Origin of the sequence: Nocardia sp. NPDC056064 (genome assembly GCF_042266925.1) — a bacterium.
Classification (GTDB): domain Bacteria; phylum Actinomycetota; class Actinomycetes; order Mycobacteriales; family Mycobacteriaceae; genus Nocardia.
In genome coordinates this window covers 1-57,671 of record NZ_JBHJWO010000002.1, presented here as the reverse complement: position 1 = coordinate 57,671, position 57,671 = coordinate 1, and the positions used below count along the sequence as shown (strand labels likewise).

Sequence of the window (57,671 nt, the reverse complement as noted above, 5' to 3'; positions counted from 1 at the left end):
CCTGCCCGAGGGCGACTCGCCGATCCAGGCCGAGGCCCCGATCAGCCCGGCCCCGATGAACGATTCGGCCCGGCGCGAGGCGTCGGCGGCGGCATTCCGCAAGGTGTTCGGCCGCGACCCGTCGAGCAATGTCGACTGGGAGACCGCGCTGGCGCTGAACCCGGAGAGCACCGACCCCAAGTACAAGGGTGTCGACGCCGAGATCAAGGTGGTGCGCATCGAACCGGTGCCGGGGCAGGGGGTGGTGCGCACCTCGCAGTGGATCGAGCAGGAGAAGGTCTTCAATGTGCCGAAGGACCTGGGCGACAACCGGACCAACGATCCGAACTTCGATCCCGAGCACGCCAGGGTGACCACCTACGTCGACTACGAGAACGGCATCGTCGTCGTGCGGCAGAATCCGTCGGTCTCGACCAGCGGCGAGGTGGACGTCGATGCGCCCGACGCCACGGTGTGGCAGGCCGCCGACGGTTCGGTGCGCGTGGACTACGACGCGGGCAATCCGCATTCGCCCGATCCATCCGGCATCTGGACGGTCAACGGTGACCTGGTCTTCGTGCCGGGCCAGAACGGCGGGGATGTCACCGTGCACGGCACCCGCACCGATTACCCCTCCCTCGAGGTGTATCAGGAACGTCAGGACGGCAGTGTCAAGGAGATCGCCGTCGATCCCGCGGTGACCGGCGGCGAACACGGACCGGTCGCGAATCTGCCCTTCCACCACGAGGTCCCGGGTTCGGACATGAAGGTCTTCGACAAGTTCAAGGCCATCCAGCAGTTCCCCGAAGGCGATCCGGGCCCCGGGTATCCGGGTACCTACGATCTGCCCGGCACCAAGGCGGGCGGCACCGACAATCCGCCGGTGGTCCGCAAGATCACCCCGAGCGATATGCCGCTCGGATGAGCGCGCTGATTCCGCCGCAGCAGCGGTACTGGATGAGCGCGACCCTCGCGCTGACCGTGTTCGCTGTGCTCGCGTACGCGCTGGCGTTCGTCACCGGCGCTGTGCTGGACGGCACGACCGGTTTGCCGGAGCGGTGGGCGCTGCCGCTCGGCTCGCTCACCGGTGTGCTGGTCGCGGTGCCCGTGGCGGCGCTGCTGCGCCGCTGGGACGGGCGGGTGGTCGCGCGCGGGATCGCGCTCGGGCTACTGGTGGCCTGCGGGCTGAATGTGGTGGTCGGTATCGGCGCCGGAATCCTGGGGTAGACGGATGGACGACAACGAGACCGACGAGACGGTACAGCTGCGAGCTTTCGGGCCGTACGGCTTCGGCACCGTCGCGCTGGTGTTCCCGCTGGCCGCGCTGTCCACGCTGGTGGGCGGCGACGTGGACCTGCCGGAGGTGAGCATGCCGATCTGGGCGGCGTTGCTCGTCGGCTGGCTGGTGGCGTTGCGGGTAGGCGGCCGGGCCCGCGAGATCGCTGTCGGCCTGCTGCTCGGCGCTTTCGGGATGATGCTGCCCGCGCTGCTGTATCCGGCGATCCTCGTGCTCGTCATCGCCCTGCCCGCCACCGTCGTGTGGGCGGTGGTGACGGCGGTGCGCCGCCGGGGACGCGCGGGAACACGGGCATCCCCGGCCGGTTAGCGGTCCTGAAAACCGGGCAGGGGTCAGGGGATTCCGGTGATGAAGGCCGCGGCGGCGGGATACCGCGCCAGGGCCTGCCCAGCGGCGGCTTCCTCCGAATCGGCCAGCAGCTCGAACACGGTGGCGCCGGTGGGGGACAGGTCGGCGGCGGCCGCCTGGATGGCCTCGCGGGATTCGACGGCGTCGCGGTGATCACCCAGGACGGTCTGCAGGCGTTTGGCCTGTGCGCCGAGATCGGCGGCCGCGTCGCCGAGGACCGGGCTCGCCGCATCGCAGGAATACCGTAAACGCTTGGCGCCCTTGCGGATGTCGTGCAGCAGTTCGACGCGGTCGGCGGGGGCGGCGTCCGGTTCGGCGAGGACCAGTGCGCGCAGGTGTTCGCGGTCGTGCCGCAGCACCCGCTCGAACGCGCCCACGGCCTCGGTGTGCGCCGCGTCGTCGGTGAGTGGGGGATCGGTGCGCCACGCGGTGAGCGTGTCGGCCAGGCGGCGGTAGCGGGGGCCGTCGAGGGTTGTGAGGATCTCGGCGTGGCCGGTGGCGTACACGTGCCGCGACGCGCCGACCAGGGCCCGGATCACCTCCACCGGGACCTCGTCGTAGTCGCGCAGCAGGGTCCGGAAGCGGGCCGCGCGGACTTCGGCGTCGCGGGCCACGCCGAGTAGATCGGCCAGCCATTTCAGTTCGCGCGCGGTGGCTTTCGCGTGCTTGCCGGTGAACAGCGCGCGATAGGAGCGCAGCACGCTGCGCAGCCGCCGGGTGGCCACCCGCATCTGGTGCACCGAGTCGTCGGCGTCGGCGCGCACGTCCGGTTCGGCGGCCAGCAGCCGGTCGATGTCCTCGCGCAGGGCGGTGCGCAGGGCGGTTGCGGCCGTGGTCGCCATGATTCAGTCTCGCTTCCCGAACGCGTCGGTCGCCGCCACCAGATGGTGGGTGATGCCGGGCTCGTGCGCGGTGTGCCCCGCGTCCTCCACGATGTGCAGCGTCGAGCCGGGCCACGCGGTGTGCAGGTCCCAGGCGCTGACGGCCGGGCACACGATGTCGTGGCGGCCCTGCACGATCACCCCGGGGATGTCGGCGATCCGATCGATGTCACGCAGCAACTGTCCCTCGTCGAGGAATCCGCCGTGCCGGAAATAGTGGTTTTCGATGCGCGCGAAGGCGAGTGCGAAGCGCGCCTCGCCGGTCTCGGCGATCCGATCCGGTTGCGGCAGCAGCGAACTCGTCGCGCCCTCCCAGGTCGACCAGGCCACCGCGGCGTCGAGCGCGACCTGCGGATCGTCGGCGTGCAGCAGCCGGTGATACGCCTCGACCAGGTCGCCCTCGCGCTCCTCGACGGGCACCGGAGCCAGGAACTTCGCCCATTCGGCCGGGTAGACATTGCCCGCCGCGCCGTTGTAGTACCAGTCGATCTCCTTGCGCCGCAACAGGAAGATGCCGCGCAACACCAGCTCGGTGACCCGCTCGGGATGCGCCTGCGCGTAGGCCAGGCCCAGCGTGGAACCCCACGACCCACCGAACACCTGCCAGCGCTCGATCCCGAGCCGCGCGCGCAGCAGTTCCATGTCGGCGATCAGATGCGCGGTGGTGTTGGTCGCCAGGCTCGCACCGTCGGCGATGTGCGGCACCGACTTTCCGCAGCCGCGCTGATCGAACAGCACGATCCGGTACACCGCCGGATCGAAGAAGCGCCGTTGCAACGGGCCGGTGCCACCGCCCGGTCCGCCGTGCACGAAGACCACCGGCTTGCCGTCCGGGTTTCCGCTGACCTCCCAGTACACCGACTGGCCGTCGCCCACGTCGAGCAGGCCGTCCTCGAACGGCTCGATCCCGGGATAGAGCTCGCGCATCAGAAGGCCAGTCCCGCGGCCAGATTCGGCAGCTCCAGGGCGGTGAGCGCCTCGGTGCGTACCTCGGCGCAGGCGGCGGTGGTCACCCGGTCGACGATCGCCTTGTCGGCCAGTACCTGCCCGTTGATCCCGCCGTTGCGCAGCGCCCACTCGTGCACCATCGCGTTGAGCGAGAACCGCCCCAGCGTCGGGCCCTGCACCCGGAAGTTCGACAGCTCGTGGCGGATCATCTCGCACAGTTCGGTGGCGGCGGCGTCGCTGATGGTCACCTCGCCGGGCTTGGCGGCCGTGGTGGTCGCGACGGTGGCAGTGGTGGTCGCCGCCGCGTCGTCCTGGGCGGGTTGCGCACCGCCGCAGGCGGTCAGACCCGCGACGGCGAGCGCTGCTGCCGGCGAGACGACGGTTCGGGAAATCCAGCGGCGATGCATCGGTACCTCATGACTGGTCGGCGAATGTCGCCGTCGAGTCTGCCAGGAGTGCGGGTGTTTGTCGGAGCGCCGAGCCCCGCTCCGTGAGGTCGCCGGTGCGGGGTTCGGAGTGCGGTCAGCTCAGAAGCTGTGTTCCGGTCCGGGGAAGGTGCCCTGGCGGACTTCCGTGGCGTAGGCGGCCGCCGCGGAGCGGAGTTCGTCGCCGACATTGCCGAAGCGCTTGACGAACTTGGCGGTCTTGCCGCTGGTGTAGCCGGCCATGTCCTGCCAGACCAGCACCTGCGCGTCGCAGTCGGCGCCGGCGCCGATACCGACGGTGGGGATGGTGAGCTTGTGGGTCACCTGGCCGGCCAGCTCGGCGGGCACCATCTCCATGACCACCGAGAACGCACCGGCCTCCTGCACGGCGATGGCGTCGGCGATGAGCTGTTCGGCGCCGTCGCCGCGGCCCTGCACACGGAAACCGCCGAGGGTGTTCACGCTCTGGGGAGTGAAGCCGATGTGGGCCATCACCGGGATGCCCGCGGCGGTGATGAGCGCGATCTGCTCGGCGACGCGTTCGCCGCCCTCGAGCTTCACCGCGTGCGCCTGGCCCTCCTTCATGAAGCGGGTGGCGGTGGCCAGCGCCTGCTGCGGGGAGGACTCGTAGGTGCCGAACGGCAGGTCGGCCACGACCAGCGCGTGCGGGGCGCCGCGCACAACACCGCGCACCAGCGGGATCAGCTCGTCGACGGTGATCGGCACGGTGGTGTCGTAGCCGTAGACCACATTGGCGGCGGAATCGCCGACCAGCAGCACCGGAATGCCCGCCTCTTCGAACAGGCGCGCGGAGGAGTAGTCGTAGGCGGTCAGCATCGACCAGCGTTCGCCCTCGGCCTTCATCTGCTGCAGATGCTGGACGCGGGTCTTGCGGCGAGGCCGCTCGGTCGAGGCGGTGTCGGCGGGAGCGGCACCGTAGGCAGGGGACTGCTCATCGGAGACGGACATCATCGTCCCTTTCGTCTGGTTCCTCGAGGCCCGTAGCGGGTCCCCGGGTTTTTCTGACGAATCCAGTGTGCCACCCGCGCCGGGGGCCGCTTAAGGGGCCGGGCCGGTGTGATCGGTCACACCAGCGGCTCGGCTACCGTGACACCCGAGCCCTGTCGCGCCGATCGGGCGCATCGTGCTGTGCGCCCCCGCGGCGCGGAAAGGTGGGCCACTGTGCAGCGAGGCCGGCTCGTCGTCACCCTCGGCGCGCTCTGCGCGCTGGTCGTCACCGGATGCTCCGCCGAGCAGGCGACCCCGAGCGCGCCGCTGCCGCCACCGCCCGCCGGGCTGGACCGCTTCTACCAGCAGCAGGTCGACTGGGGTTCGTGCACGGACTACGGCAGCCCCGACGACCGGCTGCCACCCAATGCCCAGTGCGCGCGGGTCACCGTGCCGGTCGACTACGCGCGACCCGACGGCGAGACCGCCCAGATCGCGCTGTCGCGCATCCCCGCGACCGGCAAGAACAAGATCGGCTCGCTGCTGCTCAACCCCGGCGGACCCGGCGTCTCGGGCCTGTCGATGGTCGGGATCGGCAACCGTACCCCGCTGGCCGAGCGCTTCGACCGGGTCGGTTTCGATCCGCGCGGCGTCGGCTCGTCGCTGCCCGCGATCGTCTGCCTGACCCCGCAGCAGGCCGACGCCGAACGCGCCGAACCCCCGCTGGACAACACCCCCGAGGGCATCGCCGCGGCCGAAGCCGACAACCGCGAGTACGCCGGCCGCTGCGCCGAACGCACCGGCACCGACCTGCTCGCCCACGTCGGCACCCGCGAGGTGATCCAGGACATGGACGTCATCCGGGCCGCGCTGGGCGACGCGAAGCTCAGCTACCTGGGCTACTCCTACGGCACCCGCCTGGGTTCGGCCTACGCCGAGAAGTTCCCGCAGAACGTGCGCGCCCTGGTCCTCGACGGCGCGGTGGACTCCTCCCAGGACCCGGTGCAGGAATCGCTGCGCCAGGCCGCGGGCTTCCAGGGCGTGTTCAACGCCTACGCCGCCGACTGCGCCACCCACGCCGAATGCCCGCTCGGCACCGACCCTGCCCAGGCGGTGGCCCGTTTCCGCGAACTGGTCGGTCCGCTGGAGACCACTCCCGCCGCCACCGCCGACCCGCGGGGGCTCAGCTACGGCGACGCGATCACCGGCGTGCAGCAGGCCCTCTACACCGACGACCTGTGGAACGTGCTCACCCAGGGCCTGCTCGAACTGCGCGAGGGCAAGGGCGACACCCTGCTGCAACTGGCCGACATGTACGACGGCCGCCGCGAGGACGGCAGCTACGCCAACACCCAGGACGCCTTCAACGCCATCCGCTGCGTCGACGACCCGCGCGTCACCGATCCGGCCGTGACCGGCCGTCAGGACACCGAATACCGCAAGGCCGCCCCCTTCCTCGACGACGGCAAGGGCACCGGCGCCGCGCCGCTGGAACTGTGCGCGTCCTGGCCGGTGCCCAACACCAGCACCCCGCACCGCATCTCGGCCCCCGGCCTGCCCACCGTGGTCGTGGTCTCGACCACCGAGGACCCGGCCACGCCGTATCAGGCGGGCGTCGACCTGGCCGCGCAACTGGGCGCCGAACTGATCACCTTCCGTGGCAACCGGCACACCGCGGCGCTGGTCGCGGGGGACAGCTGCCTCGACGACGCGGTCATCGACTACCTCGTCGAACTCACCACGCCCGCCTCCGATCTCACATGCTGAGAGGTCCCGGGGCGGCGTCGTGGCCGGTGAGGGGCACGCGCACCGCGATCGGAACGCAAACCCACGCGTGTATGTAACACGGATTTAACGCCAGGTGCTTACGCTCGCCGTATGGATCGCCAGAAGGAATTCGTGCTGCGGACGCTCGAAGAGCGGGACATCCGCTTCGTACGTCTCTGGTTCACCGACGTGCTGGGCTACCTGAAGTCCGTCGCGATCGCTCCCGCCGAGCTCGAGGGCGCCTTCGAGGAGGGCATCGGCTTCGACGGCTCGGCGATCGAGGGCTTCGCGCGGGTGTCCGAGGCCGACATGGTCGCGCGTCCCGATCCGTCGACCTTCCAGGTGCTGCCCTGGTCGACCTCCAAGGGTCACCAGCACTCCGCGCGCATGTTCTGCGACATCACCATGCCCGACGGTTCCCCGTCCTGGGCCGACCCGCGCCACGTGCTGCGCCGTCAGCTCAACAAGGCCGCCGACGTGGGCTTCAGCTGCTACGTGCACCCCGAGATCGAGTTCTTCCTGCTGGAGAACAATCTCAAGGACGGCGCCCCGGTCCCGGCCGACAACGGCGGCTTCTTCGACCAGGCCGTGCACGACTCGGCCCCCAACTTCCGCCGCCACGCCATCGACGCGCTCGAGTCGATGGGCATCTCGGTGGAGTTCAGCCACCACGAGGGCGCCCCCGGCCAGCAGGAGATCGATCTGCGCTACGCCGACGCGCTGTCGATGGCCGACAACGTGATGACCTTCCGCTACCTCATCAAGGAGGTCGCGATCGACGAGGGCGTGCGCGCGACGTTCATGCCCAAGCCGTTCTCCCAGTACCCGGGTTCGGCCATGCACACCCACATGAGCCTGTTCGAGGGCGAGTCCAACGCCTTCGCCGACCCCGACGACCCGAACAACCTCTCGCTCACCGCGCGCTCGTTCATCGCGGGCATCCTCGAGCACGCCCCGGAGATCAGCGCGATCAGCAACCAGTGGGTCAACTCCTACAAGCGCCTGATCCACGGCGGCGAGGCCCCGACGGCGGCCTCCTGGGGCCGGTCCAACCGCTCGGCGCTGGTGCGTGTGCCGATGTACACGCCGAACAAGTCCTCCTCGCGCCGCGTCGAGATCCGCAGCCCCGATTCGGCCTGCAACCCCTACCTGACCTTCGCGGTGCTGCTGGCCGCCGGGCTGCGCGGGATCGAGAAGGGCTACACCCTGCCGCCCGAGGCCGAGGACGACGTGTGGGCCCTGACCGACGCCGAGCGTCGCGCCATGGGCTTCCGCTCGCTGCCCGGCACCCTCGACGAGGCGCTGCAGGCGATGGAACGCTCGGAGCTGGTGGCCGAGACCCTCGGCGAGCACGTGTTCGACTTCTTCCTGCGCAACAAGCGCCGGGAGTGGGCCGACTACCGCAGCCAGGTCACCCCGTGGGAGCTGAAGGAGTACCTGAGCCTCTGACGGCGTGACGACTTCGTAGCCCGGACCCTGTAGTTTTATCGGCATGGTCCGGCCTCCGACTGCCCGCTCCGCTGTTCCCGGCGTCGGCCGGCTAGGTCTTCTCGAACCGACAGCGGCGGCATCCCTGCGCGAGCTCGGCTGGGACAATGTCGACGGCGTGCCCGTGCTCTGGGCGCTGTCGCGTTCCCCCGACGCCGATCTGACGCTGTCCACGCTCATCCGGCTGCGCGAATCGCTGGAAGACGGGTGGGCCGAACTGGATTCGGCCATACGCGCCGAGACGCGCCTGCGCGGCAGGCTCTTCGGGCTGCTCGGTTCCTCCACCGCGTTCGGCGACCACCTCGTCGCCGCGCCCGCCGCGTGGAAGATCCTGCGCCGCCCGGAACTTCCGCCGCGCGAGGAGCTGATCGCCGATCTGCTCGACGCCGTCGACGCGAAACCCGAGACCGGACCGCACGCCGGGCCCATGCTGTTCCGGGCCGGGATCGCCGGGCCGGAGGCGATCGCGTTGCTGCGCGGCAGGTATCGCGATCAGCTGATGCTGCTGGCCGCCGTCGATCTGGCCTCCACGGTCGAGAACGAGCCGGTGCCGCCCTACACCGTGGTCGGTATGCACCTGTCGGATCTGGCCGACGCCGCGCTCACCGCCGCGCTGTCGGTCGCGGTGGCGCGGGTCTGCAAGAACGGCGAGGTGCCGGTGCGCCTGGCGGTGATCGCGATGGGCAAATGCGGTGCGCGCGAACTGAACTACGTCAGCGATGTCGACGTGGTGTTCGTCGCCGAACCCGCCGACGCCACCGCCACCCGGCTGGCCGCGGAGATGATGAGCGTGGCGGGCTCGGCCTTCTTCGAGGTCGACGCGGCCCTGCGTCCCGAGGGCAAGGCGGGCGCGCTGGTGCGCACCCTCGACTCGCACCTGGCCTACTACAAGCGCTGGGCGCGCACCTGGGAGTTCCAGGCCCTGCTCAAGAACCGGCCGATGACCGGCGACCTGGAGCTCGGGCAGCAGTATCGCGACGCGCTGATGCCGATGGTGTGGACCGCCTCGGAGCGGCCCGACTTCGTCGCCGACGTGCAGGCCATGCGCCGCCGCGTCGAGGATCTGGTCCCGGCCGACCTGCGCGAGCGGGAGCTCAAGCTCGGCGCGGGCAGCCTGCGCGATGTCGAATTCGCCGTGCAGCTGCTGCAATTGGTGCACGGGCGGGTCGACGAGTCGCTGCACGTCACCAATACCGTCGAGGCGCTGGCGGCACTGGCCGCGGGCGGGTACGTCGGCCGTGACGACGCCGCCAACCTCACCGCCTCCTACGAGTTCCTGCGCCTGCTCGAACACCGCCTGCAACTGCAACGGCTCAAGCGCACCCACACCCTGCCCGCCGCCGACGACGAGGAGGGCATGCGCTGGCTGGCCCGCGCCGCCCACATCCGTCCCGACGGCCGCCAGGACGCCGTGGGCGTGCTCGACACCGAGATCCGCCGCAACGCGGTGCGGGTGCGGCGCCTGCACGCCAAGCTGTTCTACCGGCCGCTGCTCGACGCGGTGGCCCGGATGGACTCCGACGCGCTGCGCCTGAGCCCCGACGCCGCCGTCCGTCAGCTCGCCGCCCTCGGCTACGCGGCACCGGAGAACGCCCTGGGCCACCTCAAGGCGCTCACCGGCGGGGTCTCGCGCAAGGGCCGCATCCAGGCGCTGCTGCTGCCGACCCTGCTGGAATGGCTCGGCGACACCCCCAATCCCGACGCGGGCCTGCTGGCCTACCGCCGGGTCTCGGAGGGGCTCGACGACCAGATCTGGTTCCTGCGCGAACTGCGCGACGAGGGCGCCATCGCACAGCGGCTGATGATCGTGCTCGGTTCCTCGGAATACCTGCCCGACCTGCTGATCAACGCCCCCGAGACGATCCGGATGTACGCCGACGGCCCCGGCGGCCCGCAGCTGCTCGGTCCACAACCCGACGATGTGGCCCGCGGTATCCAGACCGCCGCGGCCCGCTACGACGACCCGCGCCGGGCCGTGGCCGCGGCGCGTTCGCTGCGCCGCCACGAGCTGGCCAGGGTCGCCTCGGCCGATCTGCTCGGCATGCTGGACGTGCCGCAGGTGTGCGCGGCGCTGTCCTCGGTGTGGGTCGCGGTGCTCGAGGCCGCGCTGCGGGCGGTCATCCGCGCGTCGGAGGCCGAGCGCGGCGCCCGGGCGCCCGCCGACTTCGCGGTGATCGGCATGGGCAGGCTCGGCGGCATGGAACTGGGGTACGGCTCCGACGCCGACGTGCTGTTCGTCTGCGATCCGCGTCCCGGCGAGGACGAGACCACCGCGATGAAGTGGGCGATCGGCGTGGCCGAGAAGGTGCAGCGGCTGCTGGGCGCGCCGAGTACCGACCCACCCCTGCAGGTCGACGCGGGCCTGCGCCCGGAGGGCCGCAACGGCGCCCTGGTCCGCACGCTCGCGGCGTATCAGGCCTACTACGACCAGTGGGCGCAGCCGTGGGAGGTGCAGGCGCTGCTGCGCGCGCACCAGGTGGCCGGCGATCAGGATCTGGGGGTGCGCTTCCTGCACGTCATCGACCCGATCCGCTATCCGGCCGGCGGTGTGTCGGCCGACGCGGTGCGCGAGATCCGCCGGATCAAGGCCAGGGTCGACTCCGAGCGGCTGCCGCGCGGGGCCAACCCGGCCACCCACACCAAACTCGGACGCGGCGGCCTGGCCGACATCGAATGGACCGTGCAGCTGCTGCAGTTGCGCCACGCCCACGAGGTGCCCGCCCTGCACAACACCTCGACCCTGCAGTCACTCGATGTGATCGAGGCCGAGGGCATCCTCGAACCCGACGACGTGGCGCTGCTGCGCGAATCGTGGATCACCGCCACCGCCGCCCGCAACGCGCTGGTGCTGGTGAAGGGCAAGGCCACCGATCAGCTGCCCGGTCCCGGCCGGTTGCTGTCGGCGGTCGCGCGGGTGGCGGGCTGGCCGACCGACGACGGTTCGGAGTTCCTCGACAACTACATGCGGATCACCCGGCGCGCCAAGGCGGTCGTGGAGCGGGTCTTCGGCGGGGAGTGAGAACGAGAAAAGCCCCGCACCGAGGGTGCGGGGCTTGACTACTGGAGCGCCGGAATCAGATGGCGCGGACGTCCTGAGCCTGAGGGCCCTTCTGGCCCTGGCCGACCTCGAACTCCACTCGCTGACCCTCATCGAGGGACTTGAAGCCGGAGCCGCTGATGGCCGAGTAATGCACGAAGACGTCGGGGCCGCCTCCGTCTTGGGCGATGAAGCCGAAGCCCTTCTCGCCGTTGAACCACTTGACAGTGCCTTGAGTCATGATTTTTGAAAGTCTTTTCCGTAGGTGAGCCATGGCGATCACTTGCGATCAGCCCAGTCTCAGCAGCCAAGTATGCCATACTCGCCAGCAAACTGCTCGGATGGGTGTGTCGAGGGGCGATCTGGGCTGAGTCTGCCGCTGAAGCCCGGGCGTGTCGCGCCTGTTCGGGACCGATTGCGAGCGCCTCGCTCACGCCGTCGCGCGGGGTGTGCGAATCTGGGCACCATGGGTGCGAACGAGGGGCACGGGGACGGCTTCGATCTGGCGATGCGGCTGCTCGACGCGCAGGTGGCCTTCCACAAGGACCAGCTGCTGCGCAGGGAGAGCTTTTTCGAGTTCGTCGAGGAAGAGGTCGACGGACTGCTCGACGAGGCCGAGGAGCTGACCCTGGCCGAGGCGGTGACCAGGGAACAGATCAAGGACGTCGCGCACAAGTACGCCGTGCAGATCCCGGTGGAGGGCGCGATTCCCGAGCTCGTCGGCGAGATCGCGGCCCGGCTCTACAACCATCGCGTCAACGACGAGCTCGAGGTCGGCGACGTGGTCGATCCGCGCCGGTTCGACGAACTGGTCGACGCGGTGGCCGATATGGACGTCACCCATCGGCTGGTGCGGCTGGTGCTGTCGAGCCCGGTCACCGTCGACGCCTGCGTCGAGGCGGTGCAGCGGGCGGTGGTCACCGCGGTCGACGACGGCAAGCAGACCGGCGGTGGTCTGGCGGGCACGCTGCGCGGCGCGCTGTCACGGCTGGCCGAGCCCGCGCTGCCCGCGATCGAGAACGGCGTCGGCAGGCTCACCCGCACCGGCGCGCGATTCATCCTGCGCGGCAACAGCAACGACGCCGACGAGGTGCTGCTCGACAGCGCCCGCGCGACCTGGCGCAAGCACACCGGCGACGCGGTCGGCTCCTTCCGCGACCTGGTCTCGGCCGAGGACGTCGAGGACGCGGTGGTACTCACCTTCGAGTTCTGGCGCACCTTCCGCGAGACGGGCTACTTCCACGCGCTGCTCGACGAGGGCATCGACCACGTCTTCGACAAGTACGGCGACACCCCACTGACCGAACTGCTCGCCGAGCTCGGCGTCAGCCGCGAGGACCTGATCGAGGAGGCGCTGCGCTTCGGCCCCTCGGTGCTCCAAAAGCTCGACGAGCGTGGCTATCTCGACACCGTCCTGCGCCGCAGGCTGGCCCCGTTCTACGCCTCGCCGCAGTTCCGCGACGCGGTGACCGGCCCGCGCTGACCGGATACGCCCGCCTCAGTTCCGTTCGGCCGCTGGAGTGTCGGTGTTTGTCGGTACGATCCGTGCAACGATGGGGCGCTTCGCCGCTACCCGGATCGCGATCGAAAGGCTGCCGTGACACGTCTGTCCAACCTGCTCGACCAGATCGACTCCGGTGCGGTCCTCCTGCCGGAGTTCCAGCGCGGATACGTGTGGAACCGGGATCAGGTGCGCGGGCTCATGCGGTCGCTGTACCTGGGCTATCCGGTCGGTGGGCTGCTGGTGTGGGAGACCGGGTCCGAGGACATCGCGGTGCGCGGCACGGCCACCGGTTCGGGCCTGCGCCAGCTGCTGCTCGACGGCCAGCAGCGCATCACCACCCTCTACGGCATCGTGCGCGGGCGCGCGCCGTCGTTCTTCGAGGGCGACGCGATCGCCTTCACCGGCCTGCATTTCGACGTCGAGCGTGAGGTCTTCGAGTTCCAGATCCCGGGCCGCGACACCAGCCCGGCCTGGATCGACATCACCGAACTGTTCGCGCAGGGGCCGATGCACTATCTGTCGCGGTTCCCCGACGAGGCCCCGGATACGCTGGCGGTCTACCTGACCCGGCTCAACAAGCTGCGCGAGATCACCCACCGCGAGTTCAACGTGGAGACCATCACCGGCTCGGATCGCACCGTCGACGAGGTGGTCGACATCTTCAACCGGGTCAACTCCGGCGGCACCAAGCTGTCCAAGGGCGACCTGGCACTGGCCACCCTGTGCGCGCAGTGGCCGCAGGCCCGCGGCAACCTGCGCGACCACCTGATCCGCTGGGACAAGGACGGCTACACCTTCACCCTGGACTGGTTGCTGCGCAACGTGATCGCGGTGGGCAACGGCCGCGCGCACTTCGACGCGCTCGGCGATCTGGCTCCCGCGGAGTTCGAGCAGGCGCTCAGCGACACCGCCGTCCAGGTCGACACCTTCCTCGACACGGTGGCAGGCCGCCTCGGCCTCGACCACGACCGGGTCCTGATGGGCCGCTACGCGATTCCGGTGATCACCCGGCTGCTGTTCCTCAACGGCGGCCACTTCGACAACGACCTGCACCGCGACCGGGTGCTGTACTGGTATGTGCACCAGGCGCTGTGGGGCCGGTTCAGCGGGTCCACCGAGACCTTCCTGCAGCAGGACTACGAAACCCTCGAACGCGGCGGGATCGACGGTCTCATCGCCTCGCTGGAGCGACTGCGCGGCGGCTCGCTGGACCTGTGCGCCGACGATTTCTCCGGCGCCACCCGTGGCTCCCGGTTCTACCCCCTGCTGTATCTGCTGACCCGCGTGGACGGTTCGCGCGATCTGGGCAGCGGCTCGGAACTGGGCATCGCGCAGTTCGGCGAGCGCACCCCGGTGCAGGTGCACTACCTGTTCCCCAAGACGATGCTGCGCGACGCGGGCTACGAGCGCAACGAGATCAACGCCATCGCCAACTTCTGCTTCCTGAGCCCCGACTCGGAAACCGAACTGGGCGAACGCGAACCCGCCGAATATCTCGCCGAGGTGGAGCGCCGCAACCCCGGTGTGCTGGCCTCGCAGTGGATCCCGGCCGATCCGGCGCTGTGGCGGCTGGAGAACTACCGCGAATTCCTGCGCGCGCGCAGGCTGTTGCTGTCGGCGGCGGCCGACGCGTTCCTCGAGCAACTGCGCACCGGCACCCTGCACCGGCCGAACCTGCTCACCGTCGGGGTCGCCGGGGCGACCCTGGGCGATCCGGCGGTGGATCAGGTCAACGCCCTGGTCGACGACCTGGTGGCCGACGGCTTCGGCTTCCCGCTGCTCGACAGCGAGGTCGCCGACCCGATCACCGGCCGCGAACTCGCCGTCGCCGAGGCGTTCTGGCCCGACGGCCTGCAACCGGGCGTCGGCATGCCGGTGGTGCTGGTGTTCGAGCCCGCCAATGCCGATCTCACCCGCCTGGCCCAGCTGGGCTACGCGGTGTTCACCTCCGTCGACGCGCTGCGCGGCTATGTCGACAATCTGCGCGTGGAGGCCTCCGGCGATCTCGGCTTCGACGGCCCCGCCGCCGATGTCGCGGCCCTGGCCGAGCGGTTGCCTGCGACCTGGGTGGGCAATTCCGAGCAGGTCTGGTTCCGTTTCGCCTGGAATCTGCTGGAGAAGGACCGGGCCGAGTCGGACGGCCCGGAGCTGGGTCCCGAACTGCTCGCGCTGCGCTACATCGCCCTGTGGGCGCTGACGCGTACCTTCTACATCCACGCCTTCGACCAGGGCAACCCCGGCGAATGGCGCTACTACCTGGGCGATGCCGTCGGTCCGAACCCGCTGATCCCCGGCACCTGGCTGGCCCAGCGGGTGGTCGAATCCGGGGCGCTGGCCCCCGGCGCGCTGCCCGGTGACGAGGACATCGCGATCGCGCTGGTGCACGGCGTGCTCGGGACCGTCGACGAGGTCGCCACGGCCCTGACCCACCTGCTCGGCGGTCCCGGGCTGTTCGCCTCGCTGTGGGCCTCGGCCGGTGCGGCCGAGCACTACGGCTATCCGCTGTCCACCGAGCAGATCAACGACCTGATCAACCAGGTCGTCAACGATCCGCAGTCCCGCAAGATCCAGGCCTACAACTGGATCGAGGCGGGCCTGCCGCTGTAGCGGGCCTCAGAGTTCCCTCAGAACCGCCACAGCGGGCCCTGGGATCGTGCCGCCTAGGCTGGCCCGATGATGCGTAAATGGATGGACCGGGCGTTGCTCGGCCTGGGGTGGGGCGCACTGGTCGCGGCGGTGGCGGGGTTGGTCCTGCACGCCGGGCACTGGCAGCGGCGGAATCTGGTGCTGCTGGCCTCGGGGGCGATGTGGTTGATGCTGGGCGCCGTACTCGGCGTCGTGCTGCTGCTGGCGGCGCGCAGGTGGCGCAGCGCGGGAGTGGCCGGGGTGGTGCTCGCGGGGGTGCTGTGGACCCTGGTGCCGCCGTACGTGCCCGACAGCCGGGCCGCCGACGGACCGGAACTCGTGGTGCTGCAATCGAATCTGCTGTTCGGCCGGGCCGACCCGGTCGCGGTGACCCAGGTGGTGCGCGACAACGCCGTCGACGTGCTCACCGTCGACGAACTGACCGACGACGCGATCGTGCGGCTGCGCGCGGCCGGGCTCGAGGAGCAGTTGCCGCACGTCTACTTGGAACCGGCGCGGTCCGGCGGCGGCGGGACCGGCATCTACAGCCGGTACCCGCTGCACGACACCGTGAAATACGACGGCTTCATCATGAGCAATATCTCCGCGACCATGCGGCATCCGCAGCGCGGCGACATCTCGGTGTTCGCCTTCCACCCGATCCCGCCGAACCTGAACTTCGACGCGTGGTCGGCGGAACTGCGCCGGGTCGACGAGATCCTGGCCGGGGTCACCGGACCGGCGGTCGTCGGCGCGGATTTCAATGCCACCCAGCACCATTCGGCCTATCGGGCGCTGCTGGACGGCCGGTTCGAGGCGGCCGCGGAACAAACCGGTGACGGGATGCTGCTCACCTTCCCGGCCGATCGCCGATGGGGTCCGGTGATCGGCATCGACCACATCCTGCTCGCCGGCGGCGTCGCCGAACAGGTACGCGCGCTGACCATTCCGGGCAGCGATCACCGCGCGGTGCTGGCCACGGTCCGGCTGGACCGCTGAGCGATCTCGACTACCATGTGAGCGCTCGACAGCGGACTGCTCGTGTCCGCGTCTTTCCCGGGGAGGAATCAGCGCATGATCAAGCATCGCTTCGCCATTGCCGCAGCCGCGGCATTGGTGAGCGTCGGGGTACTGACCACCGGCTGTTCGGCGGACACCGTCGCCGGTGACAAGGCCGTCGCGGCCATCGACAATCCGTGGGAGGTGGCGGGGGCGGCCTCGGCCACCGGCCCGAGCGGACCGCGTTCCGGCGTGCCCGACACCGACAAGAAGGCCGACAACGGCGACGGCGGCGCGGTGGACACCCTCGCGCTCAACGCCATCGCCGATATCGAGGAGTTCTGGCAGACCGAGTACTCCAAGACCTTCCGCGGCAGTTTCAAGCCCGCCTCGAAGTACATCTCGTGGTCGGCCAAGGCGCCGGAGTCCGAGGCGGTGAACTTCTGCTTCAGCAGCACCTACCAGCTGGTCAACGCCGCGTACTGCCCGCTGAACCACACCATCGGCTGGGACCGCTCGGTACTGCTGCCGCTGCTGATCAACCGGTTCGACGACATGTCGGTGGTGATGGTGCTGGCCCACGAGTACGGCCACGCCATCCAGGCCCAGGCCGACCTGCTGCGCGGTCTCACCATGGACGCGCTGGTCAAGGAACAGCAGGCCGACTGCCTGGCCGGGGTGTTCCTGCGCCATGTCGCCGAGGGGAACTCCAAGCACTTCACCCTCAACACCACCGACGGTCTCAACGGCGTGCTCGGCGCGACCGTGGCGGTGCGCGACAGCGACCCCAACGACCCGAATGCCGTGCACGGCTCGGCCTTCGAGCGGGTCACCGCGGTGCAGATGGGATACACCGAGGGCGCGGCGACGTGCAAGGGGATCAACAAGGACGAGATCGAGCAGCGCCGGGGAAGTCTGCCGGTCACCTTCGGTGAAACCGAGCGCGAGGAACAACTGCCGGTGAACAAGGAGAACCTGAGCACCCTCGCGACCCAGCTCGGCAAGTCGATGCCGGTGCGGAAGGCACCGAAGTTCGACTACAGCGGCGTCACCCGCTCGTGCGCCTCGACCACCACCACCGAGCCGGTGTCCTACTGCCCCGGCAGCAACACCATCGGCACCGATCTGAGCGCCATGGCCACCCGAGCGGGCGAGGGCTCCGAGACGCAGAACAAGTCGCTGTCGGCGGTGGTGACCGGCGACTACAACGCGGCGGTGGTGTTCGTCTCGCGCTACGCGCTCGCGGTCCAGCAGGACCGTGGCCTCTCGCTCACCGGTGCCGCGACCGCGGGCCTGCGCACGGCGTGCCTGTCCGGCGCGCTCACCACGAAACTCAGTGAGCCCAGCAGTGATCCGCGCCTGTCGGCCGGTGACCTGGACGAAGCGGTCTCCGGCCTGCTCGCCGACGGGCTGGCCGCCGCCGATGTGAACGGCGAGGTGGTGCCGAGTGGTTATCAGCGCCTCGAGGCGTTCCGCACCGGCGTGCTCGACGGCGAACAGGCCTGCCTGACGAAGTTCGCCTAGCTAGGCGGGCAGGGACCGCAGGGAGCTGAGGGTGTTCGCCACCGCGCGGGCGGCCTCGGCTCCCTTCGTCACGAAGTGGTTGGTGTAGTAGTCCACGTGCTCGCTGTGCTCGTGGAAGTGGTGCGGGGTGAGCACCACCGAGAACACCGGCACGTCGGTGTCGAGCTGCACCCGCATCAGGCCGTCGATCACCGCCGAGGCGACGAAATCGTGCCGGTAGATGCCACCGTCGACGACCAGCGCCGCGGCCACCACCGCGTCGTAGCGGCCGGTGCGGGCCAGGCGCTGGGCGTGCAGCGGGATCTCGAAAGCGCCCGGCACGTCGAAGGACTCGACCGCGGCCGGGTCGAAGCCCAGCCCGGCGTACTCGGCGAGGAAGCCCTCGTGCGCCTTGGAGACGATGGAGCTGTGCCAGCTGGCGCGGATGAAGGCGACGGCGCCGGAAGACGTGTTTCCCATGTCCGGAGTCTACTCAGCGGGCCGGCACCGGATCGGCCTCCCCGCTGTCCACCGATTCGCCGAGCAGGCGCCGGTAGCCGGCGCTGCGCGCGAGCAGTTCGGCGTGGGTGCCCGTCGCCTCGACCCGGCCGCGGTCGAGGACCACGATCTGGTCGACCTGCCGGACGGTCTCGAGCCGGTGCGCGATGACCAGCACCGTCCGTCCCGCCGCCAGGGTCTGCAGGGCCTGCTGGATGCGGGCCTCGGTGTCGGGGTCGACGGCCGAGACCGCCTCGTCCAGGATCAACACGGGGGAGTCCTTCAGCAGGGCCCGCGCGATCGAGAGCCGCTGGCGCTGACCGCCCGACAGTGTCGAGCCGCCGTCACCGAGCACTGTGTCGAGCCCGTCGGGTAGCGCGGCCACCACGTCGTCGCACTGGGCGGCCGTCAGGGCGGCCCAGATCTCGTCGTCGGTGGCCCGCGGGCGGCCGAGCGCGACATTGCGGCGCACGGTGTCGGGGAACAGGTACACGTCCTGGTAGACGGTGGTCACCGCCGCCATCACCGTGTCGCTGCCCACCTCCGGCAGCGGTACTCCGCCGAGCCGGACGGCGCCCTGCTCGACATCCCACAGCCGCGCGGCCAGCGCCGCGATGGTCGACTTGCCCGCCCCCGACGGCCCGACCCGGCCGGGCCTCGAAGGACACCTCGTCGAGCACCCGCGCCGCCGTAGCCGAAACTCACGGCATCGAAGGCCAGGGTGGCATCCGCCGGGGTCGTCGGCCGGTCCGGTTCGCCGAGCACCGGCTCGTCCCACACCTCGGCGATCCTGGCGGCGATCTGCTCCTGATTGCGCCGGTATCCGGCCAGGGCGTTGAGTTCCTGGATCGGCTGGTAGAGCGCCAGGGCGAGGAACAGGAACAGCAGCAGCGTCGCCGCGCTCACCTCACCGCCGCGATACAGCGCCGCGCCCACCACGATCAGCACCACCAGACCACTCTCCACCGCGATGCTGCCCAGCGCGGTCGACGGCGTCGCGCGCACCGACATGGCCACACTCGCCGCGCGCAACTGCTCGACCACCTCGCGATAGCGCTGGGCCACCGCGGAATCGGCGGCCCCGCGCAGCACCGCCGCGCCGCGCGCCTGCTCGAGCAGCACGGTCGACGCCCGCGCTCGCGCGCGGTGCAGATCGGCGAACACCCGGTGATAGATCCGGTCGCTCCATACGGTGATCGCGAGGAAGATCGGGATGCCGATCAGCGCGGCCAGCGCCAGCCGCCAGTCGAGGACGGCCAGGATGACCGCCGCGTAGAGCGGCTGCACGCACGCCGCGGCCACCTGGCCCGGCACGTTCTGGAAGTCGAGCATCAGGGTGTCGTTGGTGATCAGCGTGGTGATCCGGCCGCGGTCGACGCGGCCGAGGAAACCCATCGGCACGCGGCGCAGGCGTTCGATGATCGAGATCATGATGTCGGTCTTGGCGCGGTCGGCCAGGCCCCAGATGTACAGGTTGGCCCAGCGCGACAGGAACAGCCGCGCCACCAGACCGGCGGTGAGCAGCGCGAACACCTGCCACAGGAACCCGGTGCTCAATTCGCCGTCGACAGCGCGCGAGACCACCAGGAACACCGCCGCCAGCGGCACGCCCCGCACCAGCGACTCCAGGAACAGCCGGATCAGCCCGTGCCGCACCAGCTCCGGCCAGCCGCGTCCGTAGAGCGTGCGCCACTGCTTGCCGAAGGTCATCCCCGCCACGCCGGGGGTGACCACGTCGCGGGCCGCGCGGGTCCACTCGTCGGGCTCGGTGGCCGGGGGCGGAGTGGGAACGGTGGCGTGTGCCCGCGTCTCGACCGGGTCGAGCCGCCAGCCGTCGGCGGCGGTGTAGGCGGCCCAGAGGGTGCGGTAGGTGGCGCTGTCGCGGGTGAGTTCGTCGTGGGTGCCGATGGCGGTGACGGTGCCCGCGTCGACCACGGCGATCCGGTCGCTGCCGCGCACGGTGTCGAGGCGGTGCGCGATGGCGATCACCGTGCGCCCGGCCGTCAGGCGGGCGAGGGCGGCCAGGGTGTGCCGTTCGGTCTCGGCGTCGAGCGAGGCGGTGGCCTCGTCGAGGACGACGACCGGCGCGTCCTTCACCAGCGCCCGCGCGATCGAGATCCGTTGCCGCTGACCACCGGAGAGCCGTCCGCCACCGGGTGGCAGCTCGGTGTCCCACCCGCCCAGCTCCGCGGCCACCTCGCCCAGCTGCGCCGCCTCGCCCGCGGCGATCACCTCGGCGTCGGTGGCGCCGGGACGGGCGACGCGGATGTTCTCGGCGAGCGTCGCGGCGAAGATGTACTCGTCCTGCTGGACATAGGCGACCAGCCGGGCCAGCTCGGCCGACCCGATCTCGCGCAGATCCACCCCGCCGATCTCGACGCTGCCCGCGTCGGGGTCCCACAGCCGGGCGATCAGGCGCGCGATGGTGGACTTGCCCGCCCCCGTCGGCCCGACCAGGGCCAGTGACGAGCCCGCCGGGACGTCGAGATCGATGCCCGAAAGAGCCGCCGCGGTCCCGGAATACGCGAACCGCACGGCGCGCAGGCGCACGTCGAAGGTCGCCGGGCGCACCGGCTGCTCCGGTTCGGGCAGGGCCGGTTCGTCGAGCATCGCGGTGATCGAGCCCGCCGCGAACTGGAGGCGGATCATCAGCGTGGCCAGCACGCCGACCAGGCTCATCAGCGGCGACAGATAACCCAGGCACAGCACCAGCATCAGGATCAGCGTCGGAACCGGCACCCAGCCGTGCACCGCGCCGATGCCCGCCACCGGCAGCATGGCCGCGACCGCGAACCCGGTGCCCGCCAGCATCACCGACACCACCCACGAGGTCGGCCCGGCCTGGGCCCGGCGCTGGTACTCGAAGCCGTCGACGATCGCGGTGCGGGCCTGGTCGTATCCCGAATCGGGGCGCAGGAACCCGCGAATCACCGTGAGCCCGTCGAGATATCCCGACACCGCCGAGTTCAGCGTGGTGAGGTGCCCGGCCATGGCCGCGTTGGACTTCTGCGCCATCGTCATCCCCGCGCCGGAGACCACCAGCAGGATCAGCAGCGCGCCCACGGCCACCAGGGCCAGGCGCCAGTCGATGGCGAAGAACAGCACGGTGGTCGCCACCGGGACGGCGATCGCGGCCGCCAAGTCCGGTACACCGTGGGCGAGAGCCTCTTCCAGCTGCTCGACATCGTCGTGCAGCAGCTTCTTGAGCTCACCGGTCGAGCGGGCTTGCACCCGCCCCAGCGGGATGACGCGCAACTTCTCGGCCAGGGCCAGCCGCAGATCCGCCAGTACCCGATAGGCCGCGACGTGCGCGGTGTGCGAGGACAGTCCCGACAGCGCCGCGCGCCCCGCCACGGCCAGCGCGGTCCACAGCGCGATCACCGGAATCCGGTCCGGGTCACCACCTTCGGTGAACAGCTCCACCGCCACCCGGTACACCGCCACGTACGGCGCCAGCGCCAGCACGGCGGCGAGCACCGCCAGCAGGGCGGCCGTGGCCAGGCCGAGCCGACGGCGGGCGATGACAGCGCGAAGGCTCACCGAGGAGTTCATGAGGTGAGGCTAAGCTCAATCGGAAATTAAATCAACGGTGTGTGTATTTTTGCGGGAATCCCGAGACCGCTGCGTAGCCTGTGATCCCATGACCACCGAGCGACGCAAGCGCGGCAGGCCGCCGCGGACCGGCGGGCACGAACCGGTCACCAAGGAGCTGATCGGCAGGGTCGCCCTGGAGATCGCGGGCGCCGAGGGGTTCCCGCAGCTCACGATGCGCAGGCTCGCCGCCGAGATCGGCGTCACCGTGCGCGCGCTCTACAACGTGGTCGCGGACCGTCAGGAAGTGGTCGACCTGGCCGCCGCCCGGCTGATCGAACTGCTGCCCGTGCACGACTTCGACACCGCCGACTGGCGTGCCACGCTGCGCCGCGTCTACGCCGAAGCACGCGCGGCCTATCGCTCGGTGCCGCGCGCGACGCTGATCTCCCTGGACGAGACGGTGACCCCCGGCGAGGTACCGGTCCGGCGCATCATCGAGCCGGAGCGGATGCTGGCCTTCCTCGTCGCGGTGGGACTGTCCCTCGACGACGCGCTGACCGTGCGCGGGTTCTTCCTCACCGAGGTGTTCGGCTTCGTGCTGCTCGTGGACTACCGCTACGACCGCAGCGACGAACAGGTCCGGCAGATGATGTTCCACCCCGTGCCGGGCCCGTGGCTGGCGGCCCATCCCGATGTCGAGGCGCCGCTGTCGCGCGGGATCGCCGCGGGGCCCGCGCGCACCGCCGACGACCTGTTCGACGCGCTGGTCGAGCGGGCGATCCGCGCGGTGGAGGGAATGCTGCCCGATCAGGCGCCGGGCAGGTGACCGGTCAGCCAGCCGGTGACGTCACCGAGCACCTGCTCCTGCTCGGGTTCGTTGAAGACCTCGTGGAAGAGCCCGGGGTAGCGCAGCACCGTGACGTCGTCCGAACCCGCGTCGCGTTCGAGCACGTCGGCGCTCGACGGCGCGGCGATCGTGTCGGCGGTGCCGTGCAGCACCAGCAGCGGTGCCGACAGCGCGCCGAGCCGCTGCTTGACCAGCGCGGTGTGCTGCAGGATCTCCACCGCGGTGCGCGCGGGCAGCTTGCCGCGGAACACCAGCGGGTCCTCGTCGTAGGCGCGGATCACCTCCGGATCACGGCTGATGGTCGACGAATCCAGCGTCAGCACACCGAGATTCGGTGCCACCCGGGTGAGCAGGGGCGCGGCCAGGCGTTGCAGCGGGTTGCCCAGCGGGATGTCGAGCGGCGGGGCCGAGACCACGATGCCGTCCACGTCGACGGGGCCGCGGGTGGCCAGGTGCAGCACCACCAGACTGCCCATCGAATGCCCGAGCAGGAACCGGGGCAGCCCGGGGTGCGCGGCGCCGGCCAGCTCGAGCAGTGCCGCCACATTGTCGGCCGCGCCCTGCATCGAGCCGATATTGGCCGAGCTGCCCGCCGAGAGCCCGTGCCCGACATGATCGAGGGCGTAGACCGCGAAACCCGCGTCCGCCAGCGCCGACCCGACGTGCTCGTAACGCCCGGAATGCTCGGCGACCCCGTGCACCAGCACCACCACCGCGCGCGCGGCCGACTCGGGTTGCCATGCGCGCCAGGCGATCCGGCCGCCGGTGCCCGCGAACTCGCCGGTGTCGGTCGTCATGGCCGTGCTCCTGTGGGGTCGGGCGCCGGGGCGGCGAGCCGCTCGATCAGGCGCCGGTTGAACTCGATGAGCCGAGCGTAGTTGAGCCGCGAGAGCCGTTCGTCGGTTCCGTGGATCCGGGTCAGGTCGGTGGCGGTCAGCACGATCGGCGCGAAATTGCAGCGGGTCTCGGCCAGACCGTCGAAGTGGCGGGAGTCGGTGGCGCCGGGCACGAGTCCGGTCGTGGTGACGATGCCGGGCACCAGTCCGGTGGCCAGCTCGTCGATCAGGTCGAAGCCCGCCCCCGGCCCGGTGACCTGCGAGGGCTCGGAGGTGGCCCCGTCGAGCTCGACCCGCACCTCGGCGTCGCCGATCACCCGCACGCAGTGCTCGAGCACCGAGGCCACCGAATCTCCGGGCAGGATCCGGAAGTTCACCAGCGCCTCGGCGCTCTGCGGCAGCACATTGGCCTTCACCCCGCCGCTGATCACGGTGGGCGCGGTGGTCGTGCGCACCAGCGCCGCGGTGGTCGGGGCGGCGGCGAGGACGCGGGTGATCAACGGGGTGGTCAGCGTGCTCAGGCCGCGGGTGCCCGCGAGCTCGAGCAGCTTGCGGCGGGGCTCGGGCATGGCCACGCGCATCCGGGCCAGCATGTCGGCGATCACCGGGGTCAGCCGCAGCGGCATCGGATTGTCCTGGACCCGGGCCACCGCGCGGGCGAGTCTGCCCACCGCGGTCTGCTTGCCGGGCATCGAGGAGTGCCCGCCGGGATCGGTGACCGACAGCCGCACCGTGGCGAACCCCTTCTCGCCGAGCATGATGGTCGCCACCGGCCGGTCGACCCCGTCGACCACGTCCTGGGTGATCACCCCGCCCTCGTCGAGCAGCAGCTCCGCCCGCACCCCGGCCGCGCGCAGATGCGCCGCCATCGGCACCGCGCCGTCGGCGCCGAGTGCCTCCTCGTCGTGACCGAAGGCCAGATAGATCGTGTGGCGGGGCCGCAGCCCGGCGGCCAGTGCCCACTCGACGGCCTCCAGGATCGCCAGCACCCTGCTCTTGTCGTCGATCGCGCCGCGACCCCAGATGTAGTCCTCGTCGACCACCCCGGCGAACGGTGGATGCGTCCAGCGCGGCGCGTCCTCGGCGGGGACCACATCCTGATGGGCGAGCAGGATCGCGGCGACCCGGCCGGGGTCGGTGCCGTCCCAGCGGTAGAGCCTGCTGCGGCCGAAGGTGGTCAGCGTCAGCTGCGCGTGCACCAGCGGGAACTCCGATTCGAGGTGCGCGGCCAGCGCGGCGAACTCCGCGTCGGCGTCGTGGCCGGGGTCCTCGGCGGAGACGGTCGCGCAGCGCAGGGCGACGGCGAGCCGCTCGGCGGTCGGGTCGTCGACACCGTCGGTGACGGGGGAGTACGCCTGGTTCTCGATGATCGGCCGCATGCGGCCATTCTGGCCGGTCACCGTCGGTCGCGCCGGGAAAAGCCGCCCGAATCGCCGGGCCGCGAGCCGCAGGCGTCATGCGGTCCGACCGGCCGGTGGGTGGCCATCTAAGCTGACACCATGGCAGGAGGCAAGGGCGGCAAGCCGTCGAAGGAAGCCAAGGCCGCGGCTAAAGCGGCCCGTAAGCAGGCATCACGCGAGCGACGTCAGCAGTTGTGGCAGGCGTTCAACATGCAGCGCAAGGAAGACAAGGCGCTGCTGCCGCTGATGATCGGCGCACTCGTCGGCACCACGGTGGTCTTCTTCCTGATCGGTCTGATCTTCGATCTGCAGTGGTTCCTGCTGCCGCTGGGTCTGCTGCTCGGTGTGCTGCTGGCGTTCATCATCTTCGGACGCCGGGTGCAGAAGAACGTCTACCGCAAGGCCGAGGGCCAGGCGGGCGCGGCGGCGTGGGTGCTCGAGAACCTGCAGGGCAAGTGGCGGGTGGCCAACGGCGTCGCCGCGACCACCCAGCTCGACGCGGTGCACCGCGTCATCGGCCTGCCCGGCGTGATCTTCGTCGCCGAGGGCTCCCCGCAGCGGGTCAAGTCGCTGATCTCCCAGGAGAAGAAGCGCACCGCGCGCCTCATCGGCGACACCCCCATCTACGAGGTGATCGTCGGCAACGACGAGGGCCAGACCCCGCTCAAGGATCTGCAGAAGTTCCTCACCAAGCTGCCGCGCAACATCGACGTCAAGCGGATGGACCAGATCGAGGGCAGGCTCGCCGCGCTCAGCTCGCGCAGCGGCCCCGCCATGCCGAAGGGCCCGATGCCCCCCGGCGCCAAGATGAAGGGCATGCAGCGCGCCATCCGCCGCCGCTGACCCCCGCTGTCCCGGCGAGCCCGGCACCTGCCCAGGTGCCGGGCTCGCGTCGTCTCAGGAGCCGGTCGGCCGGCTCAGCGCGCGTTGACCAGCGCGGTTCCGGTGGCGCGGTCGTGCATGCCGCGGCCGTCGGCGTCGGTGAACAGCGCCGGGACGATGAACACGATCAGGATCTGGCGCACCAGCGCGCGCACGAAACCGACCGGCACCGCCGCGTCGATGCGCAGCACGCGCAGCTTCATGAAGTACTGGCCCGGGGTGAACCCGAACAGCGTCACCGCGGCGATGCCGACCACGAACCACACCAGCAGCGGCACCGACGAGCCCGCGAAGCTGCGGGTGATCGCCGCGGCGACGCCGACCGCGATGAACCAGTCGAGGAACAGGGCGACGACCCGGCGCCACGTCGGGGCCAGCGAGCCCGCGCCCTCGCGCGGCAGGCCGTAGAGCTCACCGGGGTACCCGACGATGTCCTCATCGCCCGGTTCCGCGGGATTGCCGGAGAGCCATGTGCCGGTGATACGAGCCATGGCTCCAGGATAGAGGCGCGCCGTGCGCCGCTCACGACCGCATTAGTGGAGGTCACGTCGCCGCGCGTGAGCGCGGATGGCAGGATGAGGCATGCAGGTCGCGCCCGGATGGCAGACATCACCCTGCAATCCGGCACGCGTAACACTGGCGAAACACAGCCTTGACTGTAGGGAAACACCGCGTCCATAGCGTCTGGTCGCGACGAACCCATGCATCGTGACTGGCTGGGAACCGATCCGTAAGGAGAACAAGTGACGTTCAGCACGGCCGAAGAGGTCATCCAGTACATCAAGGAAGAGGACATCGAATACGTCGATATCCGCTTCTCCGACCTGCCCGGCGTCCAGCAGCACTTCTCGATCCCGGCCAAGGCGTTCACCGCCGACCTGGCCGAAGAGGGTCTGGCGTTCGACGGCTCCTCGGTGCGTGGCTTCCAGTCGATCGACGAGTCGGACATGCTCCTGCTCCCCGACTTCAGCACCGCTCGGATCGACCCGTTCCGTGCCGCGAAGACCCTGAACCTGAACTTCTTCGTGCACGACCCGTTCACCCGCGAGGCCTACTCCCGCGACCCGCGCAACATCGCGCGCAAGGCGGAGGAGTACCTGCGTTCGACCGGCATCGCCGACACCGCCTACTTCGGTGCCGAGGCCGAGTTCTACATCTTCGACGGCATCCGCTACGGCTCGGGCATGAACGGCTCGTTCTACGAGATCGAGTCGATCTCGGGCTCGTGGAACACCGGCAACGAGTTCAACCCGGACGGCAGCCGCAACCTGGGCTACAAGGTCCGCAACAAGGGTGGCTACTTCCCCGTCGCCCCGTACGACCACTACGTCGACCTGCGCGACAAGATCTCGACCAACCTGCAGAACGCGGGCTTCGAGCTCGAGCGCGGTCACCACGAGGTCGGCACCGCCGGTCAGGCCGAGATCAACTACAAGTTCGGCACCCTGCTGGGCGCTGCGGACGACCTGCAGCTGTTCAAGTACATCGTGAAGAACACCGCGTGGCAGGAAGGCAAGTCCGTCACCTTCATGCCGAAGCCGCTCTTCGGTGACAACGGCTCGGGCATGCACGTGCACCAGTCGCTGTGGAAGGACGGCAAGCCGCTGTTCCACGACGAGGCCGGCTACGGTGGCCTCTCGGATCTGGCGCGTCACTACATCGGCGGCATCCTGCACCACGCCCCGTCGCTGCTGGCGTTCACCAACCCGACCGTGAACTCCTACCACCGTCTGGTGCCGGGCTACGAGGCCCCCATCAACCTGGTGTACTCGCAGCGCAACCGCTCGGCTGCCGTGCGTATCCCGGTGACGGGCAACAACCCGAAGGCCAAGCGCATCGAGTTCCGCGCGCCGGACTCCTCGGGCAACCCGTACCTGGCCTTCGCCGCCATGATGATGGCCGGCCTGGACGGCATCAAGAACAAGATCGAGCCCCTGGCCCCGGTCGACAAGGACCTCTACGAGCTGCCGCCCGAGGAGGCCAAGAACATCCCGCAGGCCCCCACCTCGCTGGCGACCGTCATCGACCGCCTCGAGCAGGACCACGACTACCTCACCGAAGGCAACGTCTTCACCGAGGACCTGATCGAGACCTGGATCCAGCTCAAGCGCGACAACGAGATCGCCCCGGTCAACCTGCGCCCCCACCCGTACGAGTTCGAGCTGTACTACGACGTCTAAGTCGTCGAACAGCCGATTCGTCGGTAGCGGTACCTGACAACACCCGCCACACCCCAGGTGTGGCGGGTGTTGTCGTTTTTTCGCGGTCGGCCTGGTTTCCTACTTGTTTTGATACGATGGGTCGGTGGGTGAGATCGAGTACGGGATCGGGGAAGGGCCTGCTCAGCGGGTGAGTTTGTCGTTGCCCGAGGGGACTGCCGATGCGGTGCGGCGGCGGGTGGGGAAGCGGGAGTTCTCGGCTTTCGTGGCCGCGGCGGTCGAGCGGGAGCTGCGGGGTCAGGTGCTCGACGAGTACCTGGGCGATTACGAGGATCGGGTCGGGCCGATCACCGAGGAGGAGCAGCGTGCCGCGCGCGAGCTCTTCGACACCGCCCTCGCCGAATCCGGTGAGTGGCAGAGCGCGAGCTGAGGGGAGCCGATGACTCGTCGGGGGGACAGGCAGCATCAGGGCACGCTGGTGCTCGACTGTGACGGATTGTCGAGGTTGACCGACGACGCGCGACCGGTGGTCGCGGTGCTGGCCGAGGCGCGCCGACGTGGGATGGAGGTCGTCGTCAGCGCGCTGACGGTCATCGAAGCGGTCCACGCCAAGACGAATCGGGCCCGGCTGGCGTGGCTGCTGTCGGGCATCCGCGTCGAGGCGGTGGATGAATCGACGGCGAAATTCGTTTCCGATCTGCTGATCGAGGCCGGACTGCACGGGCACAAGTACGCGATCGATGGCGTGGTGGCGGAGCTGGCGAGTCGGCAGCGTCCTCCGGTCGTGTTGCTGACCAGCGATATCGATGACATGAAGAAGCTCTGCGGCGCGGGCGTCCGATTGATCTCCACCTAGCCGACGCGCCCAGAGATGTAGGGGCTGGACTCCTGGGTGGGAGCCCGACATAGTCCAGGGGTGCGATGGGGTTTTGTGGTGCGGGTGATGGCCGGGGTGGCGTTGGTGCTGGGGACGGCCGCGCCGGTGGCGGCCGAGCCGGTGACGGCGGCGTTCACGTGGACGCAGGAGTATCTGACCGCGGCCGACGGGACGCGGTTGCACGCCGATGTGCTGCGGCCGGCGGGGGTGGGGCCGCAGGAGCGGACGCCGGTGTTGCTCACGGCGAGCCCGTATCGGGCGCATCTGGCGTATCTGTCGCAGCCACGGCCCGAGGGTGGGCCGTCGACGGACAATCTGCCGGTCGACTGGGCGCTGCGCGCCGGGTACACGTATGTGATCGTGGATCTGCGCGGGTTCGGCGGGTCCGACGGGTGCCCGGATTTCGGTGGGCCGGGGGAGCGTTCGGATGTGTTCGCCGCGGTGGAGTGGGCGGCGAGCCGCCCGTGGTCGACCGGGCGCGTCGGCGTGGTCGGTACCTCGTACGAGGGCTGGACCGGGATGATGGCGCTGGCCGGGAAGCCCAAGGGACTGGCCGCGGTGGCCGCGTTCGAACCGGTCGTCGACCCGTTCTCGTACCTGTACATGCAGGGCATCGCCTGGAAGTTCGGCGGAAAGCCGTTGACCGAGGACGGAATCCGCCCCGCCGACACCGCGGGCGCCGAACACCTCGCCATCGCCTCGACCCCGGGCCACTGGGACGACTCCCCGGAGTACCAGGCCAATGCCGTCGCCATGACCCAGCAGTGCGCGAGCGACTACCTCGCCCTCACCACCGACCACGACGCCACCAACCCCGGCTGGCGCGACCGCGACATGGTGGAGGCCCTGCGCGGCAACACCACTCCGCTGTTCCTCGGTCAGAGCTTCCTCGACTCCAACACCCGCGCCGACCGCGTCCTCGAGGCGTGGGAGGCGCGCGGCCCCGGTGAGCACCGCGCGTGGTTCGGTCAGTGGGGGCACTCGGACTGCCGGGAGAAATGCGGCACGCCGCAGTTCGCCGGTGAGCTCTACGCGTTCCTGGATCGCCATGTCGCCGGGGCCGATATCGAGGTCCCCGGCCCGCCGGTCACCGTCGGCCAGTTCGACGGCGGCTGGCGCGGCGAATCCGTGTGGCCCCCGGCGGATTCCCGCCGCACCTCGATCGACCTGCGCACCGGCGCCTACACCGACCGCGGCCTGCTGCCCGGCCCGGACCGCGAGATCTGGTCCATCACCGAACCTTTCGCGACGCCGGTCCACCTCGCGGGACGACCCACCGCGACGCTCTCGCTGACCGGCCCATCGGAGGCCACCGTCACCGTCGAGCTCTACGACATCGCCCCCGACGGCCACGCCACCGTCATCACCCGCGGCATCGCCCCGGTCCGCGCCCGGACCGACCTCCGCCTGCTCTGGCAGGACGCCCGCCTGGCCACCGGCCACCGCCTCGGCGTCCGCATCACCGATGTCGTCGACGACGCCTGGTCGCACACGCCCGCCAACGCCGGTGTCACCGTGACCGCCGCCCGGCTCGACCTCCCGCTGCTCACCACCCCGCGCGAACTGGACCTGCCCGGCGGTGTCCCCACCTGGCACGCCCGCTGGCGCACCGCCGAAACCACCGACCTCACCCCCGCGTTCCTCGCCGACCCCGCCCACCGCATCACCCTCGACGCCCCGTCCAGCTGACAGGCACGATGGTCGGGTGGAAACCCCGTTCATCCCTCCGGAATGCCGCCTGGTCCCGGAATCCCAGCGCTACCGCAGAAAGGCGGTCCGCGACCCGCGCTACGACAGCGACACCCTGACCGCGTCAGCGTGCTGTGCGCGGACCCGTCCGAGATCATCGACCTCGGCACGGACCCCACGCGCAGCTGACCCCCGGCCCGCGCGACCGTCAGCGAGGCTCGGAGTGCCTGTCGCGTGGCTGACCGGTCGCCGGGGCTGCGGCCGTCGGCAAGCCGCGCAGCATCCGCCGCGCAGCAGATCGATCACCGTCCCGCGTCACCTCCGGCAACACTCGAAATCCCGACACCGGAAGGGATCTCGCCGCGCACGATGGCCGCGACCTGTGCGGGATGGGTCAACTGCGGGTAGTGGCCGGTGCCGTCGACGATGTGCACCGGATGGACGGTGGCCTCGGTCAGCGGATCGTCCGCGCCGACGATGATGTCGACCGGAACCGTGACACGCGCGAGCTTCTCGGCGAGCTCGGCCCGCGATGCCCCGGCACCACGCAGCGCCGCGAAGGTCCGCCGAGCCACACCCGGCCGCCGCAGATTCGCCGCCGCCGACTCGACCGCCGGCCCCACCGGAACACCCAGCTGCGCGGCGAACATCGCGAGCGGCATGCGCTTGACCACCTCGGCGGTCACCGGCGTGCCCAGCCACCACGCGGCCTGCTGCTGGAGGAAGGCGGGGGCGATCAGCACCAGGCGCGAGACCCGCTCCGGATGCCGCAGCGCGAATTCGACCGCGGCCCAGGTCCCGAGCGAATGCCCGACCAGCACCGGCCGCGTGCGCACCGGCGCCAGCAGTTCCTCGGTCCATTCGCCGATCGACAGCGTCGACGACGCGGATCGGCCGACACCGGGCAGGTCGGCGACCAGGCTCGGCCCGTCCAGCGCGCGCACCACGCCGTTCCACGACTCGCCGTCGACCGGAAGCCCGTGCAGCAGCACGTATGCAGGGCTCTCGTGCTCCCCGGCGACCCAGGTCCCGTTCCGGAATCCGGCGTCCGGCGCCGGGGTGACCGTCCCGTTGCGGGTGGCCACGATCCCGTCCGCGTAACTCGTCAGCAGCTCGGCCACCGGCGGATGCGCGATCCCCAGCCGCCGCGCCACCGCATCGGCCGCGCTGGTGTCGTAGCGGTCGGTGCTGAGGAAGGTCAGCGCTTCGGGATCGGCCTTGGTCAGCGCGCGCGGCAGCCTGCGCACCAGCCCGGTCGGCAACAGGAAACGCGGGGCGGGCACGCCCAGATGCGCGGCGACGAGCCGGATCAGTTCGGGCAGCACGGGAGTGGCGGCGTCGAGCAGGGGATAGGACTTGCCCGCGGTGTCGGGCAGGGTCGGCAGTCCGGCCAGGAACCGCACCACATAGCCGAGATCGACCACCGGAACGAAGGTGTCGGCCGACCCCGGCAGCGCGGGCAGCTCGCCCCGCCACAGGCTGTCGATGATGTCGGCGAGCCCGAAGTACTGCCCCGGCCCGAGCACCCCGGCGGGATTGGCGAAGGTGAGCGGAATCCCACGCTCGGCCGCGAGCGCCCTGAGCATGCCGTCGGCCTGGATCTTCGACGCCTCATAGGCGCCGTCGCGGTAGTCGCGCGGACCGTCGTCGGCGACCCGGTAGCCGGTGATGTGGACGACGCGGCGCAGATCAGGTTGCCGCCCAGCCCATTCCAGCACGTGCCGGGCACCGTCGAAGTTCACCCGTCGCGCGAGCTCGGCATCGAGCCCGAACTTCATCAGCGCCGCCGCGTTGTACACATCGCGCACCCCCTCGACCGCCGCGCCGAGCGCCAGATCGGGCTCGCCGATATCGGTGGTGACGATCCGCAACCCGTCGGTGTCCACGTCCTGCGTGGCCAGCCAGTCGCGCAACCGGTGCTCGCTGCCCGCGCGCAGGGCGGCGGCGACGGTGTGTCCGGTACGCAGCAATTCCGCGACCAGTGACCGGCCGATGAAGCCCGCGGCTCCGAAGACGATCGAATCGGTGTGAACCATGATGCCCTACTTTCAGTAGACCGATTTACATATTTTGAAGCGATGACTCGAGGAGGGCGTGTGCCGGAATCAGATCAGGGTGTCGATGGTGTCGGCGACCCGCCGCAGTGGTTGCCGTGAACGATGTGCCCGCGCCAGCACCAGTCCACCCTCGATCAGCGCCAGCGCCGCCGTGGCGACCCGCTCCGGTTCGGGGTGATCGAACCCGATCAGTCGCTCGCGCAGCGCCTCTTCCCAGATCTGGTAGGTGGACGAACAGGCTTGCTGCACAGCGTCATTGGTGGACGCGGTATCCAGCGCGACGGCGGCCACCGGGCAGCCGACCGTCCAGTCCGAACCCTCCAGCCGATCGCCGAGGAAACGCACCATCCGGTGCGCGAGATCCCGGGCGTCGGTGGCCTCGGTGGTGCGGATCATCTCGGCGATCTCGACACCGCTGTCGGTGACCGCGGCCGCCACCAGCTCGTCCTTGCCGCCCGGGAAGTGGAAGTACAGCGACCCGCGCGGCGCGCCGCTGGTCTGCACGATCTGATTCAGTCCGGTGCCGAAATAGCCGCGCGACTCGATCAGTGATCGGGTCGCCTTGATCAGCTTGCAGCGCGTCTCGGCGCCTTTCGTGCCCACAGCTAGAAACTAGACCGGTCAACATATTTTTGCAAGGCTCAGTGCTCGGCCAGCAAGGCGGCGGCCGAGGTGCACAGCCGGTCGATGATGTCGGCCGCCGGTTCGATATGGGTGACCAGGCCGACCCCCTGACCCGCGTCCACCGGCGCCAGCCGGGGATCGTCGGCGGCGATGGCCGCGCGCAGCCGCTCGGGCGAGGGCCGCTGATCGTCGTCGAGCCACGGATCGGTGAACTCGTTGCGCAGCACGCGGGCCGGGTAGATCGGTGGCCAGGGCAGGTCGAGAGCCTCGTCGAAGGAGGTGGTGAGCACCGTGCCGGTGGAGTCGGCGGCCAGCATGGCCAGCCGCGCGGGCTCGGGCAGCAGTGATTCCTCGGCGGCGGCCAGGCAGGTTCCCAGCCAGGCGCCCGCCGCGCCCGCCGCCAGCACTGCGGCGAGGGTGCGTCCCGAGCCGATCCCGCCCGCGGCCAGCACCGGCACGGTCGCGATCTCGAGTACCGCGTCCAGCAGCGGCATCAGCGCCATCCGGTCGGCCCCGTGCCCACCGCCCTCGTTGCCGCGCGCGACCAGGATGTCGATGCCCGCGTCCTGGGCGCGGTGCGCGCCCGGCGCGTCGTAGACCTGGGTGACCGTGCGGATACCCGCCGCCCGCACCGGCGATACCCAGGAGAAATCGGTCCCGAAGCTGACCGAGATGATCCGCGGTCGCGCCGCGATGGCGGTCTCCAGCAGGCCGTTTTCGCGCTGACGCACCCAGTCGACCAGCCCGATCCCGTCGACCGAATCCCCGGCCGCCGCCAGCTCACGCCGCAGCGCCTCGACCGAACCGGCGCTGCCCATACCGATCATCCCGAGCCCACCGGCCGCCGACACCGCCCGCGCCAGCCGCCCGCCCGCCGCGCCGCCCATCGGGGCATTCACCACGGGCACCCGCAGTCCCATGTCCTGTGACCACGGTGTCGACAGTTCCAGCTCGGGCATCGGTGCGCCTTTCTCCCAGGACAGTGCCGCCTCCATCATGGCAGCACCGTCGAGCCTGCCCGGCGACCCGCGCGCCCGCGTATCGTCGACGCCATGATCAGGGATCGTCTCGCGCGGGTGGGCGCCGAGCCGCCGATGATCTTCGGCGAACCCATCGACAGACCGTACGGATCGACGGTGATCACCGTGGCCCGCGGCCCCGGACTGCTGCACGGCCCGGGTCCGCTCGGGGTGTTCGTCGTGCACGAGGGCCGCGCGGAATGGACCGCGGTGGTCGACGCGAATCGCATCGCTCAGCTCGGCGAATGGATCGGGCTGCTCACCGGAGTCATTGCGGCGCTGGCGGTTCTGCGCCGTCCGCCCTGGCCGGACCTGCGTCCCCGGCGCCATTGAGGCCGGGCAGCGCCAGCGTCTCGAACCGGTGCCACGCCTGGCCGGGCGTCAGCGCCGTCGCGGGATCGATCATCTCGGCGATCAGCCCGACCAGTCCCCAGGACAGGAAGGTGATCGTGCCGTCGGCCTGTTCGCCGAGCACCTCTCCGAGCAGCTCGGCACAGCTGCGCCGATAGGACCGCAGCACCGTGGCGCTCACCTTCGGCCCGACCAGCGGCCGGTAGACCTCGGGATAGTGCGCGGCCAGGTGGAACATCACCCGTAGCGGAGCCAGCGGGGAGCCGGGCGCGGCGGTGCGGGCGATCTCGCGGCGCAGGTATTCGGTGCAGCTCACCAGCAGCAGGTCGTCCTTGTCGCGGTAGTGCGCGTAGAAGGTGGAGCGGCCCACATCGGCGCGGGCGATGATGTCGCTGACACTCACCCGGTCGTAGCCACGCTCGATCATCAGCTCGATCAGCGCCCGGTGCAGCAGGTCGCGGGTGCGGCGCACGCGGCGATCGGCGGGTTCGGCCATGCGCTCCTCCTGAACGGATTCGCCGCGACTGTCCGGAATCGGACGGTTGCGGCGCTGTTGTTCCTGGTGACGGGCGCGCAGGCGATCGACCATGGACGCATGTCCCGACATCAGCTTCTCACTCCCATGTTCGTCCACGACGCGGGCACCGGCCTGGTCATCCAGGGTCTGCGCCGCTACAACCTGTTCACGTCGCTGTTCTTCCTCGGCCGTCACCGCAGGCTGCTGGGCGAATTCGTCACGCGCTCCGGTGCGCGGCCCGGCGAACGCGCGCTCGATATCGGTTGTGGCCCCGGCAAACTCGTCCGGGCGCTCGGGGCGGTGGTCGGCGCGGAGGGCGCGGCCGTCGGCGTCGATCCCTCCGCCACCGCGGTCGCCGACAATCGCCGCCGGGATCGCGTCGCCCACCACCGCTACGAGGTCGGACCGGCCCAGGATCTACCGCTGCCCGACGACGCGTTCGACATCGTCACCTGCACTTTCGTCATGCACCACATCCCCGAGGCGCACCGCGCGGCCGCACTGGCCCAGATGTGGCGGGTGCTGCGGCCCGGCGGACGGGTACTGCTCGCCGACGCGTCACCGTCGCCGCGGATGCGCAAGGCGCTGTCGGTGCTGCTCCGCAACGGGGGAGACCCGTTCGCCGACGCCGACATCCGGCACTACACGGAACCGCTGCGCGCGCTCGGGTTCACCGAGCTCACCTACACGCAGAGCCGGGACCAGACCGGCATCCTCACCGGCATCAAACCGCCCCGGCTGCCCTGATCGCCGCATTCGTGTCGGTGGGCTCGGCTAGGGTCGATCTCGACGTAGCAATCGAGCACGGGGGTGCCACATGGAGTTCGGCAGCGTTGCCCAGCGGGAAGACGATGCGCGCGAGTTCGCTCGCACCGCGCACGGCGAGCAGAAATACGGCCAGGCGCCGTACATCACGCATCTGGCGGCCGTGCGCGCCGTCCTGACCGACTTCGGCTACGACGGCGCGCTCGGCGCGGCGGCCTGGTTGCACGATGTCATCGAGGACACTCCGGTGACGGCCGAGGAGGTCGAATCCCGTTTCGGCCGTGAGGTTCTCGATCTCGTCTGGGCCGTCACCGGCATCGGCCCCGACCGCAAGGCCCGCAATCTCGACGCCTACGCCAAGATCGCCGCCCATCCACCCGCGGTCGTCCTCAAACTCGCCGATCGCACCGCCAACGCCGAGGCCAGCCCGCCCGGCAGCAGCTGGATGGGCATGTACCGCACCGAACACGCCCTGTTCAAGGCCCACCTCGGTGACCTGCTCGCCGACGACCCCACCGTCGCCCGCATGTGGAAGCGCCTGGAGAGCCGACTCGACCTGACGGTCACACCACCGACCATCGAACAGTGGGCCGAGATCGACCGCCTCTTCGCCGAGGGTGACAAGCAGGCCGCTCTCGACGCGGTCTGCGCGGCCTTCGAGTGCACCCGCGACGAAGCCGAACTGGTGCTCATCGAACGGAGCTAGCGGCGCGCGGATGCTCCCGTGTCCGGATCGGCTTCGGGGGCAGGACTACTCGCGCACCGCTGCCACGGCGGCGGTGGCGACAGCGACATCGAGTATCTCGCGTGGAGCGCTACCACCGCCGGGCCCGGCGTCACCGGTCACGGACCGGCGGGCCGACAGGTGGATGGCGTCGACACCGGCGTCCCGCAGCGCGGGGATGTCGGCGACGCGGACGCCACCACCGGCCATGATCTCCACACCGCCGGCGTACTCCACCATCGCCGCCAGGGCGGGCAGTCCTTCGGCGCAGGTGGCGGCGCCGCCCGAGGTGAGGACACGGGTGATGCCCAGTTCACGCAGAACATTCAGCGCGGCAAGACGATCGGGCACTTGGTCGATGGCGCGATGGAAGGTGATCTGTCCCTGCCCGAGGCGGATGCCCTCGACCAGCCGCTCCAGCGCGGGCACATCCACCTCGCACCGCTCGGTGAGCGCGCCGACCACCACTCCGGCGGCACCGGCCTGCATCGCGGTGACCGCGTCGGCGGCCATCACCGCGAGTTCGTCCTCGTCGTACCCGAAATCGCCGGGGCGGCAGCGTATCAGCACATGCACCGGCACGCCGGTCGCCACCGCGCTCTCGATCAGCCCGAGGCTCGGTGTGATGCCGCCCGTGCTGCCCAGCGCCGAGCACAACTCCACCCGGTCGGCGCCGAGCTGCCGGGCCAGCCGCGCGCCGGTCACGTCCTGCACCGCGAACTCGAGCGCGGTCATCTCAGAACGACTGCCAGGCAGGCTTGTTCGCGAGGGCGTACCGGTAGTAGTCGGCCAGCTTCAGTTTGCTCGCGGCGGGCTCGTCGATCACCACGGTGACGTGTGGATGCCACTGCATCACCGAGGCCGGGCAGAATGCCGACAGCGGGCCCTCGGCGGCGGCGGCGATGGCGTCGGCCTTGCCCGGGCCGAGCGCGATCATCACCAGATGACCGGCATCGCGGATGGTGCCGAGCCCCTGGGTGAGGACGTGATGGGGGACGTCGTCGGGGCCGTCGAAGAACCGGGCGTTGTCCTTGCGGGTCTGTGCGGTGAGGGTCTTGACCCGGGTGCGCGAGGTGAGCGCCGAACCCGGCTCGTTGAAACCGATGTGGCCGTCGGTACCGATACCGAGCAGCTGGACATCGATCCCGCCCGCGGCGGCGATGGCGGCGTCGTAGCGTCGGCCCTCGCCGGCGATGTCCCCGGCCTCGCCGTTGGGGCTCAGCACCCGGGCCGCGTCGAGGTTGACGTGGTCGACAAACTCCGACCGGATCACCGAGAAATACGACTGCGGATGCTCTTTCGGCAACCCGACGTATTCGTCGAGCAGGAACGCGCTCGCGGTCGCGAAGTCGAGCTCACCCGCCTCGTATCGGCGCGCCATTTCCCGATAACTGCCGAGTGGGGAGGACCCGGTGGCCAATCCCAGGATCGCGTTCCCGCGCTCGACGTAACCGCCCACGATATCGGCGACCGTGTGTGCCACCTCGTCCTCGTCCGCCCGGATGACGATCTCCATCAGGTTCCCTCCGTTCCGGCGACGAACACCCGCCGCGGCTGCAGTGACTGGTCGGTGACGAGCAGATCGGCGCGCGCGCCGACGGTGAGCGTCCCGCGCTCGCCGTCGAGGCCGAGCATGCGTGCGGGCGTGCGGGTGGCGGCGGTGACGGCGTCGGCCAGGGGGACACCGGCCCGGTGCACAGTCCATCGCAGGACATCCGCGAGCGTGGCCGTGCCGCCCGCGATCGCGCCGGGCGACCCGTCCTCGGTGGCCAGCCGCGCGACCCGGTCGCGCACCCGCACATCGAGGGCCCCGAGCCGGTACTCGCCGTCGCGCATCCCCGCCGCGGCCATGGCGTCCGAGACCAGCGCGATCCGGTCCGGACCCACGGTGTCGAACACCATCGCGACGGTCTCCGGCGCCAGATGCACACCGTCGGCGATCAATTCGACCACCATCTCCCCGCGCCCGGCCGCGGCGAGACAGGCGGCCACCGGGCCGGGGGAGCGGTGGTGCAGTGCGGGCATGCCGTTGAACAGGTGTGTCGCGGTGAGCGGCCCGTCCGCCGCGGCCCGGATGCGCGCGGTGGTGGTGGCGGCGTCGGCGTCGGTGTGCCCGAGGCTGGGCAGCACGTCGTGGCGGCGCATGATGGTGAGCAAGTCGTCGAAGCGCGCGGTCTCGGGCGCCAGCGTCATCGAGCGGACCGTGCCCCGCGCGGCCGCCAGCACCCGCTCGAACAGGGCCGGATCGCCGGGCACGATCGCGGCGGGATCCTGGGCACCACACCGCACCGCGTTGAGGAACGGCCCCTCGAGATGGACGCCGAGCAGTTCCCCGCCCTCGACGAGCTCGGCGAGAATCGCCGCCTGCTCGAGCAGCACCTCGGGCCGCGCCGACACCAGACTGCCCAACAGCCCGGTCGTCCCGTGCTGTCGATGATGCGCCGCGGCCACACGTGACCCGGCCGTGTCCGCATTGGGAAACCCGAACCCCGCCCCACCGTGACAGTGCAGATCGATCAGCCCCGGCAGCACCAGCTCGGCCCGCGCCCGCGGAATCGACGCGGTCCCCGGATATTCGGCTGCGGCCCCGACCCAGCGGATACGCCCGTCGGCGAACTCCACCACCCCGTCGCCGATCTCGCCGGAGGAAGTGCCGACGAGATGCCCACGCACGATTCCGGACACGGCTACCCGCACCGCTTTCCGCCGCCAGGCCCGGATCGCGGCAGCGTGCCGACCACCGGCGCCGAACCCGTCGGCACCGTGCCGCTGGGGCACCGTCGCGGCGTCCGGCACCCGCGGCGCAGAAACCGGTTGCCGACCGCTACGGACTTGGGCCCGGCGGCGTATGGGGGCGAGCCACCCGGCCCGCCGTTCGAGCACCGTTGTGCCGTCGCGAAGCCTTCGCCGCGGCCCGGCATGATCACTCGCGTCCCAGGAGCATCGTCACCGCGTCCCGCGCCGCCTGCGGATTCCGCGCCGCGCGGGCTGCGTCGGCCGCCTCCCGGCACTGTTCGATGCCGACCTCGGCCAGGGCCGCGCGCACCCCGGGCAGCGCGGGCGCCGACATCGACAGACTCGTCACCCCGAGCCCCACCAGCACCGGCGCCAGCGTCGGGTCCGAGGCGGCTTCGCCGCACACCCCGACCGACTTGCCCGCCGCGGTCCCGGCCGCGCCGACCATCGCGATCAGATCCAGCACCGCGGGCTGCCACGGATCGAGCAGATGCGCGAGCCCGCCGGCCATCCGGTCGACGGCACAGGTGTACTGGCTCAGATCGTTGGTGCCGATGCTGACGAAGTCCAGGTGCGCCAGCAGATCCGGGGCGCGCAGGGCCGCCGCCGGGATCTCGATCATCGCGCCCACCATGGTGAGGCCGGATTCCCGGGCCAGCGCGGCGAATCCGGCCGCCTCGTCGGCGGTGGCCACCATCGGCGCCATCACCCACAGATCCGCGCCCGTCGCCGCGCCCGCCTGCGCCAAGGCCGTGAGCTGGGTGGCGAGCGTGTCCGGGAAGACGGTGCCGATGCGCAGCCCGCGCACGCCCAGTGCCGGATTCTCCTCGGTTCCGAGATCGAGGAAGGGCAGCGGCTTGTCGGACCCGGCATCGAGGGTGCGCACCACCACCCGGCGTCCGGCGAACTGCTCGAGCACGGTGGTGTAGGACGCGGTCTGTTCCTCGAGCGAGGGCGCCGCCGCCTTGCCGAGATACATGAACTCGGTGCGGAACAGGCCGACACCTTCGCTGTCGACGGGCCCCGCCTTCACCGCGTCGTCCACGGTGCCGATGTTCACCAGCAGCGGCACCGGTGTCCCGTCGGCGGTGTGCCCCGGCCCGCCCGCCGCCGCGAGCCGGGCGGCGTCGGCGGCGGCCCGCTCGGCCGCGACCTGCTGGCGCCGCGGGCTCGGATCGATCACCACCTCGCCGGTCGCGCCGTCGAGCAGCACCGGCGCACCCTCGACGAGCAGATCGGTCCCAGGACAGTTCACCACCGCGGGCAGGCCCAGCGACTTGGCGAGAATCGCGGTATGACTGGTCGGCCCGCCCTCGGTGGTGAGCAGGCCGACCACCTCGCTGTCACCCAGCATCGCGGTGTCGGCGGGCGCCAGATCCCGCGCGACCAGCACGAACGGATAGCCGGGTTCCGGAATACCGGGCATCGGTTCCCCGAGCAGCACCGCGACGGTGCGTCCGCCGATATCGCGCAGATCGGTCGCCCGCTCGGCCATGTACCCGCCGAGCGCCTCGAGCTTGGCGCAGAACCCCTCGAACGCCAGGTGCACCGCGTGCGCCGTCGGCATCCCCACCGCCAGTTCCTGCTCGGTGGCGGCCACGATGCCGGGGTCGCGCGCCATGGTCGCCGACATGGACAGGATCTCCGCGGCGACCCCGGTGACCCGTTTCGCCCTGGCCTGCATCTCGTCGGCCACACCGGCGAGCGCGTCCTTCACCCGGACGAGTTCGTCTGCGGGCGAACCGCCGACCGGGTCCTGCGCGGAGGTCTCGAGCTGCGCGCCGAAGCGCAGCCACGGCGCGGACACCACCCCGGGACTCACGCCGAGACCGCGGATCACCTGTTCGGGCATCGGGCGTCACTCACCTTCCAGTTTCTTGTCCAGCTTCGCTTCGGTCTCGGCGACCGACGGCGCGTCGGTGCGGGTGTCGCCGGTGGCGGCCAGCGCCGCTTGCGCCTCGACCGCGGCCACATCGGGTTTGCCCACCTCGACATCGGTTTCGGCCTCGCGACCGGGCGTGCGCAGGTTCCACTTCTTGATCACGAAGCTGAACAGCGCGTAGTAGATCACCGCGTAGCCGAGCCCGATCGGGATCAGCATCCACGCGTTGGTGGCCTTGCCGAAGTTGAGCAGATAGTCGATCGCGCCCGCCGAGAAGGTGAATCCGTCGTGGACACCCAACGCGTTCACCAGGGCCATCGAGGTACCGGTCAGGATCGCGTGCACCACATACAGCGGCCAGGCGACGAACATGAACGAGAACTCCAGCGGCTCGGTGATCCCGGTGACGAACGCCGTCAGACCCGTGGAGAGCATGATGCCGCCGACCAGCTTCTTCTGCGAGGGCCGCGCATTGCGCCAGATGGCCAGGGCCGCGGCGGGCAGCGCGAACATCATGATCGGGAAGAAACCGGTCATGAAGGTGCCCGCGGTCGGGTCACCGGCGAAGAAGCGGTTGAGGTCGCCGCGCACCAGCTGACCGGAGGCGTCGGTGTAGTCGCCGACCAGGAACCAGACCGTCGAGTTCAGGATGTGGTGCAGGCCGGTCGGGATGAGCAGGCGGTTGGCCGCGCCGTAGATGCCGCCGCCGAGCACGGTGTTGTCCGCGACGGTCTCACCCACCCAGGTGAGCGCGGAATTGAAAGCCGGGTAGACGAACGACATCGCCACACCGACTACCAGGCCGGTCACCGCCGTCAGGATCGGCACCAGCCGCCTGCCGTTGAAGAAACCCAGGAAATCGGGCAGTTTCGTGCGGTAGTACCGCTGCCACAGGATCGCCGAGAGCAGACCCATCACGATGCCGCCGAGCACGCCGTAGTTGATCAGCGCCTGCTCGCCCTTGGGGTCGGTCTTGCCTTCGAGCACGATCGGTGACATCGCCTCGAACACCCCGTTGATCACCATGTAGCCGACCACCGCGGCCAGCGCGGTCGAGCCGTCGGCCTTCTTGGCCCAGCCGATCGCGATGCCGACCGCGAAGATCAGCGGCAGCCAGGTGAACACCGCCTGCCCGGCCGCGGAGATCACCGACGCGGTGCTGTGCAGAGCGGAGAATCGGCCGAGCAGGTCGTCCTGGCCGAGCCGCAGCAGGATGCCCGCCGCGGGCAGCACCGCGATCGGCAGCATGAGGCTGCGACCCAGGCGCTGCAGACCCGCGAACACCTTCGATTCCTTCTGGGGGCTGTCGGTAACGGCAGTCATGTCGACCCTCTTCGAGAACTGTTGTGAACCAGTCACCCTGACGGGTACTGTCCGGTCATAACCAGTTGTCAGTTTGACCAGGTGGGTGTCGGATGTCAACCGCGAAATATGACGTGGCGCACATTCGAGGCTCCCATACTGGAACCGGCAACCACCGCGGAAAGGGAGAAGACATGTCCAAAGCGGAAGCGATCGTCGCCGGCCTGGGTGGCGCGGAGAACATCGTCGAGATCGAGGCCTGCATCACCCGCTTGCGCACCGAGGTCAAGGACGGCGGCAAGGTCGACGAGGCCGCGCTCAAGGCGGCGGGCGCGCACGGTGTGCTCAAGTCCGGGTCGGTGGTTCAGGTCGTGGTCGGTCCCGAGGCCGACACCCTCGCCGAGGACATCGGGGACATCCTGTGAGCGTGCCCGTCCTGGCCCCGCTGCCCGGCACGGTCCGCGCGCTCGCCGACGTCCCCGATCAGGTCTTCGCCGACCAGCTCGTCGGCTCCGGCGTCGCCGTCGACCCCGACCGCACCCGCGGCCCGCTCACCGTCGTGGCCCCCATCGCGGGCAAGATCCTCAAACTCCACCCGCACGCCTTCGTCATCCTGGGCGGTGGCATCGGCGTCCTGGTCCACCTGGGCATCGACACCGTCAAACTCGACGGCAAGGGTTTCGACCTGCACGTCACCGAGAAATCCGACGTCGACGCGGGCACTCCGATCGTCACCTGGGACCTGTCCACCCTCGAAGGCACCGGCTACGCGCCCATCTGCCCCGTCGTGGTCATGGACTCGAAGAAGGACACCATCCACCCCACCACCCTCGGCGCCACCGTCGAATCCGGCGAGTTCCTGTTCGACTCGCCGTAGTCCCGCGGACCGCCCGTCAGGCGGGCTCGCAGCCGATGCCGTCGCCGTTGTCGTCGAGCTCGTACTCGTCCGGCCCGATCACCCGCACGCGGCCGGTATAGCCGGGCCCGTCCCCGCCACCACCGAGGCAGTCGACATCGCTGTTGATCGGGACGCACGGGTCATAGGACGGGTGACAGTCGCGGGCAACCGGGGCCGCCGGGTCGGCGGCAGCTGTCGACGGCATGGCTATCGCGATCGCCAGTGCGGCGCCCGCGATCGATCCGACCAGCGCGGTAGTTCTCATGACGGCTCCGATCCTTCGACGAACCCAGCAATTCTCCCGCAAATTCCGGGCAATAGTCCGGGCGGAGATCGAATCGTTCGGGTGGGCGGTGCACAGTTGCGGGCGTGCACCGCCTCCGTCACAGACCGGCCACGCCGTCGTCGGAGCCGGACCCTACGGGCTGACCGGCTGGCGGATCTCGGTCTGGATGGGCCAGTGGTCGGCCAGCTGTTCGAAATACCGCTGGCTGCTCCACAATCGGTGGTTGCCGATGACATAGACGCGGCGGCGAGCCCGGGAGACGGCGGCATTGAGGACGTTCGGGTTGGCGGCCGCCCAGCGGCGCGACCCGCCCGCCGGGGGCGAGGTGCCGAGCACCAGCACGACGACCTCGGCGGAATCGCTGTGCATGGCGTGGACGGTGCCCACCTGACGTGCGGCGAACTCCGGCCCGAGGATGCCACGGGCAACGTCCTGCGCGCCCCGGGCGACATCACGGAACGGGCTGACCACCCGGATGTCGGCGGCCGCGACCCCGTCCTCGATCAGCTGCGCGAGCAGCACGGCCAGCGCCTCGCCCTCGCCGGGAATCCAGTTCCCCTCCGCGCCGATGGACCGGACATCGATCCACCGGTTCCCGCCGGGGAACTCCGGACGCTCCGGCGTGCCGAAGAACAGCAGGTCGTCGTCGTAGGCCAGCCGATGGGTCAGCTCGAAGATCGGCAGGTCACTGCGCCGGTGCACGCGCAGCGGGGTACCGACCCACACCGGCTCGTCGGCGTCGGCCGGGGTCAGCCAGGTCCCGTAGCGCACCCCGCGATCAGCGGCACTGCGCGCCGTCGCCCGGTCCGGCAGCCATTCGCGTTCGAGCCCGTACCGGCGCACCAGCGCCTCCTGCGCCGAGGTGGGCAGCACCCCGACCGGCCCCAGCTGACGATGATCGCCCACGATCACCGCGCGCCGCGTCCGCCACAACCCACCGGCCACCGACTGCGGCGCCGCCTGCCCGGCATCGTCGACGAACAACCAGCCCAGCGCCTCACGCCCGAGCCCGGCGAACAGCGTCGGCAGCGCGGCGAACGTCGTGGTCACCATCGGCACCGCGAGGAACAGCGTCTGCCACGCCGCCGCGATCGTCTCCGGCTTGGGCGCGACTTCCAGCTCACCCCGGATCAGCGCGATGACGACGATCAGGTTGTCGCGCACCCGCGGCGCCGCGTTCAGCAGAAAGGCCCGATGCACCTTCAACGCCGACACGAACACCTCGCGTCGCGCGGTCGCGTACTGCTCGTCGGCCCACGGATTGCACAGCTGGAACTGCTCCTCGTCCCCGGCCACATCGCCGAACGGGATGGTGCGCGCCCAGTTCTCGCGCGCCCGCTCGATCACGTCGAGGGCGTTCTCCCGCCGCGTGGTCAGCGCGAGATGGTCGCGGATGAGCCCGCGCCCGTGCTCGGCGGCCTGCGCCCACTGTTCGCGCGCGTAGTCGACCTCGCTCTGCCTGCGCCGCATGTCCGCCTCGGCCGCATGACGTTCCCGCAGCAGCTCGGTACTGCGCGCACTCCACCGCCGCCCCGACCGGAACCCCGTCGACAACGAGGCGAGGAACCCCGGCTTCTGCCCGCTGTGCTCCCCGAGCAGCTTGCCCGCCCGGTGATGCGCGGCCTGCGCGGCCCGCAGCTGTTCGGTCGCGCCCTGATGGCGCTCCCGCCAGTGCGCGTGCGCGTCGTCGGCATCGGCGATCTCGTCGGCCATCGACTGCAGCGCGGTGTTCATGTCGGGCAGCTCGGCGACCGCGTCGGCGACGTCCTGGCGTTCCTGGGCGAGCCTGCGCACCTCGGCGCGCCGGGTCGCGAAGTCGCGCACCGCCGTCGACCAGTCCGGGATCGAATCCGGGTCGGACTCGGCCTGTTTGAGGATGTCGAGCATGCCGACCGCGGACGGCTCGCTCTTGCGCTCGGTGGCGAACCGTTCGCCGAACCAGAACTGCTCGCCGTAACTGCGCCGCGCACCACCCAGGGCCGCGGCCACCAGCCCCCAGGCGGGTTCGCCGCCCACCAGTTCGGCCAGTTCGGTGAAGTGGTTGAGCCGCACGCCGGGATCGACGGCCTCGCGATGCTGGATCTCGGTGACCACCGCGGCCGCGGCCTCGTCGCTGCCGGTCGTCAGCACCACCTCGAACCCGGTGACCTGCGCGGCGAGCCGGTGCGCGCCGACGGTGTAGTTCCTGGCGACCTGCACCTGTTCGGTGATCCCGGTGAACGCCGCCATCGGATCGTCGAAGGTGGCCAGCTGCGTGGCGCGTTCGACCACGATGCCGGCGAGCAGATCGCGCAGCATGGTCGTGGTGCCGGTGCCCGGCGCGCCGTGGACCGCGAAGATCCCGGCGTCGTCGCGCAATTCGGCCAGCGCCCGGTCGACGGCGAACTGCTGACCCGAGACCAACGGGTCACCCGGCCAGCGCCCGTCCGGCACGAGGTGGGGGAGCAGTCCCTCGACCACCGCGTCCTGGCGCCTGCGGACATCGATGCGGTCGTCGGTCGGCAGCGTGGCCGTGGCGGCGAGGTAATCGCGCAGTGCCGCACCGATATCGCCCCGGTCGACCGCCTCGGCCAGCATGGCGAGGTCGGGCCCGAGGCCGCTGTTGAGGCGGTCCTCGACGGTGTCGGCGTCGCGGGTGGCGACCTGCACGCAGGCCACCCGCACCCCGCCCGCGCGCAGTTCGGAGCGGATTCCCAGTGCGCTGCACAGCTCGCCGGTGAAGGTCTGCAGGTCGCGCCCGGTGAGCTGTGGTGCCTCGCCCAGATCCTCGGGGTCGTCGGAGCGCACCCGCTGCGCGAACGCCAGCGCCGACATCCCCGCCAGCCCCGGCGAGATCACTCCGTCGGCCCCCGCCGCGATCAGTGAGGCACCGACGCCGCGCCCGGCCACATCCAGCCATCGGATGGTCTGCTGTTCGGCGTCCGGTGCCGCCGCGTCGCGGGTCAAGGTGTCGAAGGCCGCGGTGAACGCGGCCGAGTCGTGGTCGAATCCCTGTGCCCACCCCGGATCTCCCGGACCGGGTTCGCGCAGCCGGTTGATCGCCCAGGCCAGCCCCGACAGCGACGCCGAACCACCCACCACCACACCGTCACCGGTGAGGGTCACCGCGAAAGCGGCCGTGGTTCCGGCCCGCCGGGCGTCGGCCGCGCGGTGGTCGTCACCGAAGGCCCGGATCAGCGCCTCGCGCGCCCGGCCCAGCCCGAACAAGCCGCCGTAGACGACGAACTGCCAGCCGCGCCCGGCCCGCAACGCGGGTAGTTCCGCGCCGTCCTCCCACGGCGCCGGTCCTTCCGCGGCGAGCTCGACGACGAGCCCGTCGGCCGTCGGACCGACATCGGGAACACGATGCGGACCGAACAGCTCCAGGGTCTGCCAGAAACGTACGAGCCGCGCGGCGTGCTCGGATCCGCCCACGATGCACCCCATTCCCTCGGCCACCATGACAACCCCGACCACGCTACGCGATACCAATTCCCCTGGCACGGCACCCCGACGGTCCCGCCCGGCGTGGCGGGAATATGCGTTGCCCGCGAAGCCGCCACTGCCGCATCCTTGTCCGTATGGACGAACTGCGCCGCGCCGCCGACCTCTTCGCGGTCGGTGAACTCCCCGCCGAGCGCCTGTCGTACGCGGCCGCCGAGGCCCTGGCCCGAGGCCACGACACCCCGGCACTGCTCGACCTCGCCTGCCTGCACGTCACCGATTCCGGCCCGGCGCCCGGCCTGTTCCGTGCCGCGATGGCGGAACTCGGCATCGTCGCCGACGAGAACGGCTGGGTGACAAGGGAGGCCGAGGTCCGGCTCCGGCGCGCGAAGGAGCACGCCACTGCCCTGCTATCCGGTGCCGATATCGCCGGGCCCCACCTGGGCGGGCTCATCCACCAGCTGTCGGTGCTGGCGAGCTTCCCCGAGGCGTCGATCGGCGACCCCGGCGTGCTGTGGAACCACCTCGAGGCGCTGTCGGACTACCTCGCGGCCGATATCGGCGACTTCGAGGCGCTCCGTGCAACGATCCTTCGCGGGTGCCGCAGTCTGCTGGCGGGCCCGCCCTACGAGCCGATCCTGAACTACCAGCCGTCCCGGCCCTCCCTGCGTGCCCGGTGGGGCTCCTTCAATTCGCGTCTCCGAAATCGGGGAGTTCCGCGGCGGCCCTGACCGCCTCGGCCAGCTGATCGGCCGCCCCGCGCAGCTGCTCGGGGGAGTGTTCGGAAGTCAGGAAGAACCGCACCCGCTCCCCACCGGCCGGCACCGCGGGCGCCGAGATCGGCCCGGCGTAGATCCCGTGCTGGAGCAGCCGCGAGGCGACATACCCCACGCGCAGCTCTTGCGGAATCAGCACCGGGCAGATCGGCGTCCCCTGCGAGACACCGAGATCGAGCCTGCGCTCGGTGAGCAGCCCGTGGAACAGCTCGGCATTGGCCCACAGCCGGGTCAGCCGCTGCGGTTCGCAGTCGAGGACGTCGAGCGCGGCCAGTGCCGCACCGATCGTGGACGGCGCGGGCCCGCCACTGAGCGTCGCCACACCCGGCGCGCACACCTTCATCGCCCCGATCAGATCCGCTTCCCCGGCGACGAACCCACCGCAACTGCCCAGCGCCTTGGACAGCGTCCCCATCCAGATGTCCACGGTGTCACCGGCCAGCCCGAAGTGCTCGCGCACTCCGCGCCCGGTCTCGCCGAGCACCCCGAACGAATGCGCCTCGTCCACCATCACCGCACAGTCGAACTCCCTGGCCACCTCGGCGATCTCGGCCACCCGCCCGATCGTGCCGTCCATGCTGTAGTGCCCTTCGACCACCACCAGCGCGCGATCGAAATTGCCGCGCGCCATCCGCAGCACCGACCGCAGCGACTCGGGATCGTTGTGCCGGAAGGTGAGCTGACGCGCCCCCGCCCACTGCACCCCCGAACTCACACTGCGATGGATCAGCGCGTCGCAGATCGCCACGTCACCACTGCCGAGCAGGAATCCGATCACCCCGGCATTGGTGAGATACCCGCTGGTGGTGACCATGGCGTCGTCGACGTCGTACATCGTCGCCAGCCGCTGTTCGAGTTCGGCGTAGAGCGGGATCTCCCCGGCCACGATGCGCGAGGCCGACGCGGACGCGCCGTAGTTGTCGAGCGCGTCCTTGGCCGCCTGCACCACCTTCGGATGATTGGCCAGCCCGAGATAGTTGTAGGCACTGAAGTTCACCAGCTGCCGCCCCTGCCACCGGATGACGGTGTCGTTGGGGCTCTCCCGGGTGAGGAACACCGGATTGGGCATCCCGAACTGCTCGTGCACCGCCGCGATCATGGCGCGCTTGTTCGCCATGGCCGCCACCTCGGGATGATCGGCGAACTGCCGTCCCGGTCCCCGCCGCCGACGGACCGGGGCGGGCGCCGCGGCAGGCACCGCCGCCGCACCGGTCCCCGCCGCGGACAGCAACTTCCGGGCCAGCTCGCGCGCCGATTCGCTCACGCCGTCACCCCACCGACGATCGCCTCGGCCACCCGCGCCCCCGCCTGCTCCAGGCTGAACGAACGCCCCATCTTCATCGTCATCAATTCCACGCCGAGCGATTTCGACACCAGCGCACCGAATTCGACCGCCATCAGCGAATCCAGCCCGAGTTCGGGCACCGGCACCGTCAGATCGATCGAGTCCGCCGCCACGCCCATCACCTGGGCCAGCTGCTCGGCCAGCATGTAGGCCACCACCTCCCCGCGTCTGTCCTCGTCGAGCTCGGCCAGTTCGGCGCGCAACCGCGCCGCCGTCGAATCGTCCTGGGCCGCCGCGGCGATCTGCGCGGCGAGCCGCCCCGTCTGCGCGAAGAACGGCGCCGTGGCGGCCACCTTCGCCCAGTCGATCGGCATGATCGCGGCCTGCCTGACACCGAGCCGCAACGCCTGTTCGAGATAGCGGGTGCCCTCGTCCATATCGAGCGAATCGAACCCGGTGGTGCGCAGATAGCGAGCGATGTTTTCGTCCGCGGCGGCCATGCCACCGCCGGACATGTGCCCCCAGCCCACCGCCAGCGCCGTCCCGCCCGCCCGGACCACCGAGTCCGCGACGGCGTGCAGTGCGGTATTGGCGGCGGTGTAGGCGAATTGGCCGACGCCACCGAACATCGCCGACCCCGAGGAATACAGCACGAACTGGTCGAGCCGCACGTCCGCGGCACCCAGCCCGGCCACCAGGGCATGCACCCCGTCCACCTTCGGCCGGAACACCGTCGCCAGGCTGGCCTCGTCCATCACCGTCACCCGCTTGTCGTCGATCACCCCGGCGGTGTGGAACACCCCGCGCAGCGGATGCTCCGGAGTGTGCGCCCGCGCGATCACGCCGGCCACCGCCTCGGCATCGGTGACGTCGACCTGTTCCTCGACCACCGTGACCCCCTGCTCCCGCCACGCCGCGACCTGCCCGATCGCCGCGTCCGTGCGCGCCCCACCGCGCCCGGCCAGCGTCAGCCGCGTGGCACCTCGCCCCACCAGCCACCGCCCGGTCGCCAGCCCGAAGGCGCCGAACCCGCCGGTGACCAGATAGTTCGCCGCCGCGTCGACCGTCACCTCGGGCAGCGTCGGCCGCACCAGCGGCTCGGACTCGGTGAGATCCAGCGCGATCCGGTGCGTCCCGGTGGACCGGGCGACCGCCTCGAACGCCTGCCCCACCTCGGCGGTGCCGTAGCTGGTGAACGGCAGCGCCCGGTAGGTGCCGTCGTCGAAACGGGTGTTCACCTGCCGCACCAGATCGAGCACGGCCGTGGGCCGCACCCGCAGCATCCGGTCCAGGTCGAAGGAGTAGTAGGCGATGTTCTTGTCGAAGGCGGACAGTTCGAGCACGCCACCCGCGTAGATGTCGGCCTTGCCGATCTCCACGATCCGCCCGAATTCCGCGACCATGGTGAAGTTCTGACGCTGCAGTTCGCCCGGCGCGGTACTGAGGATCACGTCGACCCCGCGTCCGCCGGTCAGCGCCGCCACCTCGTCGAGGAGACTCAGCGACCGCGACCCGAGCACGTGATCGGCGCCCTCGGCCAGCACCCGCGCCCGCCGCTGCTCGGTGCTCGCCGTGCCGATCACGACCGCCCCGTGCAGTTTCGCGATCTGCACCGCCGCCGTCCCGACACCACCCGCCGCACCGTGCACCAGCACCGTCTCGCCGGGCCGCACCCTGGCCAGCTCGAGCAACGCGTGCTCGGCCGTCGCGAACGCGGTTCCGCTGGTGCAGCGCCCGGGATCGGTCTCCGGCTCGACCCGCGCCACCTGGTCGGCGCCCGTGGTGTGGAACCGCGCGATCATGCCCCGCGACGTCACCACCACCGCGTCCCCGACCGCGACCCCGCTCACCCCCGCGCCGACCCGGACCACCGTGCCCGCGCCTTCCATCCCGGGCACGGTCCCGAAATACGTCGGCGCCAGCTCGCGTTCGCCCAGCAGCCCGATCACCTTCAGCGCGTCCTTGTAGTTGAGCCCGACCGCGCGCATCCGCACCTCGACCTCGCCTGCCCCGGGTGTCCGTCGCGCACATCGCCGCCACCCGAGTTTCGCGAACGTGCGCGACGACGGCAGTTCCAGCGCGAAGTTCGCCTCCGGATCGGTGAGCGGTTCGGCGGTGTCGAGCGCCTCGAGCCGTTGCGGCAGCGACCGGTCCACCACGGTGGTCCAGCGCAACCCGTTGCGCAGCACGATCTCGTCACCGAGGTCGTAGGTGAACGCGCCGGGAATCGTGAGCTCGGCCGCCAGGTCGGCGGCCTGCACGTCGGCGTCGATGTCGACCAGCCGCCACCGCAACCGCGACTGCTCGTTGAGCAGCACCCGGCGCGCACCGGCCACCGCCGCCTGCCCGGGATCGGGTGCCGTGAGGTCGGCCGGATGCGCGTAGGCGTGCGCGGTGACGACCGTGGCGTGCAATGCCCCGTCACCGGTCATCGGGATCTCGACGCCGAGCTCGATCGCCCGATGATCGAGGAAGCCTTCCAGGGCCACCGCCACCCGCCGCAACGCCCACAGCCCCGCGACATCGCCGTCACCGGGCACCACACAGACGTGCACCCGCGACACCGCCTCACGGGCGACCACCTCGCCCAGCTGCCGCGTCAGCGTCGCCTCCAGCTCGGCATCGGCCGGATCGAGCGACAGCACCGCCGACCCGATCCCGCTGTCACACACCGCTTTGTGCACCTGCTCGACCCGATCCTGCGCCCCGAGACCCACGATCAGAGTGAACGTCCCGTCGGTCCCCGGCAGCGCGGCCGGATCGACCGGTTCGCGCAACTCCCAGCGGTCCTCGTAGAACAGCTCGGTCATCCGCTGCAACGGCCCCGCGCCCGGCGTCAGCGACCCGAACCGCACTCCCCGGATCTGCAGGCACACCGCGTCCCCGTCGAGCAGATCGATATCGGCGACCGGCGCGTCACCCTCGGACAACCGCGCCACCACCGTCACCCGCGCGGGCAGCGCGGCCAGCCTGCGCACCGATCCCACCCCGACCGGCACCATCGCGCCGTCGTGCGAGCCGCCGCGCGCGGCCAGCAGCGCCGCCACGGTCTGCAATGCCGCGTCCACCACCGCCGGATGCGCGAGATAGCCTGCCTCCGTGTCGATCTCGCCGTCGACCCGCGCGACCACGGTCGCCGCGTCCAGCCAGATCTCGGTGACCCGCCGGAACGTCGGCCCGTACTCCAGCCCCGCCGCGGTCAGTCCCGCGTAGAACCCGGCGGGATCGACGGACACCATCGCGGCGAGATCCGGCAGCTCAGCCGTGGTCGGATCATAGGAACCCTCGACCACCCGCCCCAGCGCGTGCACGGTCCAGTGCGCCCCGGCCGCGCCCCGCGACCGGATCGTGAACCGCCGCGTCGACTCCTCCAGGTGCAGCTCCACGATCGGCGCGTCACCCCCGTCGACCACCAGTGGCGCGACGAACCGCACCCCCTCGACCCCCACCTGCGCCGATTCGGTCCGCACCGCCGCCGCGCTGAGCGCCGCCTCCAGATACCCCGCCCCCGGCAGAATCCGCATCCCACCGACCACGTGATCGTCCAGCCACGGCTGCGCGGCGACCGTCAGGTGCCGCCGCCAGGTCGACGGATCGTCCGGATGCGGGTCACCCAGCATCGGATACGCACCGGGCGTCCCGTGCCGCAGCAACCGCATCTCGGGCAGCTCGGAGCGCAGCCGGGTCCGCTGCCACGGGTACCGCGGCAGGTCCACCTGCGGTGTCGGCCCGTCCACCGCGGTGAACAGCGCGTCGACATCCAGCGCCCCCGCGGCGTAGAGATCGGCCAGCACCTGCCGCATGCTGTGCCCGTCGCGCTGCTTGCGGTTCAGCGTGGCCACGGTCGTCCCGGCCTCGCCCGTCCCGATGAGGATCTCCCGGATGTTGGCCCCCAGCACCGGATGCGGCCCCACTTCGAGGAATACCCGATGCCCCGCCCGCACGACCGCGCTCACCGCGTCGGCGAACCGCACCGGCCGACGCACATTCGCGCACCAGTACTCCGCGTCCCACCCGTCGGAGGTCACCAGCGCGCCGGTCACGGTGGAGTACAGCGGAATTCGCGGCTCGGCCACGGTCAGTCCCGCCAGCGCACCACGCAGCTCGTCGAGAATCGGATCCATCAGCGCACTGTGATACGGCACCTCGACTGTCAGCCGCCGCGCGAAAACACCCTGCTCGGTGAGCAATTCGGCGATCTCGTCGAGCCGATCGACCGCCCCCGCCAGCGTCACGGCCGACGGACTGTTGATCGCGGCGATATCCACCGTGTCGTCGGCGGTGAGCACCTCACGCACCGCGTCCGGCCCCAGCCCCACCGCCAGCATCCCGCCGGTCCCCGCCGTCGTCGCCTGCAACCGCGCCCGGTGGTAGCTCACCAGCACCGCGTCCCGCAGCGACAACATCCCCGTCACGTGCGCCGCCGCCACCTCACCGACACTGTGCCCGACCACCACCGCGGGCTCGATCCCACGCTCCCGCAGGGCCGCGAACAGCGCCACCTGCACCAGGAAGTTCGCCGGCTGAGCGACCGCCGTCGTGCTCACCCGCGACTCGTCCTCCGGCCGCAGCAGCTCCTCGACGATCGACCACCCCGCGACGGCCTGGAACTCCGCGTCCACCCGCCGCGCCTCATCAGCGAAAACCCCGTCGGCACCGAGCAATTCCCGCGCCATACCCCACCACTGCGGCCCCATGCCGGTGAACACGAACACCGGCTCGGCCGCCTTCTTGACGACCGTCCGCCCGACACGTCCCGCCCCGGTGGCGAGCCCGACCAGCCCCTCGACCAGCCCGCTGTCGTCCCCGAAGGCGATCGCCGCCCGCACCGGATGATGATGGCGCCGCCGCCAGGCCGCCTCCGCCAGTGCCGCCGGATCGGCACCCTCGGCGATCCGCTCGGCCATCCCGAGCGCCAGCTGCCGCACCGCCGCCTCCGACCGCGCCGACAACGGCAGCACCCCGAAATGCGCGGGCGCCCGGCCCACTCCGGCCTCCGTCCGATACTCCTGCAGAATCGCGTGCGCGTTGGTCCCGCCGTACCCGAACCCGTTGACGGCCACCGTCATCCGCTCGACCTCGGCCCCCACCGGCTCCGCCTCGGTCTGCACCCGGATACCCCACTCCGCGAACGGGATCTCCGGATTCGGCGTCTCCAGCCACCCCTGCGGTGGAATCGTCCGATGGCGCACCGCCAGCGCCGATTTGATGACACTCGCGATCCCCGACGCCGCCTCGGTATGCCCCAGCGTCGCCTTCAGCGACCCGACCCCGAGCGGCTGCGCCCGCCCCGTCGACACCCCGTACGCCCGTCCGATGGCCCGCAGCTCCAACGGATCACCCACCGGTGTCCCGGTCCCGTGCGCCTCCACATAGGTGACGTCCCGCGCTGCGACCCCCGAGCGCCGGATCACCGTGCGCGCCAGCGCCTCCTGCGCCGCAGCATTGGGCACGGTGATGGCGGTGGTCCGTCCGTCCTGATTGGTCCCGGTGGCCTTGACCACCGCGTAGATCCGGTCACCGTCGCGTTCGGCGTCGGCCAGCGCCTTCAGCACCACGATGCCCGCGCCCTCGCCACGCCCGTACCCGTCGGCCGCCGCGTCGAACGGCTTGCTGCGCCCGTCCGCCGCCAGGAACCCGCCCTTGCACATCGACACGAACGTCTCCGGCTGCACCATCACGTTCACGCCGCCGGCGATCGCCAGCTCGCAGTCACCGTTCGCGATCGCCTGACACGCCAGATGCAGCGCCACCAGCGACGACGAGCACGCGGTGTCGATCGTGACCGCGGGCCCCTGCAAATCCAGCGCGTACGCGATGCGATTCGACAGCATCGTGTACGACACCCCGACCGCGGTGTGCAGATCCACATGCGGCAGCGCGGGCCCGACCGAGGTCGCCAGCTGATCCAGCGTGAACGCCCCGACGAACACCCCCAGCGAGGCCCCCGCGCTGCGCCCGGCGATCCCGGCGTCGTCGAGCGCCTCCCACGCCACCTCCAGCACCAGCCGCTGCTGCGGGTCCATCGCCGTCGCCTCGCGCGGCGAGATCCCGAAGAACTCCGGGTCGAACTCCCACGGGTCCTCGGTCATGAAGGCGGCGCGCTTGGTGTACATCCGTCCGGGCGCGCGCCGATCGGCGTCGTAGTAGCGTCGCCAGTCCCAGCGGTCCGCCGGGATCTCGCGCACTCCGTCGCGCTTGTCGATCACGAAGTCCCAGAACGACTCCGGTGAATCGATGCCGCCGGCATAGCGGCAGCCGATACCGACGATGGCAATGTCAGGCATGGGGAATCCTCGTCCAGCTCGGGAATTCGTACGGTCGTCGGCGGAGACCCGCCGGTCGGTCCTACCGGGGCCGGCGAACCATGATGTTCAGCTCGGGCCCCGCGTCACCCAGGCGCACCGCGCCGACGCGCTCGTTACCCAGCGCCTGGTAGTAGCCCACATTGGCGTCCTTGCAGATCCCGCAGATCGCGGCACCCTCCCGATCCGCCCGCGCGGTGAACGACGCGTACAGCGCGCGCCCCACACCGCTGCGCTGCAAGGCCGGGTCGGCCCCGAGATACACGTGGAAGAAGTGCGGCTCGTCCGGTGCCGCGCGATCCATCGCCGCGTCCACCTCGATCCCGCGCCGCACAGCCCCACCCATCGCCGCGAGAAGCTGTGGCCCCGCGATCATTTCGCGCAGCCCACCGGGCCGATAACCCCGCGGATACCACAGCAGCGCGCCGACCACCCGGTCCCTCAGCACCGCCACCTCGGCCCCGCCGGAAGGCAGGAAACGGTGGGTGATCATCGCCCGCAACATCCGCGGAGCACGCCGTCCGCGTACGGCCTCGTCCGGGAAGATGTACTCGTCGATCGGGTCGTCATAGGCGAAGGCCCCGGCCAGCACATCCACCATCCCGGCGATGTCGGCCCGCGTCGCGGCACGCACGACAGGACTGAGCTTTGATGTCAAAACTGTTGTACCTCAAACGATCTGCGCGTACTCCGGGACGTCGGGATCGCCTCGGCAGTCGGCGGTCGTCAGGCTAGCCCAGCGTGTCGCGCAGGCCGAGTGATTCTTGCGCCCGGCCACGTTTTGTAAAGTTTTGTACGCCGGAAACCGAGGTCGTGCACCTTCTGCCACACCAGTTTTGGGGTCATGACAACAGCATCTGAGCGACCGCCTTCGGCGCCGCCAGCCACTCCCGGATGTTGTTGCGGAACTCGGTCTGGCGCCTGCACTCGCAATAGGCGACCACACCGTCGGCATCGATCCCCGTCTCCCGGCACAGCGCCACCGCCCGCGGCAGATGCTGATACTGCGTGACGATGATCGCCCGCTCCACCCCGAACATCGTCCGCGCCCGCTCGCACGTCTCCCGCGTCGAGAACCCCTCCCCATCGGCCCGCACGATCGCCGGATCCACCCCGTGCTCGCTCAGATACCGGCTCATCGACGCGATCTCGTCCCCCGACGAGCCACCCGCGTCCCCCGACAGCAGGATCTCGCCGGCCTTCCCCGCCGCCACCAACTCGATCGCCACGTCCAGGCGCCCCCGCAGATACGCCATCGGTGTCCCGTCCGCGCCCACCTTGGCCCCCGGCACGATCACCACCGGCACCACCGGCGCCCCCGCCACATCACTGCGATGCCCCGAAGACATGGCCCACAGCGCCACATTCGACCCGATCGTCACGAACGCCAGCCCACTCACCACGACAAAGCCCGCCCCGACGATGCGCCGCCACCCCCGCCGCTTCGCTGTGGCCTTCTCTTTCCCCGCGTTCCGCATCGCCGTTCCCTCCCTCGTCCGGACAGACCGAATGTCACCGTACCGTTCACCGTCCCCAAAATGCCGTCCGACCAGGCGATTTGACTTCGTGTTCGGCGATGCGTAACTTAATTCGAGTCAGAGCGACACGGACACCGACCCGGCCACCAGGTGGCAGGGAAACGAGGTAGGACGATGAGCGCCTGACTGATCATGTGTTCGGGGTCATGATGCTGGGAGCTTGCTTCCGGTCATGGACTTGAGCTAAAGTATGAACCCTTGCCCTGCTGAGACCCCTGCTACATGTTGCGGGTGGAAGCTTGTGCGTGTGTTCTTTGAGAACTCAATAGTGTGTCGATGAATGTCAGTGCCAATATTATTATTGGTTCCGGCCTCTCATACCCCCCGGTTGACGAGGTCGGACATTTTGAATGTCAGCAAACTTTTGCTGGTGTTCGCATTGCTAGGTTTTCGGACTCTAGTTAGATATTTCTGATTCGCTCTTCGGAGTGTTTCGAGAGTCTTCAACGGAGAGTTTGATTCTGGCTCAGGACGAACGCTAGCGGCGTGCTTAACACATGCAAGTCGAGCGGTAAGGCCCTTCGGGGTACACGAGCGGCGAACGGGTGAGTAACACGTGGGTGATCTGCCTTGCACTTCGGGATAAGCCTGGGAAACTGGGTCTAATACCGGATATGACCATGGAATGCATGTTCTGTGGTGGAAAGATTTATCGGTGCGAGATGGGCCCGCGGCCTATCAGCTTGTTGGTGAGGTAACGGCTCACCAAGGC

Annotated in this window: 48 protein-coding genes and 1 rRNA gene (1 of these 49 running past the window's edge); 23 read left to right on the top strand and 26 right to left on the bottom strand. The window is 70.4% G+C overall.

Going from position 1 to position 57,671, the window contains the following annotated elements; translation table 11 throughout:
• The 3 genes in view from ACFC06_RS24040 to ACFC06_RS24030 are tightly spaced (at most 4 nt apart) and all read left to right on the top strand, a layout consistent with a single transcriptional unit that may run on beyond the window.
• Positions 1 to 904, top strand: the 3' portion of a protein-coding gene (locus ACFC06_RS24040; protein WP_375935915.1) for a WXG100 family type VII secretion target. Its footprint begins 557 nt before the window's first position; the window shows 904 of its 1,461 coding nt (coding positions 558–1,461); its start codon lies off the left edge, out of view; it ends in the stop codon at positions 902 to 904.
• Complete coding sequence (locus ACFC06_RS24035; protein ID WP_375935912.1) at positions 901 to 1,206, top strand: hypothetical protein; 306 nt, start codon at positions 901 to 903, stop codon at positions 1,204 to 1,206. Before ACFC06_RS24040 ends, ACFC06_RS24035 begins: the two co-directional genes overlap by 4 nt.
• Before the next feature lie 4 nt (positions 1,207 to 1,210).
• Positions 1,211 to 1,585: a hypothetical protein gene (locus tag ACFC06_RS24030; protein WP_375935909.1), complete on the top strand. Its 375-nt coding sequence runs from the start codon at positions 1,211 to 1,213 to the stop codon at positions 1,583 to 1,585.
• A 23-nt stretch (positions 1,586 to 1,608) separates the two neighbouring features.
• On the opposite strand, the gene ACFC06_RS24025 is transcribed toward ACFC06_RS24030, so the two are convergent.
• The 4 genes from ACFC06_RS24025 to panB form a co-directional block, all read right to left on the bottom strand.
• Positions 1,609 to 2,466 (bottom strand): CHAD domain-containing protein, encoded by an 858-nt coding sequence (locus ACFC06_RS24025; protein WP_375935906.1) that lies wholly within the window; start codon positions 2,464 to 2,466, stop codon positions 1,609 to 1,611.
• A 3-nt stretch (positions 2,467 to 2,469) separates the two neighbouring features.
• Positions 2,470 to 3,432 (bottom strand): prolyl aminopeptidase, encoded by a 963-nt coding sequence (gene pip, locus ACFC06_RS24020; RefSeq protein WP_375935903.1) that lies wholly within the window; start codon positions 3,430 to 3,432, stop codon positions 2,470 to 2,472.
• Entirely contained in the window at positions 3,432 to 3,860 is a 429-nt protein-coding gene (locus tag ACFC06_RS24015) for a hypothetical protein (protein ID WP_375935900.1), read from the bottom strand. Before ACFC06_RS24015 ends, pip begins: the two co-directional genes overlap by 1 nt.
• Positions 3,861 to 3,980: 120 nt before the next feature.
• On the bottom strand, positions 3,981 to 4,847 hold the full coding sequence (gene panB / locus ACFC06_RS24010) for a 3-methyl-2-oxobutanoate hydroxymethyltransferase (RefSeq protein WP_375935897.1): 867 nt from the start codon (positions 4,845 to 4,847) through the stop codon (positions 3,981 to 3,983).
• 213 nt (positions 4,848 to 5,060) lie between these two features.
• Here panB and ACFC06_RS24005 point away from each other — a divergent pair, with 213 nt between their 5' ends.
• The 3 genes from ACFC06_RS24005 to ACFC06_RS23995 all read left to right on the top strand — a co-directional run bounded on the left by ACFC06_RS24005 (position 5,061) and on the right by ACFC06_RS23995 (position 11,100).
• Entirely contained in the window at positions 5,061 to 6,593 is a 1,533-nt protein-coding gene (locus tag ACFC06_RS24005; RefSeq protein ID WP_375935894.1) for an alpha/beta hydrolase, read from the top strand.
• A 111-nt stretch (positions 6,594 to 6,704) separates the two neighbouring features.
• Positions 6,705 to 8,042, top strand: a complete 1,338-nt coding sequence (gene glnA, locus ACFC06_RS24000; RefSeq protein WP_278262622.1) for a type I glutamate--ammonia ligase — start codon at positions 6,705 to 6,707, stop codon at positions 8,040 to 8,042.
• Positions 8,043 to 8,085: 43 nt separating this feature from the next.
• A complete protein-coding gene (locus tag ACFC06_RS23995) occupies positions 8,086 to 11,100 on the top strand; it encodes a bifunctional [glutamine synthetase] adenylyltransferase/[glutamine synthetase]-adenylyl-L-tyrosine phosphorylase (RefSeq protein WP_375935891.1) in 3,015 nt (1,004 codons plus the stop codon).
• Positions 11,101 to 11,155: 55 nt separating this feature from the next.
• On the opposite strand, the gene ACFC06_RS23990 is transcribed toward ACFC06_RS23995, so the two are convergent.
• Entirely contained in the window at positions 11,156 to 11,359 is a 204-nt protein-coding gene (locus ACFC06_RS23990) for a cold-shock protein (RefSeq protein ID WP_019046048.1), read from the bottom strand.
• A 225-nt stretch (positions 11,360 to 11,584) separates the two neighbouring features.
• Here ACFC06_RS23990 and ACFC06_RS23985 point away from each other — a divergent pair, with 225 nt between their 5' ends.
• The 4 genes from ACFC06_RS23985 (at position 11,585) to ACFC06_RS23970 (ending at position 17,770) form a co-directional block, all read left to right on the top strand.
• A complete protein-coding gene (locus tag ACFC06_RS23985) occupies positions 11,585 to 12,601 on the top strand; it encodes a hypothetical protein (RefSeq protein ID WP_375935887.1) in 1,017 nt (338 codons plus the stop codon).
• Between the two features lie 114 nt (positions 12,602 to 12,715).
• Positions 12,716 to 15,229, top strand: a complete 2,514-nt coding sequence (locus ACFC06_RS23980) for a DUF262 domain-containing protein (RefSeq protein ID WP_375935884.1) — start codon at positions 12,716 to 12,718, stop codon at positions 15,227 to 15,229.
• 66 nt (positions 15,230 to 15,295) lie between these two features.
• On the top strand, positions 15,296 to 16,246 hold the full coding sequence (locus ACFC06_RS23975) for an endonuclease/exonuclease/phosphatase family protein (protein WP_375935881.1): 951 nt from the start codon (positions 15,296 to 15,298) through the stop codon (positions 16,244 to 16,246).
• A 75-nt stretch (positions 16,247 to 16,321) separates the two neighbouring features.
• Entirely contained in the window at positions 16,322 to 17,770 is a 1,449-nt protein-coding gene (locus tag ACFC06_RS23970) for a metallopeptidase (protein ID WP_375935878.1), read from the top strand.
• Here the strand turns inward: ACFC06_RS23970 and ACFC06_RS23965 are convergent, their stop codons facing one another.
• Genes ACFC06_RS23965 through ACFC06_RS23955 form a run of 3 tightly spaced genes read right to left on the bottom strand, consistent with a single transcriptional unit; the run spans position 17,771 to position 21,799 of the window.
• Positions 17,771 to 18,229: a 6,7-dimethyl-8-ribityllumazine synthase gene (locus tag ACFC06_RS23965; protein ID WP_375935876.1), complete on the bottom strand. Its 459-nt coding sequence runs from the start codon at positions 18,227 to 18,229 to the stop codon at positions 17,771 to 17,773.
• A gap of 13 nt (positions 18,230 to 18,242) precedes the next feature.
• A complete protein-coding gene (locus tag ACFC06_RS23960; protein WP_375937289.1) occupies positions 18,243 to 18,842 on the bottom strand; it encodes an ABC transporter ATP-binding protein in 600 nt (199 codons plus the stop codon).
• On the bottom strand, positions 18,770 to 21,799 hold the full coding sequence (locus ACFC06_RS23955; RefSeq protein WP_375935873.1) for an ABC transporter transmembrane domain-containing protein: 3,030 nt from the start codon (positions 21,797 to 21,799) through the stop codon (positions 18,770 to 18,772). Before ACFC06_RS23955 ends, ACFC06_RS23960 begins: the two co-directional genes overlap by 73 nt.
• 88 nt (positions 21,800 to 21,887) lie before the next feature.
• On the opposite strand from ACFC06_RS23955, the gene ACFC06_RS23950 reads away from it, so the two are divergent.
• Entirely contained in the window at positions 21,888 to 22,607 is a 720-nt protein-coding gene (locus ACFC06_RS23950) for a TetR/AcrR family transcriptional regulator (RefSeq protein ID WP_375935870.1), read from the top strand.
• Here the strand turns inward: ACFC06_RS23950 and ACFC06_RS23945 are convergent.
• Both ACFC06_RS23945 and ACFC06_RS23940 read right to left on the bottom strand, forming a co-directional pair.
• A complete protein-coding gene (locus ACFC06_RS23945) occupies positions 22,589 to 23,425 on the bottom strand; it encodes an alpha/beta hydrolase (RefSeq protein WP_375935867.1) in 837 nt (278 codons plus the stop codon). The two genes, ACFC06_RS23950 and ACFC06_RS23945, sit on opposite strands and share 19 nt — an antisense overlap.
• Positions 23,422 to 24,843: a M20/M25/M40 family metallo-hydrolase gene (locus tag ACFC06_RS23940; protein ID WP_375935864.1), complete on the bottom strand. Its 1,422-nt coding sequence runs from the start codon at positions 24,841 to 24,843 to the stop codon at positions 23,422 to 23,424. The genes ACFC06_RS23945 and ACFC06_RS23940 overlap by 4 nt, the downstream gene beginning before the upstream one ends.
• Before the next feature lie 120 nt (positions 24,844 to 24,963).
• On the opposite strand from ACFC06_RS23940, the gene ACFC06_RS23935 reads away from it, so the two are divergent.
• Entirely contained in the window at positions 24,964 to 25,707 is a 744-nt protein-coding gene (locus ACFC06_RS23935; protein ID WP_375935861.1) for a DUF4191 domain-containing protein, read from the top strand.
• A 74-nt stretch (positions 25,708 to 25,781) separates the two neighbouring features.
• Here the strand turns inward: ACFC06_RS23935 and ACFC06_RS23930 are convergent, their stop codons facing one another.
• Positions 25,782 to 26,237: an RDD family protein gene (locus ACFC06_RS23930; protein ID WP_375935858.1), complete on the bottom strand. Its 456-nt coding sequence runs from the start codon at positions 26,235 to 26,237 to the stop codon at positions 25,782 to 25,784.
• Between the two features lie 252 nt (positions 26,238 to 26,489).
• Between ACFC06_RS23930 and glnA (ACFC06_RS23925) the strand changes: the two genes are divergently transcribed.
• The 4 genes from glnA (ACFC06_RS23925) (at position 26,490) to ACFC06_RS23910 (ending at position 30,471) form a co-directional block, all read left to right on the top strand.
• Entirely contained in the window at positions 26,490 to 27,926 is a 1,437-nt protein-coding gene (gene glnA, locus ACFC06_RS23925) for a type I glutamate--ammonia ligase (RefSeq protein WP_375935855.1), read from the top strand.
• A gap of 124 nt (positions 27,927 to 28,050) precedes the next feature.
• Entirely contained in the window at positions 28,051 to 28,335 is a 285-nt protein-coding gene (locus tag ACFC06_RS23920; protein WP_375935852.1) for a hypothetical protein, read from the top strand.
• A gap of 75 nt (positions 28,336 to 28,410) precedes the next feature.
• On the top strand, positions 28,411 to 28,761 hold the full coding sequence (locus tag ACFC06_RS23915) for a DNA-binding protein (RefSeq protein ID WP_375935849.1): 351 nt from the start codon (positions 28,411 to 28,413) through the stop codon (positions 28,759 to 28,761).
• 60 nt (positions 28,762 to 28,821) lie between these two features.
• Positions 28,822 to 30,471, top strand: a complete 1,650-nt coding sequence (locus ACFC06_RS23910; protein ID WP_375935846.1) for a CocE/NonD family hydrolase — start codon at positions 28,822 to 28,824, stop codon at positions 30,469 to 30,471.
• A 302-nt stretch (positions 30,472 to 30,773) separates the two neighbouring features.
• On the opposite strand, the gene ACFC06_RS23905 is transcribed toward ACFC06_RS23910, so the two are convergent.
• From ACFC06_RS23905 to ACFC06_RS23895, 3 genes are all read right to left on the bottom strand, one after another.
• Entirely contained in the window at positions 30,774 to 32,507 is a 1,734-nt protein-coding gene (locus ACFC06_RS23905; RefSeq protein ID WP_375935843.1) for an alpha/beta fold hydrolase, read from the bottom strand.
• Between the two features lie 69 nt (positions 32,508 to 32,576).
• Positions 32,577 to 33,131 carry a TetR/AcrR family transcriptional regulator gene (locus ACFC06_RS23900; RefSeq protein ID WP_375935840.1) on the bottom strand — a complete coding sequence of 185 codons (555 nt, stop codon included), beginning with the start codon at positions 33,129 to 33,131 and terminating at the stop codon, positions 32,577 to 32,579.
• Between the two features lie 38 nt (positions 33,132 to 33,169).
• Positions 33,170 to 34,150 (bottom strand): NAD(P)H-dependent flavin oxidoreductase, encoded by a 981-nt coding sequence (locus ACFC06_RS23895; protein ID WP_375935837.1) that lies wholly within the window; start codon positions 34,148 to 34,150, stop codon positions 33,170 to 33,172.
• 54 nt (positions 34,151 to 34,204) lie between these two features.
• Here ACFC06_RS23895 and ACFC06_RS23890 point away from each other — a divergent pair, with 54 nt between their 5' ends.
• Entirely contained in the window at positions 34,205 to 34,504 is a 300-nt protein-coding gene (locus ACFC06_RS23890) for a hypothetical protein (RefSeq protein WP_375935834.1), read from the top strand.
• Here the strand turns inward: ACFC06_RS23890 and ACFC06_RS23885 are convergent.
• Positions 34,440 to 35,018, bottom strand: a complete 579-nt coding sequence (locus ACFC06_RS23885) for a TetR/AcrR family transcriptional regulator (protein ID WP_375935831.1) — start codon at positions 35,016 to 35,018, stop codon at positions 34,440 to 34,442. The two genes, ACFC06_RS23890 and ACFC06_RS23885, sit on opposite strands and share 65 nt — an antisense overlap.
• Positions 35,019 to 35,117: 99 nt before the next feature.
• On the opposite strand from ACFC06_RS23885, the gene ACFC06_RS23880 reads away from it, so the two are divergent.
• Together ACFC06_RS23880 and ACFC06_RS23875 are read left to right on the top strand one after the other, a co-directional pair.
• Positions 35,118 to 35,786: a class I SAM-dependent methyltransferase gene (locus ACFC06_RS23880; protein WP_375935829.1), complete on the top strand. Its 669-nt coding sequence runs from the start codon at positions 35,118 to 35,120 to the stop codon at positions 35,784 to 35,786.
• Positions 35,787 to 35,856: 70 nt separating this feature from the next.
• On the top strand, positions 35,857 to 36,510 hold the full coding sequence (locus tag ACFC06_RS23875) for an HD domain-containing protein (protein WP_375935826.1): 654 nt from the start codon (positions 35,857 to 35,859) through the stop codon (positions 36,508 to 36,510).
• A gap of 45 nt (positions 36,511 to 36,555) precedes the next feature.
• Here ACFC06_RS23875 and ACFC06_RS23870 read toward each other — a convergent pair whose 3' ends face one another.
• The 5 genes from ACFC06_RS23870 to ACFC06_RS23850 form a co-directional block, all read right to left on the bottom strand.
• Positions 36,556 to 37,263 carry a copper homeostasis protein CutC gene (locus tag ACFC06_RS23870; RefSeq protein WP_375935823.1) on the bottom strand — a complete coding sequence of 236 codons (708 nt, stop codon included), beginning with the start codon at positions 37,261 to 37,263 and terminating at the stop codon, positions 36,556 to 36,558.
• A 1-nt stretch (position 37,264) separates the two neighbouring features.
• Positions 37,265 to 38,044 (bottom strand): glucosamine-6-phosphate deaminase, encoded by a 780-nt coding sequence (gene nagB / locus ACFC06_RS23865; RefSeq protein WP_375935820.1) that lies wholly within the window; start codon positions 38,042 to 38,044, stop codon positions 37,265 to 37,267.
• Positions 38,044 to 39,225: an N-acetylglucosamine-6-phosphate deacetylase gene (locus tag ACFC06_RS23860; protein WP_375937286.1), complete on the bottom strand. Its 1,182-nt coding sequence runs from the start codon at positions 39,223 to 39,225 to the stop codon at positions 38,044 to 38,046. The genes nagB and ACFC06_RS23860 overlap by 1 nt, the downstream gene beginning before the upstream one ends.
• Before the next feature lie 226 nt (positions 39,226 to 39,451).
• A complete protein-coding gene (ptsP, locus tag ACFC06_RS23855; RefSeq protein ID WP_375935817.1) occupies positions 39,452 to 41,116 on the bottom strand; it encodes a phosphoenolpyruvate--protein phosphotransferase in 1,665 nt (554 codons plus the stop codon).
• Between the two features lie 6 nt (positions 41,117 to 41,122).
• Positions 41,123 to 42,469, bottom strand: coding sequence for a PTS transporter subunit EIIC (locus ACFC06_RS23850; RefSeq protein WP_375935814.1), 1,347 nt, complete (start codon positions 42,467 to 42,469; stop codon positions 41,123 to 41,125).
• Positions 42,470 to 42,642: 173 nt separating this feature from the next.
• Between ACFC06_RS23850 and ACFC06_RS23845 the strand changes: the two genes are divergently transcribed.
• Positions 42,643 to 42,873, top strand: coding sequence for a glucose PTS transporter subunit EIIB (locus ACFC06_RS23845; protein WP_375935811.1), 231 nt, complete (start codon positions 42,643 to 42,645; stop codon positions 42,871 to 42,873).
• Positions 42,870 to 43,325 (top strand): PTS glucose transporter subunit IIA, encoded by a 456-nt coding sequence (locus ACFC06_RS23840; RefSeq protein WP_375935808.1) that lies wholly within the window; start codon positions 42,870 to 42,872, stop codon positions 43,323 to 43,325. Before ACFC06_RS23845 ends, ACFC06_RS23840 begins: the two co-directional genes overlap by 4 nt.
• A 16-nt stretch (positions 43,326 to 43,341) precedes the next feature.
• Here ACFC06_RS23840 and ACFC06_RS23835 read toward each other — a convergent pair whose 3' ends face one another.
• Entirely contained in the window at positions 43,342 to 43,611 is a 270-nt protein-coding gene (locus tag ACFC06_RS23835; RefSeq protein ID WP_375935805.1) for a hypothetical protein, read from the bottom strand.
• Positions 43,612 to 43,764: 153 nt separating this feature from the next.
• Complete coding sequence (locus ACFC06_RS23830; protein ID WP_375935802.1) at positions 43,765 to 47,046, bottom strand: DEAD/DEAH box helicase; 3,282 nt, start codon at positions 47,044 to 47,046, stop codon at positions 43,765 to 43,767.
• 146 nt (positions 47,047 to 47,192) lie between these two features.
• Here ACFC06_RS23830 and ACFC06_RS23825 point away from each other — a divergent pair, with 146 nt between their 5' ends.
• Positions 47,193 to 47,786 (top strand): hypothetical protein, encoded by a 594-nt coding sequence (locus ACFC06_RS23825; protein ID WP_375935799.1) that lies wholly within the window; start codon positions 47,193 to 47,195, stop codon positions 47,784 to 47,786.
• Here the strand turns inward: ACFC06_RS23825 and ACFC06_RS23820 are convergent.
• From ACFC06_RS23820 to ACFC06_RS23805, 4 genes are all read right to left on the bottom strand, one after another.
• Positions 47,743 to 49,095 (bottom strand): aminotransferase class I/II-fold pyridoxal phosphate-dependent enzyme, encoded by a 1,353-nt coding sequence (locus ACFC06_RS23820; RefSeq protein WP_375935796.1) that lies wholly within the window; start codon positions 49,093 to 49,095, stop codon positions 47,743 to 47,745. The two genes, ACFC06_RS23825 and ACFC06_RS23820, sit on opposite strands and share 44 nt — an antisense overlap.
• On the bottom strand, positions 49,092 to 55,403 hold the full coding sequence (locus ACFC06_RS23815; RefSeq protein WP_375935793.1) for an SDR family NAD(P)-dependent oxidoreductase: 6,312 nt from the start codon (positions 55,401 to 55,403) through the stop codon (positions 49,092 to 49,094). Before ACFC06_RS23815 ends, ACFC06_RS23820 begins: the two co-directional genes overlap by 4 nt.
• A gap of 61 nt (positions 55,404 to 55,464) precedes the next feature.
• Positions 55,465 to 56,055, bottom strand: coding sequence for a GNAT family N-acetyltransferase (locus ACFC06_RS23810; protein ID WP_375935790.1), 591 nt, complete (start codon positions 56,053 to 56,055; stop codon positions 55,465 to 55,467).
• 208 nt (positions 56,056 to 56,263) lie between these two features.
• Positions 56,264 to 56,899 carry a vancomycin high temperature exclusion protein gene (locus tag ACFC06_RS23805; protein ID WP_375935787.1) on the bottom strand — a complete coding sequence of 212 codons (636 nt, stop codon included), beginning with the start codon at positions 56,897 to 56,899 and terminating at the stop codon, positions 56,264 to 56,266.
• A 503-nt stretch (positions 56,900 to 57,402) separates the two neighbouring features.
• On the opposite strand from ACFC06_RS23805, the gene ACFC06_RS23800 reads away from it, so the two are divergent.
• Positions 57,403 to 57,671: ribosomal RNA gene (locus ACFC06_RS23800) — 16S ribosomal RNA — on the top strand; the annotation flags it as partial.

Bases quoted from the DNA above. Each gene is read 5' to 3' on its own strand.
- ACFC06_RS24035 (WP_375935912.1), top strand. From the start codon at position 901: ATGAGCGCGCTGATTCCGCCGCAGCAGCGGTACTGGATGAGCGCGACC.
- ACFC06_RS24030 (WP_375935909.1), top strand. From the start codon at position 1,211: ATGGACGACAACGAGACCGACGAGACGGTACAGCTGCGAGCTTTCGGG.
- ACFC06_RS24025 (WP_375935906.1), bottom strand. From the start codon at position 2,466: ATGGCGACCACGGCCGCAACCGCCCTGCGCACCGCCCTGCGCGAGGAC.
- pip (WP_375935903.1), bottom strand. From the start codon at position 3,432: ATGCGCGAGCTCTATCCCGGGATCGAGCCGTTCGAGGACGGCCTGCTC.
- ACFC06_RS24015 (WP_375935900.1), bottom strand. From the start codon at position 3,860: ATGCATCGCCGCTGGATTTCCCGAACCGTCGTCTCGCCGGCAGCAGCG.
- panB (WP_375935897.1), bottom strand. From the start codon at position 4,847: ATGTCCGTCTCCGATGAGCAGTCCCCTGCCTACGGTGCCGCTCCCGCC.
- glnA (WP_278262622.1), top strand. From the start codon at position 6,705: ATGGATCGCCAGAAGGAATTCGTGCTGCGGACGCTCGAAGAGCGGGAC.
- ACFC06_RS23995 (WP_375935891.1), top strand. From the start codon at position 8,086: ATGGTCCGGCCTCCGACTGCCCGCTCCGCTGTTCCCGGCGTCGGCCGG.
- ACFC06_RS23990 (WP_019046048.1), bottom strand. From the start codon at position 11,359: ATGACTCAAGGCACTGTCAAGTGGTTCAACGGCGAGAAGGGCTTCGGC.
- ACFC06_RS23985 (WP_375935887.1), top strand. From the start codon at position 11,585: ATGGGTGCGAACGAGGGGCACGGGGACGGCTTCGATCTGGCGATGCGG.
- ACFC06_RS23975 (WP_375935881.1), top strand. From the start codon at position 15,296: ATGATGCGTAAATGGATGGACCGGGCGTTGCTCGGCCTGGGGTGGGGC.
- ACFC06_RS23970 (WP_375935878.1), top strand. From the start codon at position 16,322: ATGATCAAGCATCGCTTCGCCATTGCCGCAGCCGCGGCATTGGTGAGC.
- ACFC06_RS23965 (WP_375935876.1), bottom strand. From the start codon at position 18,229: ATGGGAAACACGTCTTCCGGCGCCGTCGCCTTCATCCGCGCCAGCTGG.
- ACFC06_RS23955 (WP_375935873.1), bottom strand. From the start codon at position 21,799: ATGAACTCCTCGGTGAGCCTTCGCGCTGTCATCGCCCGCCGTCGGCTC.
- ACFC06_RS23950 (WP_375935870.1), top strand. From the start codon at position 21,888: ATGACCACCGAGCGACGCAAGCGCGGCAGGCCGCCGCGGACCGGCGGG.
- ACFC06_RS23945 (WP_375935867.1), bottom strand. From the start codon at position 23,425: ATGACGACCGACACCGGCGAGTTCGCGGGCACCGGCGGCCGGATCGCC.
- ACFC06_RS23940 (WP_375935864.1), bottom strand. From the start codon at position 24,843: ATGCGGCCGATCATCGAGAACCAGGCGTACTCCCCCGTCACCGACGGT.
- ACFC06_RS23935 (WP_375935861.1), top strand. From the start codon at position 24,964: ATGGCAGGAGGCAAGGGCGGCAAGCCGTCGAAGGAAGCCAAGGCCGCG.
- ACFC06_RS23930 (WP_375935858.1), bottom strand. From the start codon at position 26,237: ATGGCTCGTATCACCGGCACATGGCTCTCCGGCAATCCCGCGGAACCG.
- ACFC06_RS23905 (WP_375935843.1), bottom strand. From the start codon at position 32,507: ATGGTTCACACCGATTCGATCGTCTTCGGAGCCGCGGGCTTCATCGGC.
- ACFC06_RS23895 (WP_375935837.1), bottom strand. From the start codon at position 34,150: ATGATGGAGGCGGCACTGTCCTGGGAGAAAGGCGCACCGATGCCCGAG.
- ACFC06_RS23890 (WP_375935834.1), top strand. From the start codon at position 34,205: ATGATCAGGGATCGTCTCGCGCGGGTGGGCGCCGAGCCGCCGATGATC.
- ACFC06_RS23885 (WP_375935831.1), bottom strand. From the start codon at position 35,018: ATGGCCGAACCCGCCGATCGCCGCGTGCGCCGCACCCGCGACCTGCTG.
- ACFC06_RS23880 (WP_375935829.1), top strand. From the start codon at position 35,118: ATGTCCCGACATCAGCTTCTCACTCCCATGTTCGTCCACGACGCGGGC.
- ACFC06_RS23875 (WP_375935826.1), top strand. From the start codon at position 35,857: ATGGAGTTCGGCAGCGTTGCCCAGCGGGAAGACGATGCGCGCGAGTTC.
- ACFC06_RS23870 (WP_375935823.1), bottom strand. From the start codon at position 37,263: ATGACCGCGCTCGAGTTCGCGGTGCAGGACGTGACCGGCGCGCGGCTG.
- nagB (WP_375935820.1), bottom strand. From the start codon at position 38,044: ATGGAGATCGTCATCCGGGCGGACGAGGACGAGGTGGCACACACGGTC.
- ptsP (WP_375935817.1), bottom strand. From the start codon at position 41,116: ATGCCCGAACAGGTGATCCGCGGTCTCGGCGTGAGTCCCGGGGTGGTG.
- ACFC06_RS23850 (WP_375935814.1), bottom strand. From the start codon at position 42,469: ATGACTGCCGTTACCGACAGCCCCCAGAAGGAATCGAAGGTGTTCGCG.
- ACFC06_RS23845 (WP_375935811.1), top strand. From the start codon at position 42,643: ATGTCCAAAGCGGAAGCGATCGTCGCCGGCCTGGGTGGCGCGGAGAAC.
- ACFC06_RS23835 (WP_375935805.1), bottom strand. From the start codon at position 43,611: ATGAGAACTACCGCGCTGGTCGGATCGATCGCGGGCGCCGCACTGGCG.
- ACFC06_RS23825 (WP_375935799.1), top strand. From the start codon at position 47,193: ATGGACGAACTGCGCCGCGCCGCCGACCTCTTCGCGGTCGGTGAACTC.
- ACFC06_RS23815 (WP_375935793.1), bottom strand. From the start codon at position 55,403: ATGCCTGACATTGCCATCGTCGGTATCGGCTGCCGCTATGCCGGCGGC.
- ACFC06_RS23805 (WP_375935787.1), bottom strand. From the start codon at position 56,899: ATGCGGAACGCGGGGAAAGAGAAGGCCACAGCGAAGCGGCGGGGGTGG.